This is a genomic window from Haladaptatus marinus, assembly GCF_051194195.1.
On the sequence record NZ_JBLZNK010000003.1, the window covers coordinates 923,546 to 977,973 of the forward strand.

At 59.3% G+C, this 54,428-nt stretch carries 63 protein-coding genes and 2 pseudogenes (2 of these 65 running past the window's edge); 34 read left to right on the plus strand and 31 right to left on the minus strand.

Features of this window, described 5'->3' with window-relative positions; translation table 11 throughout:
- A protein-coding gene (locus tag ACN2TU_RS10895; protein ID WP_435156169.1) for a class I SAM-dependent methyltransferase crosses the window boundary here: on the plus strand, positions 1 to 109 show its final stretch. It extends 125 nt beyond the left edge of the window; only the last 109 of its 234 coding nucleotides appear in the window; the start codon falls outside the window, past its left edge; the stop codon is at positions 107 to 109.
- Between the two features lie 39 nt (positions 110 to 148).
- Positions 149 to 397 carry a hypothetical protein gene (locus tag ACN2TU_RS10900; protein ID WP_435155294.1) on the plus strand — a complete coding sequence of 83 codons (249 nt, stop codon included), beginning with the start codon at positions 149 to 151 and terminating at the stop codon, positions 395 to 397.
- A 13-nt stretch (positions 398 to 410) separates the two neighbouring features.
- On the opposite strand, the gene ACN2TU_RS10905 is transcribed toward ACN2TU_RS10900, so the two are convergent.
- Positions 411 to 1,379, minus strand: a complete 969-nt coding sequence (locus ACN2TU_RS10905) for a formyltetrahydrofolate deformylase (protein ID WP_435155296.1) — start codon at positions 1,377 to 1,379, stop codon at positions 411 to 413.
- Between the two features lie 271 nt (positions 1,380 to 1,650).
- Between ACN2TU_RS10905 and purS the strand changes: the two genes are divergently transcribed.
- Together purS and purQ are read left to right on the plus strand one after the other, a co-directional pair.
- The gene (purS, locus tag ACN2TU_RS10910) at positions 1,651 to 1,902 is read left to right on the plus strand and encodes a phosphoribosylformylglycinamidine synthase subunit PurS (RefSeq protein ID WP_435156171.1); all 252 of its coding nucleotides are present in this window, start codon (positions 1,651 to 1,653) and stop codon (positions 1,900 to 1,902) included.
- On the plus strand, positions 1,899 to 2,573 hold the full coding sequence (purQ, locus tag ACN2TU_RS10915) for a phosphoribosylformylglycinamidine synthase I (protein WP_435155298.1): 675 nt from the start codon (positions 1,899 to 1,901) through the stop codon (positions 2,571 to 2,573). Before purS ends, purQ begins: the two co-directional genes overlap by 4 nt.
- Before the next feature lie 26 nt (positions 2,574 to 2,599).
- On the opposite strand, the gene ACN2TU_RS10920 is transcribed toward purQ, so the two are convergent.
- The 3 genes and pseudogenes from ACN2TU_RS10920 to ACN2TU_RS10930 form a co-directional block, all read right to left on the minus strand.
- A complete protein-coding gene (locus ACN2TU_RS10920; protein ID WP_435155300.1) occupies positions 2,600 to 3,529 on the minus strand; it encodes a DMT family transporter in 930 nt (309 codons plus the stop codon).
- 61 nt (positions 3,530 to 3,590) lie between these two features.
- Positions 3,591 to 3,935 (minus strand): annotated as a pseudogene (locus tag ACN2TU_RS10925) (M23 family metallopeptidase); the annotation flags it as partial.
- Positions 3,936 to 4,490: 555 nt separating this feature from the next.
- The gene (locus tag ACN2TU_RS10930; protein ID WP_435155302.1) at positions 4,491 to 4,991 is read right to left on the minus strand and encodes a CBS domain-containing protein; all 501 of its coding nucleotides are present in this window, start codon (positions 4,989 to 4,991) and stop codon (positions 4,491 to 4,493) included.
- Between the two features lie 261 nt (positions 4,992 to 5,252).
- Here ACN2TU_RS10930 and ACN2TU_RS10935 point away from each other — a divergent pair, with 261 nt between their 5' ends.
- Complete coding sequence (locus ACN2TU_RS10935) at positions 5,253 to 5,594, plus strand: DUF7991 family protein (RefSeq protein WP_435155304.1); 342 nt, start codon at positions 5,253 to 5,255, stop codon at positions 5,592 to 5,594.
- Positions 5,595 to 5,653: 59 nt separating this feature from the next.
- Here ACN2TU_RS10935 and tmk read toward each other — a convergent pair whose 3' ends face one another.
- Entirely contained in the window at positions 5,654 to 6,250 is a 597-nt protein-coding gene (gene tmk / locus ACN2TU_RS10940; RefSeq protein ID WP_435155306.1) for a dTMP kinase, read from the minus strand.
- Between the two features lie 83 nt (positions 6,251 to 6,333).
- On the opposite strand from tmk, the gene ACN2TU_RS10945 reads away from it, so the two are divergent.
- The 4 genes from ACN2TU_RS10945 to cofC all read left to right on the plus strand — a co-directional run bounded on the left by ACN2TU_RS10945 (position 6,334) and on the right by cofC (position 8,880).
- Positions 6,334 to 7,218 carry a complex I NDUFA9 subunit family protein gene (locus ACN2TU_RS10945; protein ID WP_435155308.1) on the plus strand — a complete coding sequence of 295 codons (885 nt, stop codon included), beginning with the start codon at positions 6,334 to 6,336 and terminating at the stop codon, positions 7,216 to 7,218.
- Positions 7,219 to 7,279: 61 nt separating this feature from the next.
- A complete protein-coding gene (locus tag ACN2TU_RS10950; RefSeq protein WP_435155309.1) occupies positions 7,280 to 7,744 on the plus strand; it encodes a hypothetical protein in 465 nt (154 codons plus the stop codon).
- 86 nt (positions 7,745 to 7,830) lie between these two features.
- Complete coding sequence (locus ACN2TU_RS10955; protein ID WP_435155310.1) at positions 7,831 to 8,205, plus strand: Ig-like domain-containing protein; 375 nt, start codon at positions 7,831 to 7,833, stop codon at positions 8,203 to 8,205.
- 42 nt (positions 8,206 to 8,247) lie between these two features.
- The gene (gene cofC, locus ACN2TU_RS10960) at positions 8,248 to 8,880 is read left to right on the plus strand and encodes a 2-phospho-L-lactate guanylyltransferase (protein WP_435155313.1); all 633 of its coding nucleotides are present in this window, start codon (positions 8,248 to 8,250) and stop codon (positions 8,878 to 8,880) included.
- An 8-nt stretch (positions 8,881 to 8,888) separates the two neighbouring features.
- Here cofC and ACN2TU_RS10965 read toward each other — a convergent pair whose 3' ends face one another.
- The gene (locus ACN2TU_RS10965; RefSeq protein WP_435155315.1) at positions 8,889 to 9,611 is read right to left on the minus strand and encodes a S24/S26 family peptidase; all 723 of its coding nucleotides are present in this window, start codon (positions 9,609 to 9,611) and stop codon (positions 8,889 to 8,891) included.
- Between the two features lie 483 nt (positions 9,612 to 10,094).
- Between ACN2TU_RS10965 and cofG the strand changes: the two genes are divergently transcribed.
- From cofG to ACN2TU_RS10985, 4 genes and pseudogenes are all read left to right on the plus strand, one after another.
- Positions 10,095 to 11,195, plus strand: a complete 1,101-nt coding sequence (gene cofG / locus ACN2TU_RS10970) for a 7,8-didemethyl-8-hydroxy-5-deazariboflavin synthase subunit CofG (RefSeq protein ID WP_435155317.1) — start codon at positions 10,095 to 10,097, stop codon at positions 11,193 to 11,195.
- A gap of 253 nt (positions 11,196 to 11,448) precedes the next feature.
- Positions 11,449 to 12,519: a response regulator gene (locus ACN2TU_RS10975; protein WP_435155318.1), complete on the plus strand. Its 1,071-nt coding sequence runs from the start codon at positions 11,449 to 11,451 to the stop codon at positions 12,517 to 12,519.
- Positions 12,516 to 12,983, plus strand: a pseudogene (locus ACN2TU_RS10980) (GAF domain-containing protein); the annotation flags it as partial. The gene ACN2TU_RS10975 and the pseudogene ACN2TU_RS10980, both read left to right, overlap by 4 nt.
- Before the next feature lie 316 nt (positions 12,984 to 13,299).
- Positions 13,300 to 13,662 carry a sensor histidine kinase gene (locus ACN2TU_RS10985; RefSeq protein WP_435156172.1) on the plus strand — a complete coding sequence of 121 codons (363 nt, stop codon included), beginning with the start codon at positions 13,300 to 13,302 and terminating at the stop codon, positions 13,660 to 13,662.
- Here ACN2TU_RS10985 and cofH read toward each other — a convergent pair.
- A complete protein-coding gene (gene cofH / locus ACN2TU_RS10990; protein WP_435155320.1) occupies positions 13,655 to 15,004 on the minus strand; it encodes a 7,8-didemethyl-8-hydroxy-5-deazariboflavin synthase subunit CofH in 1,350 nt (449 codons plus the stop codon). The two genes, ACN2TU_RS10985 and cofH, sit on opposite strands and share 8 nt — an antisense overlap.
- A gap of 145 nt (positions 15,005 to 15,149) precedes the next feature.
- Here cofH and ACN2TU_RS10995 point away from each other — a divergent pair, with 145 nt between their 5' ends.
- Entirely contained in the window at positions 15,150 to 16,169 is a 1,020-nt protein-coding gene (locus ACN2TU_RS10995) for a phosphoribosylaminoimidazolesuccinocarboxamide synthase (protein ID WP_435155322.1), read from the plus strand.
- Between the two features lie 221 nt (positions 16,170 to 16,390).
- On the opposite strand, the gene lwrS is transcribed toward ACN2TU_RS10995, so the two are convergent.
- The 5 genes from lwrS to ACN2TU_RS11020 form a co-directional block, all read right to left on the minus strand.
- Positions 16,391 to 16,762, minus strand: a complete 372-nt coding sequence (gene lwrS / locus ACN2TU_RS11000) for an LWR-salt protein (protein ID WP_435155323.1) — start codon at positions 16,760 to 16,762, stop codon at positions 16,391 to 16,393.
- Positions 16,762 to 17,037: a 4a-hydroxytetrahydrobiopterin dehydratase gene (locus ACN2TU_RS11005; protein ID WP_435155325.1), complete on the minus strand. Its 276-nt coding sequence runs from the start codon at positions 17,035 to 17,037 to the stop codon at positions 16,762 to 16,764. Before ACN2TU_RS11005 ends, lwrS begins: the two co-directional genes overlap by 1 nt.
- 100 nt (positions 17,038 to 17,137) lie before the next feature.
- A complete protein-coding gene (gene hemA / locus ACN2TU_RS11010; protein WP_435155327.1) occupies positions 17,138 to 18,436 on the minus strand; it encodes a glutamyl-tRNA reductase in 1,299 nt (432 codons plus the stop codon).
- Positions 18,437 to 18,582: 146 nt separating this feature from the next.
- Complete coding sequence (locus ACN2TU_RS11015; protein WP_435155329.1) at positions 18,583 to 18,984, minus strand: DUF5778 family protein; 402 nt, start codon at positions 18,982 to 18,984, stop codon at positions 18,583 to 18,585.
- A gap of 135 nt (positions 18,985 to 19,119) precedes the next feature.
- Entirely contained in the window at positions 19,120 to 19,314 is a 195-nt protein-coding gene (locus ACN2TU_RS11020) for a cold-shock protein (protein WP_435155330.1), read from the minus strand.
- A 135-nt stretch (positions 19,315 to 19,449) separates the two neighbouring features.
- On the opposite strand from ACN2TU_RS11020, the gene uppS reads away from it, so the two are divergent.
- From uppS to ACN2TU_RS11035, 3 genes are all read left to right on the plus strand, one after another.
- Positions 19,450 to 20,370, plus strand: coding sequence for a polyprenyl diphosphate synthase (gene uppS / locus ACN2TU_RS11025; RefSeq protein WP_435155332.1), 921 nt, complete (start codon positions 19,450 to 19,452; stop codon positions 20,368 to 20,370).
- A gap of 325 nt (positions 20,371 to 20,695) precedes the next feature.
- A complete protein-coding gene (locus ACN2TU_RS11030) occupies positions 20,696 to 21,568 on the plus strand; it encodes an NAD+ synthase (RefSeq protein ID WP_435155334.1) in 873 nt (290 codons plus the stop codon).
- A gap of 66 nt (positions 21,569 to 21,634) precedes the next feature.
- Entirely contained in the window at positions 21,635 to 22,183 is a 549-nt protein-coding gene (locus ACN2TU_RS11035) for a GNAT family N-acetyltransferase (protein WP_435155336.1), read from the plus strand.
- 32 nt (positions 22,184 to 22,215) lie between these two features.
- Here ACN2TU_RS11035 and ACN2TU_RS11040 read toward each other — a convergent pair whose 3' ends face one another.
- Entirely contained in the window at positions 22,216 to 23,496 is a 1,281-nt protein-coding gene (locus ACN2TU_RS11040) for a right-handed parallel beta-helix repeat-containing protein (RefSeq protein WP_435155338.1), read from the minus strand.
- A 331-nt stretch (positions 23,497 to 23,827) separates the two neighbouring features.
- Complete coding sequence (locus ACN2TU_RS11045; RefSeq protein WP_435155340.1) at positions 23,828 to 24,436, minus strand: undecaprenyl diphosphate synthase family protein; 609 nt, start codon at positions 24,434 to 24,436, stop codon at positions 23,828 to 23,830.
- Between the two features lie 87 nt (positions 24,437 to 24,523).
- Here ACN2TU_RS11045 and ACN2TU_RS11050 point away from each other — a divergent pair, with 87 nt between their 5' ends.
- Together ACN2TU_RS11050 and ACN2TU_RS11055 are read left to right on the plus strand one after the other, a co-directional pair.
- Positions 24,524 to 25,840 (plus strand): DUF92 domain-containing protein, encoded by a 1,317-nt coding sequence (locus ACN2TU_RS11050; protein ID WP_435155341.1) that lies wholly within the window; start codon positions 24,524 to 24,526, stop codon positions 25,838 to 25,840.
- Positions 25,837 to 26,253, plus strand: coding sequence for a GNAT family N-acetyltransferase (locus ACN2TU_RS11055; RefSeq protein ID WP_435155342.1), 417 nt, complete (start codon positions 25,837 to 25,839; stop codon positions 26,251 to 26,253). Before ACN2TU_RS11050 ends, ACN2TU_RS11055 begins: the two co-directional genes overlap by 4 nt.
- Here ACN2TU_RS11055 and dnaG read toward each other — a convergent pair.
- Both dnaG and ACN2TU_RS11065 read right to left on the minus strand, forming a co-directional pair.
- Positions 26,250 to 27,653 carry a DNA primase DnaG gene (gene dnaG, locus ACN2TU_RS11060; protein WP_435155343.1) on the minus strand — a complete coding sequence of 468 codons (1,404 nt, stop codon included), beginning with the start codon at positions 27,651 to 27,653 and terminating at the stop codon, positions 26,250 to 26,252. The genes ACN2TU_RS11055 and dnaG overlap by 4 nt on opposite strands.
- 178 nt (positions 27,654 to 27,831) lie before the next feature.
- Entirely contained in the window at positions 27,832 to 28,563 is a 732-nt protein-coding gene (locus ACN2TU_RS11065) for a sugar phosphate isomerase/epimerase family protein (RefSeq protein ID WP_435155345.1), read from the minus strand.
- Between the two features lie 155 nt (positions 28,564 to 28,718).
- On the opposite strand from ACN2TU_RS11065, the gene ACN2TU_RS11070 reads away from it, so the two are divergent.
- The 3 genes from ACN2TU_RS11070 (at position 28,719) to ACN2TU_RS11080 (ending at position 31,556) form a co-directional block, all read left to right on the plus strand.
- Positions 28,719 to 28,931: a DUF3311 domain-containing protein gene (locus ACN2TU_RS11070; RefSeq protein ID WP_435155347.1), complete on the plus strand. Its 213-nt coding sequence runs from the start codon at positions 28,719 to 28,721 to the stop codon at positions 28,929 to 28,931.
- The gene (locus ACN2TU_RS11075) at positions 28,928 to 30,394 is read left to right on the plus strand and encodes a sodium:solute symporter family protein (protein ID WP_435155348.1); all 1,467 of its coding nucleotides are present in this window, start codon (positions 28,928 to 28,930) and stop codon (positions 30,392 to 30,394) included. The genes ACN2TU_RS11070 and ACN2TU_RS11075 overlap by 4 nt, the downstream gene beginning before the upstream one ends.
- A gap of 268 nt (positions 30,395 to 30,662) precedes the next feature.
- Entirely contained in the window at positions 30,663 to 31,556 is an 894-nt protein-coding gene (locus ACN2TU_RS11080) for an HFX_2341 family transcriptional regulator (RefSeq protein WP_435155350.1), read from the plus strand.
- A gap of 19 nt (positions 31,557 to 31,575) precedes the next feature.
- On the opposite strand, the gene ACN2TU_RS11085 is transcribed toward ACN2TU_RS11080, so the two are convergent.
- Positions 31,576 to 31,884, minus strand: coding sequence for a MarR family transcriptional regulator (locus tag ACN2TU_RS11085; protein WP_435155352.1), 309 nt, complete (start codon positions 31,882 to 31,884; stop codon positions 31,576 to 31,578).
- A gap of 108 nt (positions 31,885 to 31,992) precedes the next feature.
- Complete coding sequence (locus ACN2TU_RS11090; RefSeq protein ID WP_435155353.1) at positions 31,993 to 32,709, minus strand: DUF1405 domain-containing protein; 717 nt, start codon at positions 32,707 to 32,709, stop codon at positions 31,993 to 31,995.
- A gap of 571 nt (positions 32,710 to 33,280) precedes the next feature.
- On the opposite strand from ACN2TU_RS11090, the gene pdxS reads away from it, so the two are divergent.
- Positions 33,281 to 34,189, plus strand: a complete 909-nt coding sequence (gene pdxS, locus ACN2TU_RS11095; protein ID WP_435155354.1) for a pyridoxal 5'-phosphate synthase lyase subunit PdxS — start codon at positions 33,281 to 33,283, stop codon at positions 34,187 to 34,189.
- Between the two features lie 210 nt (positions 34,190 to 34,399).
- On the opposite strand, the gene ACN2TU_RS11100 is transcribed toward pdxS, so the two are convergent.
- On the minus strand, positions 34,400 to 34,768 hold the full coding sequence (locus ACN2TU_RS11100) for a DUF5802 family protein (protein WP_435156174.1): 369 nt from the start codon (positions 34,766 to 34,768) through the stop codon (positions 34,400 to 34,402).
- A 151-nt stretch (positions 34,769 to 34,919) separates the two neighbouring features.
- Here ACN2TU_RS11100 and ACN2TU_RS11105 point away from each other — a divergent pair, with 151 nt between their 5' ends.
- The 3 genes from ACN2TU_RS11105 (at position 34,920) to ACN2TU_RS11115 (ending at position 37,183) form a co-directional block, all read left to right on the plus strand.
- On the plus strand, positions 34,920 to 35,549 hold the full coding sequence (locus ACN2TU_RS11105) for a DUF1405 domain-containing protein (RefSeq protein WP_435155355.1): 630 nt from the start codon (positions 34,920 to 34,922) through the stop codon (positions 35,547 to 35,549).
- A 110-nt stretch (positions 35,550 to 35,659) separates the two neighbouring features.
- On the plus strand, positions 35,660 to 36,388 hold the full coding sequence (locus tag ACN2TU_RS11110; protein WP_435155356.1) for a DUF7096 domain-containing protein: 729 nt from the start codon (positions 35,660 to 35,662) through the stop codon (positions 36,386 to 36,388).
- Between the two features lie 102 nt (positions 36,389 to 36,490).
- Entirely contained in the window at positions 36,491 to 37,183 is a 693-nt protein-coding gene (locus ACN2TU_RS11115; protein ID WP_435155358.1) for an ArsR/SmtB family transcription factor, read from the plus strand.
- Between the two features lie 18 nt (positions 37,184 to 37,201).
- Here ACN2TU_RS11115 and ACN2TU_RS11120 read toward each other — a convergent pair whose 3' ends face one another.
- Entirely contained in the window at positions 37,202 to 37,666 is a 465-nt protein-coding gene (locus tag ACN2TU_RS11120) for a hypothetical protein (protein ID WP_435155360.1), read from the minus strand.
- 81 nt (positions 37,667 to 37,747) lie between these two features.
- Between ACN2TU_RS11120 and gatD the strand changes: the two genes are divergently transcribed.
- Entirely contained in the window at positions 37,748 to 38,989 is a 1,242-nt protein-coding gene (gatD, locus tag ACN2TU_RS11125) for a Glu-tRNA(Gln) amidotransferase subunit GatD (protein ID WP_435155361.1), read from the plus strand.
- Positions 38,980 to 39,891 carry a GNAT family N-acetyltransferase gene (locus ACN2TU_RS11130; protein ID WP_435155362.1) on the plus strand — a complete coding sequence of 304 codons (912 nt, stop codon included), beginning with the start codon at positions 38,980 to 38,982 and terminating at the stop codon, positions 39,889 to 39,891. The genes gatD and ACN2TU_RS11130 overlap by 10 nt, the downstream gene beginning before the upstream one ends.
- Before the next feature lie 26 nt (positions 39,892 to 39,917).
- Here the strand turns inward: ACN2TU_RS11130 and surE are convergent, their stop codons facing one another.
- The 4 genes from surE to ACN2TU_RS11150 form a co-directional block, all read right to left on the minus strand.
- Positions 39,918 to 40,682: a 5'/3'-nucleotidase SurE gene (gene surE / locus ACN2TU_RS11135; protein ID WP_435155363.1), complete on the minus strand. Its 765-nt coding sequence runs from the start codon at positions 40,680 to 40,682 to the stop codon at positions 39,918 to 39,920.
- A gap of 3 nt (positions 40,683 to 40,685) precedes the next feature.
- Positions 40,686 to 40,961 carry a ubiquitin-like small modifier protein 1 gene (locus tag ACN2TU_RS11140; RefSeq protein WP_435155364.1) on the minus strand — a complete coding sequence of 92 codons (276 nt, stop codon included), beginning with the start codon at positions 40,959 to 40,961 and terminating at the stop codon, positions 40,686 to 40,688.
- A 211-nt stretch (positions 40,962 to 41,172) separates the two neighbouring features.
- The gene (locus ACN2TU_RS11145) at positions 41,173 to 42,357 is read right to left on the minus strand and encodes a DUF8167 domain-containing protein (RefSeq protein WP_435155365.1); all 1,185 of its coding nucleotides are present in this window, start codon (positions 42,355 to 42,357) and stop codon (positions 41,173 to 41,175) included.
- Entirely contained in the window at positions 42,354 to 43,544 is a 1,191-nt protein-coding gene (locus ACN2TU_RS11150; protein ID WP_435155366.1) for a potassium channel family protein, read from the minus strand. Before ACN2TU_RS11150 ends, ACN2TU_RS11145 begins: the two co-directional genes overlap by 4 nt.
- 139 nt (positions 43,545 to 43,683) lie before the next feature.
- Between ACN2TU_RS11150 and ACN2TU_RS11155 the strand changes: the two genes are divergently transcribed.
- Positions 43,684 to 44,892 (plus strand): DUF7126 family protein, encoded by a 1,209-nt coding sequence (locus tag ACN2TU_RS11155; protein WP_435155367.1) that lies wholly within the window; start codon positions 43,684 to 43,686, stop codon positions 44,890 to 44,892.
- An 18-nt stretch (positions 44,893 to 44,910) separates the two neighbouring features.
- Here the strand turns inward: ACN2TU_RS11155 and ACN2TU_RS11160 are convergent, their stop codons facing one another.
- The 4 genes from ACN2TU_RS11160 to ACN2TU_RS11175 form a co-directional block, all read right to left on the minus strand.
- Positions 44,911 to 46,422 carry an HPP family protein gene (locus ACN2TU_RS11160; RefSeq protein ID WP_435155368.1) on the minus strand — a complete coding sequence of 504 codons (1,512 nt, stop codon included), beginning with the start codon at positions 46,420 to 46,422 and terminating at the stop codon, positions 44,911 to 44,913.
- 89 nt (positions 46,423 to 46,511) lie between these two features.
- On the minus strand, positions 46,512 to 47,246 hold the full coding sequence (locus tag ACN2TU_RS11165; protein ID WP_435155370.1) for a nucleoside phosphorylase: 735 nt from the start codon (positions 47,244 to 47,246) through the stop codon (positions 46,512 to 46,514).
- 594 nt (positions 47,247 to 47,840) lie between these two features.
- Positions 47,841 to 48,305 (minus strand): DUF5812 family protein, encoded by a 465-nt coding sequence (locus ACN2TU_RS11170; protein ID WP_435155371.1) that lies wholly within the window; start codon positions 48,303 to 48,305, stop codon positions 47,841 to 47,843.
- A gap of 54 nt (positions 48,306 to 48,359) precedes the next feature.
- A complete protein-coding gene (locus tag ACN2TU_RS11175; RefSeq protein WP_435155373.1) occupies positions 48,360 to 48,878 on the minus strand; it encodes a DUF8056 family protein in 519 nt (172 codons plus the stop codon).
- A gap of 115 nt (positions 48,879 to 48,993) precedes the next feature.
- Between ACN2TU_RS11175 and ACN2TU_RS11180 the strand changes: the two genes are divergently transcribed.
- The 3 genes from ACN2TU_RS11180 (at position 48,994) to ACN2TU_RS11190 (ending at position 50,890) form a co-directional block, all read left to right on the plus strand.
- On the plus strand, positions 48,994 to 49,599 hold the full coding sequence (locus ACN2TU_RS11180) for an NUDIX hydrolase (RefSeq protein WP_435155375.1): 606 nt from the start codon (positions 48,994 to 48,996) through the stop codon (positions 49,597 to 49,599).
- 367 nt (positions 49,600 to 49,966) lie between these two features.
- Positions 49,967 to 50,440 carry a pyruvoyl-dependent arginine decarboxylase gene (locus ACN2TU_RS11185; protein ID WP_435155376.1) on the plus strand — a complete coding sequence of 158 codons (474 nt, stop codon included), beginning with the start codon at positions 49,967 to 49,969 and terminating at the stop codon, positions 50,438 to 50,440.
- Between the two features lie 57 nt (positions 50,441 to 50,497).
- Positions 50,498 to 50,890 carry a DUF5811 family protein gene (locus tag ACN2TU_RS11190; RefSeq protein WP_435155378.1) on the plus strand — a complete coding sequence of 131 codons (393 nt, stop codon included), beginning with the start codon at positions 50,498 to 50,500 and terminating at the stop codon, positions 50,888 to 50,890.
- Here ACN2TU_RS11190 and ACN2TU_RS11195 read toward each other — a convergent pair.
- On the minus strand, positions 50,871 to 51,092 hold the full coding sequence (locus tag ACN2TU_RS11195) for a DUF8015 family protein (protein ID WP_435155379.1): 222 nt from the start codon (positions 51,090 to 51,092) through the stop codon (positions 50,871 to 50,873). The two genes, ACN2TU_RS11190 and ACN2TU_RS11195, sit on opposite strands and share 20 nt — an antisense overlap.
- Positions 51,093 to 51,144: 52 nt before the next feature.
- Positions 51,145 to 52,944, minus strand: coding sequence for a translation initiation factor IF-2 (infB, locus tag ACN2TU_RS11200; RefSeq protein ID WP_435155380.1), 1,800 nt, complete (start codon positions 52,942 to 52,944; stop codon positions 51,145 to 51,147).
- 165 nt (positions 52,945 to 53,109) lie between these two features.
- Here infB and ACN2TU_RS11205 point away from each other — a divergent pair, with 165 nt between their 5' ends.
- The gene (locus ACN2TU_RS11205; protein ID WP_435155381.1) at positions 53,110 to 53,355 is read left to right on the plus strand and encodes a PRC-barrel domain-containing protein; all 246 of its coding nucleotides are present in this window, start codon (positions 53,110 to 53,112) and stop codon (positions 53,353 to 53,355) included.
- Positions 53,355 to 53,813 (plus strand): NOB1 family endonuclease, encoded by a 459-nt coding sequence (locus ACN2TU_RS11210; protein WP_435155382.1) that lies wholly within the window; start codon positions 53,355 to 53,357, stop codon positions 53,811 to 53,813. Before ACN2TU_RS11205 ends, ACN2TU_RS11210 begins: the two co-directional genes overlap by 1 nt.
- Positions 53,814 to 53,818: 5 nt before the next feature.
- Here ACN2TU_RS11210 and ACN2TU_RS11215 read toward each other — a convergent pair whose 3' ends face one another.
- Positions 53,819 to 54,428, minus strand: partial view of a CPBP family intramembrane glutamic endopeptidase gene (locus ACN2TU_RS11215; RefSeq protein WP_435155384.1) — the 3' portion only. 158 nt of this gene lie beyond the right edge of the window; only the last 610 of its 768 coding nucleotides appear in the window; its start codon lies beyond the right edge, outside the window; its stop codon occupies positions 53,819 to 53,821.

A 54,428-nucleotide genomic window follows, 5' to 3' on the forward strand; every position in this document is an offset into this window, starting at 1 on the left:
CGAACAGGTGTCGCGTGCCCGTGAAAACGTTCCTGCCGGTCGATTTTATCAGGGAGATATGACTCAGCTGAGCCTCGCAAGCGACACTTTCGACGGAATCTGTGCCTAACACTCGGTTATCCACGTTCCGACCGATGACCATCCCGATGTGGCACGGGAGTTCAGTCGCGTCCTGCGTCCGGGAGGACATCTCCTCCTCACGGTCGGTTCCTCGGCGTGGGAGGGGTCGAACGACGACTGGCTCGGAACCGGCATCGAGATGCACTGGAGCATTCCCGCGCCAGAAGAGAGCGTCGCCACCCTCGAAGCGGCCGATTTCGAAGTTCACTGGCGGAAAGTCGTGGACGACTCGCTGGGCGATACGACCGGGTTCGTGCTCGCGCGAAAACCAAATTGACGATCGCCGCGCGTTAATCGTCCGATTCCCCGAGCGACTCGCCAGTCACCGAGTCCATCCGAACCCCATCGATGGGACCGTCGGGCGTCACCTCGTCGAGTTCCGACGGCATGCCGAGATTGTACTCCTCGTCGGAGTCCGAAAGTTCCGTTCGACCCCGCCGAATCGACACGTCGTCGTTCAGGTGCAAGCGCACCGCTTCGAGCAGGGCATCCGCTTCGAGGGGTTGACCCCGCTCGCACATCGCTTCCACGGTGGCGTCGTCGGGAACGTTGAACACGCGCTGGGTGACGATCGGACCTTGGTCCAAATCGGTCGTCACGTAGTGGGCGGTGACGCCTGCGACGCGGACGCCCGCCTCCTTTGCCTGTCGGTAGGCTTTCGCGCCGGGGAACGCCGGAAGCAGGCTTGGGTGGATGTTGATGATGCGACCCTCGTATCGGAAGACGATTTCCGGGCTGAGTATGCGCATGAATCGCGCGAGGACGAGCAAGTCGATGTCGTAGTCGTCCAGCAAGGAGAGAAGGCGTTCTTCGTCGTGGACGCCCTTCTCATCACCAACGTCGTGGAAGGGAATGCCGTGCTCTTCGGCGACCGGTTCGAGGTCGTCGTGATTGCCGATGACGACGCCGATTTCGGCATCGAGGTCGCTTCGCGCGTTGAGCAGTCGGCGCAGACAGTGTGTCTCTTTCGTGACGAGGACGGCGACCTGCCGGGTGTCGCGCTCCGCCGGGAACCGCACCCGCACGTCCACATCCAAGTCGTCGCCGAGTGCGGCGAGGTCACGCCGGAGTTGGTGTTCGTCCACCGTCATCTCGCTCGTCTCGACGTGCATCGTCATCCGAAAGATGCCGTCACGAACCGCTTGGTCGACGTCTTCGATGTTGATGCCGCGCTCGAAGAGGAGGGTCGTGACGCGGGCGACGAGTCCGGTGTCGTCGTTGCCGACGACGGTTATCTCGGTCAGTTCGCGGGAACTCATCGTCTCACCTGCTGAATACGGGGAACAGCCATGAGATGGGTGTAAGAACTGGGAGGGGCAAAAACGTTGCCGACCGTGCAACATTTTCACCCTGGCCTACACGGAGCACGGAGAGCCTGAGCTGGGACGTGTGCTGGAGTAGGCGGAGCCAACCGAGCAAAAAACCGATCGAGAGGCCGTGTTCGAAACGTTTCGCGGTTCGGAATACACGAACGTGTACAACAGAATCGTTCCAAAAGAGTTTTTGAACACAGACGCGCAGGGTCAGATGATGACTGCCTACACCGCGACGGTGACGGTTCGGCTGAAGCAGGGCGTCCTCGACCCCGAAGCGGAGACGACCCGGCAAGCGTTAGAACGACTCGGCTTCGAACTGGAGTCGCTTCGTTCGGCAGACCAGTTCGAAATCGACCTCGATGCGGCATCCACGTCCGATGCCGAAGAGCGCGCCGGAGAGATGGCCGAGCGCCTGCTCGCCAACCCGACGATTCACGACTACACGGTGGCAATCGAGGAACGATGACTGTCGCTATCGTCCAGTTCGGCGGGAGTAACTGCGACCGAGACGCGAAACGCGCCCTCTCTCACCTCGGCATCGACGCCGAACTCGTCTGGCACGAGGAAGGGCTGCCCAGGGACGTGAGCGGCGTGATGCTTCCCGGTGGCTTTTCCTACGGCGACTATCTCCGAGCGGGAGCGATCGCCGCAAACTCGCCAATCGTCGCCGAGGTGCGCGAGGCCGCCGAATCGGGAGTCCCAGTTCTCGGCGTCTGTAACGGCGCGCAAATCGGCTGTGAGTCGGGACTGACTCCCGGCGTGTTCACGACCAACCGAAGCGCACGCTTCCAGTGCGAACACGTCTATCTGCGGGTGGAGAACGACGACACGCCGTGGACCGCCGCGTACGACGAGGGCGAGGTTATCGAAGTCCCCATCGCACACGGCGAAGGCCGATTCGAAATCGCGGACGAGCAGTACGACGAACTTGATTCGGACGGGCGCGTTCTCTTTCGCTACTGCGACGAGGACGGTGTCGTGAGCGACGAGGCGAATCCGAACGGGTCGAAAGGAAACGTCGCCGGAATCGTCGGCGAGTCAGACACCATCGCGGTTATGATGCCGCACCCGGAACGAGCGACGCTCCCCGACATCGGGGGAACGGACGGCGAAGGCGTCCTGTACGGGTTCGCGTAATTCGGTGTTTGTTGCGGGCAGTGCTTCTATCGACCGGACGAGAGCACACCAGTAAGGCGCGGGAGTTCGCGCGAAATCGCCCGTCGTTTCAACAGACAGAATCCGATGAAGATGATAAGGAACCCGAGCGCGGTGAGCGGCGTGATGGTCTCATCGAGGAACAACAAGCCAGCGACCGCGGCGAAGACGGGCGCGACATAGGAGACGAGATTGATTTCGATAGGGCCGAGTCGCTCCAGGAGGTCGAAGTATATCAGAAACCCGATTGCGCTGGCGGCCAACGAGAGATAAGCGAGCGCAACGAGCGCCTTCGGCGTCCACTCGACCGCGGCGAACGATTCACTCGGACGAGCGATGCTGATGGCGTGCATCATGAGTGCGCCAAGGAGCATCGACCACGCTTCCATGGTCTCGATTGGCAGTTCGGCGTCGATTCGTCTGGAGAGCACGCTCCCGAAGGCGAACGAGAGCGCCGCCAGCAGGACGAGGATTTTCCCGACGAAATCGTCGGAAAGGAGGTTGTTCGGGTTCGGTTGGCTCAGCACGGCCACGCCAACGAGTCCGAGAAGGAGCCCAGCGATTCCGGACGGTTCGAGTCTTTCGCTGGGAAGGAGGACACGTGCGAATCCCGTGGTAAGGACGGGACTGGAACTAACGATAATCGCGGCGACGGCGCTCGTCGTCTCTTTCTCGCCGACGAAGAGGAAGGCGTGATAGCCCGCAATCATCAGCGCACCGCCGACGAGAACGAGATTCCATTCGCCGCGAGTGCGGGGGAGCCATCGGTCGGTGACGTAGATGGCGTAGGCGAGCATCAGCACGCCCGCCACGTCGTATCGGATAGCGGCGAACAGCACTGGCGGAAAATAGTCCAGCCCGACCTTGATGGCCATGAACGCGGAGCCCCAGACGGCGGCGAGGAAGACAAATAGCGCTGCATTTCTGTACCGGGTCACTGTTCGATATCATCCTCGGGGTGGGGAGTAGCTTTCGAAAACCCCCCGCCGAATGCCGGATTCAGTAGTAGATTTTTGGGACGCCGGAACGGGCGAAATAGTAGTTCCCTTCCGACCCTTCGCTCGGCGGAACGTACTGTCTGGTGCCGTTGTGGCGAATCTCGTAGTGGACGTGAGGTTCGGTCGAGTTGCCCGTACTACCCATCTCGCCGATATGTTGATCCCAGTAGACGCTTTCGCCCTCCGAGACGAGCACGTTCGAAAGGTGGGCGTACAGGGTTTGGAAGCCGCCGGAATGGTTGATGATGATGTAGTTTCCATAGCCATCGTAATCCCACCCGACGGTACCCACGGTACCGCCGCGGGTTGCGAGGGCGTTTGTACCGGTGTCGTTGGCGATATCGACCGCACCGTGGTTGCCGGAGCTTCGACTGTCGTAGAACGGCGCGGTGACGGTTCCGTTGGCTGGATACGAAAGGTCAGAGTGAACGAGCCAGTCGCCTGCGGATCAGCCGGTGACTGTCGAACTGGTGTCGTCACCGTTGTATCGTACCTTCCACCACGTGTAGCCGTTCGAGTTCTGTGGCCCGGCGAGAACGTAGCCGCCAGTATATTTGTCGGCGACCGCTTTCCGGGAGTAACCCGTTCCCGGGCCGGAACGAACGGAGAGGTTCTCGGTCGTATAGACGGAGCTATATTTGTTGAATCGGGGCGCACTCGCCGTTTCGGAGCTAGATATGAATACTATAGTCTAGAATATTATATTTATTATTATTATTATTATTATTATTATTGTGAATTTATTTCCTGCGTCGCGTCTCGGTGAGCTGAATCTCGTCTCGGAAGCACCAAAACATCAGTTAGACACACATATAATTGCAGTGAAGGGACGAACCGCGATAAAACGGTGGTTCATGGGTGAAATCGGGCTGGCATCCCGCAACCACTGCTTTCGAGTGTATTACGTCGAAGAGCGACGCTGGTTACGAACCGCTCGAATCACGTCCTGTCGCGCGATAATTCCGATCAGCGTATCGTTTTCGACCACTGGGAGGCGATTGATGTCATCATCCGCGTCCGCTAGCAGGTCAAGGATACGGTCTAACCCCTCGTCCGGCGACACCGTCATCACATCCTCAGTCATGATTTCGCTGATGGGTTTGCCTGCGTTCTTTGCGAGGTCGAGTCCCGTGTCGAGTTCGTTCCACGAGAGATCGAACCCGTATTTGATACTTTCGAGAAACGGTGGGAAGCCGATCGGAATCCACAGCGTCCGGTCGCTTGGCTGGAAGATGTGAACGAGGTCGTGTTGGGTGACGATACCGACGAGTCGCCCGTCCTCCGTGACGGGAAAGCCGTTGAACTCCGCGCGGGCGAGACGGGTCAACACTTCGCCGATTTCGTCGTCGGGAGCGACTGTTTCGACATCGGTCGTCATCAGATCGCGGGCGGTGATTGCCATACGAGATGGAAGGGCGTATTCCAGCGTAAGCCTTGTTACGAAAGTGAGGGATACGGTCGTGGTGGTCGTATTTTGATAATTGTTTGGAGAGTGAAATATTATGGGACAGCTTTGACTGCAATTGCTAGGCGCAAGCTACGCCCTCGCTCGGCCGCTCCCTCTTCCCAACGTTGCTCGAACACATCACAGGCCACGATATCCATCAAGCATCCGTCGGCGTCATCCGGTACGCAAAAGAGCACTGACACCCTACTACCGGGTATGGTCTCGGCCGCCACGGCGATCGGTTTCCTCGTCATCATCCTCATCAACACCGTCATTACGGCAGTCGTCATCCGCTTTTTCCGACTTCGTCTCTCGACGAAGTGGGGTGCCGTGGTGTACACCCTTCTCCTCATCCCCCTCGTTTACGTCGCTACAACCATTCTGTTGAGCGGCGCGATCGGATTCGGCGGAACCGGCGTGCGGGACAAAGGAACGGCCCTCATCCTCGTGTGGGTGCTTCCGTTCACGCTAGGTCTCTCCATCGACCTGTTCTGGATGCCCCCACCTGAGGAAATCGACTTCCCGGACAAACAGGGCAAGCAACAACGGAGTCGCTGAGAGCGACTGCCGACCAACCCGCCCGACACGACCATCCTCTTTTCACACCCCGTCCAGTTTCACTGCTCGTTCGTGTCACTCGTGATTCGCTCGATGGTCGAGACGACGCTATCGATGACCGCTTCAGGCGATTGGGTCGCATCGACGCGGACGAAACGACCCGGTTCGCTGTCCATCAGTCGCTCGTAGTTTGACTGCACTTGCGCGAGGAATCCAGCCTGTTCGAACTTGTTCGTCGCGCCGCTTCGCGCCGCCCCGGTTTCCGGGTCAACGTCGAGATAAATAGTGCAGTCCGGCGGACGGGTCCACGGCTTGTGGACGCCGACGATATACTCCATGGGCCGGGTGACGTGGCCGTCCAAGGCAACCGCTTGGTAGGCGTAGCGAGAGTCCGAGTATCGGTCGGAGATGACGAGTTTGTCGTCGTCAAGCGCGGGCCGAACGGTGTTTGCGAGGTGATCTGCGTGGTCTGCGGTGTACAGAAACAGTTCGGCGATGGAGTCGGCATCGTCATCGTTGATGGACCGATTGACAGCCTCGCCGTACCACGAATTCGTCGGTTCATGGGTGAACACCGAATCGGGAAATTCCTCGTGGAGAACCTCCCAGACGGTCGTTTTTCCGCTCCCGTCCAGTCCCTCCAGCGTTATCAGCATATCCGGACGTTCGGGTTGGGAGGTAAAACGTTCGGGGTTTCGTGGCAGATAGCTTTACCAACAATCGAGTACATATCTGTACTATGAAGGTTCTCGTAGCCGGCGGTACCGGCTTCATCGGACGAAACCTCGTCCGTGAACTCCACGACAACGGACACGAGGTGACGGTACTTGCTCGAAATCCAAACGAGACCGATTTCCCAGAAGGTGTCGAACGAGCGATGGGGGACGTAACAGCATTCGCGTCCATCGAGAGCGCGTTCGAAAACCAAGACGCAGTCGTGAATCTTGTCGCGCTCTCGCCACTGTTCAAACCACCGCGAGGGGTGACGCACATGAGCGTCCACCTCGGTGGAACTCAGAACATTGTCCAGGCGGCGGAAGAACACGGAATCGAGAAAATCGTTCAGATGAGTGCCCTCGGTGCAGACCCAACTGGCTCGACTGAGTACATCCGAGCGAAGGGACAGGCAGAGGAACTCGTGAAAAATTCCGAGCTTCGGTGGACGATTTTCCGCCCGTCGGTCGTCTTCGGCGACGGGAGCGAGTTCCTCTCGTTCACCAAGAAACTCACGCCGCCGTACCTTGCACCGCTTCCCGGTGGCGGAAAAACGAGATTTCAACCGATTTGGATCGGTGACCTCGGGCCGATGCTCGCCGATGGAGTGGACGACTCGCACGACGGCGAAATCTACGAAATCGGTGGCCCGGAAATACTGACGCTGGCAGACGTGGCGAAACTCGTTCGGCAGGCGGAGGGACAACCAGTCACAGTCATTTCGGTGCCGATGGCGCTTGCGGGTGCTGGGTTGAAAATCGGCGGAACGATACCCGGCGTTCCGATGGGTGGAGACCAGTATCGGTCGTTGAAGTTCGACAACACGGTCAGGAAGAACGACGCGGCAGCGTTCGGTGTCGAAACCGACTCGCTGACGACACTGGGGGAGTACCTCGGCGTCGAAAATTGACCACGCTGGAGTCGGCCGCGATTGAGCGCGCACGGCCCTGACAATAGCGAGCAAGGCAGTCGTGAAGGTGTCCGGCACGGTTCCGGAAATCGAGAACTTCACGTACGAACCCCAACAGGCGTTCACGTTCGCCACGCTGAGCCAGACCCGAGAGGGCGGCAACAGCGACGAGATCAAGTCGTGGTTCGCGAACTACCACACCGAAGAGAGCAAGGAAGCGCGGGACGCAATCGTCGGCGCACAGCAGGCGATTGACGAGGCACCGAGCGGTGCGAACACGGAAGATGCCGAGGGACGCATCGAGAATGCCATCTCCGCCTACGAGGCGGGTAACTTCGGCAACGCGGTCGACATCGCCGGAAAGGCCACAAACAGTGCCAATTCGGCGTCCGAAGAGGCAAACAAGTCGGCGCAGACGAACAAACTGCTGATGTACGGCGGTGTCGCAATCGTCGGCCTCGCAGTCGTCGGCGGTGCTGGGGTCTGGTACCGTTCCCAGCAGCAGAACACGAACCGACTGCGGTAACGCGACAATCGTTTTTTGACGGCGTTTTTCGCACAAAAGAATTAGTTCGTTGACAATCAGTTACCGCTATGAATCGGAGAACGGTCATGTCTCTAATCGGTAATGCAGTGACTGGAGGCTGTTTGGGAAGGCTTCGGTCGAGCGATGGAACTGATGAAAACGTCGTCGGAGTAAGAATCAACAATCTGTTCGACAAACCGAGAACTGTCGAAATAGAAATCAAGCCACTCGGAGAAACGACCGCCGGCGAGCGCAGTTACAGTGATTCATTCGACATCGGGGCAAGTTCGGATGTTCAAAAGAAAAACATCCTCCCTGCCGGGGATTACAGCGTCACTGTTCGAGTTCAGAACGGGGACACGAAAACCGAGAAATGGCATATGGGCGGCAGTGAAACCAACAAAATCATCATAGATATCGGCGAGGGTGGAATCGTGGTTCAGGCCGCACGCCACGAATAAGTTTTCGCAACCTCTTAACACGACAACCGACAACCTTTGGCCATGCAGGTGGTGGTACCGTTCTCCGTGACTGACCCGAAAACGCGACTGGCCGACACCCTCGGCCCCGACGAGCGCCGGAAATTCTCGATGGCGATGCTCGAAGACGTGCTTTCGTCGATTCGCGCGACGGGGTACGAACCGAAAGTGCTCACCACCAGTCGAATCGACGTTGATGCGCCCCTCATGGTCGATTCGCGACCGCTGACGCCCGCCGTGAACGACGTACTCGCCGCGGACGAAGCCACCGCAATCGTAATGGCCGACCTCGCGCTGGCGACGCCGGGAGTGCTGGAACGACTCTTTTCGACGGCCGGCGACGTGGTGCTCGCACCGGGTCGCGGCGGCGGGACGAACGCCCTCGTGTCCCGCCATTCCGAGTTCCGCGTGGATTACCACGGAACCTCCTATCTCGACCATCGTCGAAATGCGCAGGACGTGGGAGCCTCCACTGCGGAAATGGATTCTCACCGACTGGCGACCGACGTGGACGAATCGAGTGACCTCGCGGAAGTGCTGATACACTGCGACGGCTCGGCCAGCGACTGGCTTCGAGAGGCTGGCTTCTCACTCTCAGTGACGGACGGACGAGTCGAAGCGAATCGTGAACGGCGAATCGAAGGGCAAGAGCGGTAGGTCGAACACTACGCCGAACTGGCTAGCGGAGCGATGGTCGAATTCGCTTCCAGGCGTGGTTCGAGTTCCAGTAGTTCCGATGGGGTTGCCGCGGCGAACTGGAGTCGAACGTGTCCAAGCCACGGAGTTCGGAGTTTCGCCTTACCGACGACCCACGACGGTTTGACGGGGGTGCTGTTCGCACCGAACCCGACTTGGTCGTAGCCAGCGTTGTTGTCTCCCTTCGTGATGAATCCGGAATGCGGTGCCGGGCAGTTGGCTAACTGCTCGCAGTTTTCCGCTGTTCCCACGTAGTCGGAGTTTGCCTTACCGTACCAGTTCTCGCCCTCCTCCACCCAGAGCATCGCGCGGTGGATAATCGGCGTCTCTCGTCCGTTACCGGCCGGCTTGAAGATTATCACGTCACCGGGATTGTTGAACTCGAAGTAGCCGGACTGTTTTCCGGCGCGGTAGGTCACGACCCCCGTATTTGCGTGCGCACCATCGCCCGCGAATCGGTGTTCTTCCATCACGAAGATGAGGTCGCCGCGGTACATCTGCGGTTCCATACTGCCGCTTTCGACGGCGACCATCGGTGGCCAGACGCCGCTTATCGCGAAGAGAAGGAGTCCGATTCCGACCGCCCACATCGCCGTCGTGAGTAGGTCGCGAACGATGGCGACCGGTTCGTCCTCGGTCGTTCTGAACCAGTGAAATAGTTCGGCCGGGCTGGCGTCGTCTGGGGGAGACATTCGTTATTTTGTTTTGAAATTTAGATGGCTTGAAGATTTGGATTCGAGAGACGTGGGAGACTAGATTGGATGGAAGTAGCTCGTGAAAGAGCCATCCTCGAGAAGAATTTCCGAACAGCCGTACCTGGGCAGAATCTGTGATGAGCACTCCAGAATTGGTCTCGGGTTCTCGCTAGGTAGTCCCGACAACAAATGACCGCTACCGCCCTCGCAATGGGCCACATACCTCCCCAGCCGACTCCCTCGTTTCACTCAGTCGTCCCTCGCACGCTTCGCCCCGAGCCTCCGGGCGATGTGCCCTCCGACTCGGGCCAGCGCGCGCCACGTGGAAAACCGAGTATCGCGCGAATTTTCGCAAATCCTGTGGCGCGTGCGTCAGCTGGATTCAGGGGATGGAGAGCATGACAAATGGGCATCACGAACGTATCGCCCGAGATTCCGACTTCCAAACGAACTTTTACCCACCCATCCAACAACCAGCCAATGATTCCGGGGGCCGACGAGTACGACATCGACATCACGTTCGACGACGCCGAAATCGACCGACTGCTCGCAGTCACCCCGGAGGACGTAGCGCCCGTAGAATCCCTTACCTACGCGAAGAACGTCTTCATCCCGCTCACGACGGCCTGCCGGTACACCTGCACCTACTGCACCTACTTCGACCCGCCGGGAGAAGCGTCACTGCTCTCGGCCGAGGAAGTCCGCGACATCGTCAAGATGGGTGCGGACGCAGGCTGTACTGAAGCCCTGTTCACCTTCGGCGACGACCCCGACGACCGCTACACGAAGGTCAACGACCAACTCGCGGAGTGGGGCCACGACTCCATCCATTCGTATCTCCGCGAGATGTGCGAACTCGCGCTGGAAGAGGGGTTGCTCCCTCACTCGAATCCGGGCGACCAGACGCGAGAGCAGATGGAACTCGTCGCGGACGTGAACGCCAGTATGGGTGTGATGCTAGAGACGACGGCCGACGTGTCGGCCCACGCTGGCCCGCGCCGGAAGAGTCCGGGCCAACGACTCGCCACGATTCGAACGGCGGGCGAATTGGACGTTCCGTTCACGACTGGCCTGCTCGTCGGCATCGGCGAGGACTGGCGCGATAGAGCAAAAAGCCTACTTGCGATTCGAGAACTCCACGAGCGATACGGACACATCCAGGAGGTCATCATCCAGAACGTCGTGCCGAACGAGCGGTCGCGGTTCGAACAACCCGCCGTCGAAACGATGCGGCGGGTCGTGGCGATGGCTCGGGTGATCCTCCCCGACGAGATTTCCGTGCAAGTACCGCCGAACCTTTCACCGACACGCGAACTGCTCGACTGCGGTGTGGACGATTTGGGCGGCGTTTCGCCGGTGACGGACGACTACATCAATCCCGACTATGCGTGGCCCGCACTGCGGGAGTTAGAAGACATCGCGACGGAAGGCGGGGTACCGCTGCGCGAACGGCTCCCCGTCTACCAGCGGTTTTTCGACGAGGACGAGTGGACATCCGACCGAATTCGTCGAGCTATCGACGCCGACGACGAGGCGGGCGAGCGGTACCGAAGCGTACTCGCCAAAACGATTACACGCTAGTCAGCGCAGACGTGCGAATTCGATGGTGTAACTGCTGTCCAATTTTTAGCGAGTTGCGAAGCTTCGAACGGACACATCTCCGGCATCCGAGCGTCGAGGAGGAGAGTACGCAACGATCATCGAAAAACGAATCTGAGCGGTTGTACGACGGTTCTTTTCGTGTGTGAACATCGTTCACGTGGGTTGTAATCACAGTGATTTTATCCTCCGCTTTACACAGATGTAACCAGCTGAGTATGGACGACAGGATAGGGTGTTACTTGTCGATGACGACGCGGACGTTGCCGACTTGACGGCGACGTATCTGGAGCGGGTGAGTGATCGGATCACCGCCGTTCGAAAGGGGAGTCCCGCCGAGGGGTTGACGGCGATACGTGAAAAATCGATAGACTGTGTCGTCAGCGATTACGATATGCCGGGGACGAACGGGTTGGAGTTTCTCGAGTCGGTTCGTGTCGTCGAGTCGGATCTTCCGTTCATCCTCTTCACCGGGAAGGGAAGCGAGGAAATCGCCAGCGAGGCGATTTCGGCCGGGGTCACCGACTACCTTCAGAAAATCAGTGGCTCCGAACAGTACGAGATGTTGGCAAACCGAATCGAGAACGCCGTTGCACAACATCGGGCCGAGGCGGAAGCGAACGAGGCGAATCGCCGGATGCTCAGAATGTTTCAGCGCATTACGGACGTCTTTTTCGCCATCAACAACGATTGGGAGATAACCTACATCAACCAGCGCGCAGCGGAGTTTCTCGGCTATTCGCAGGCTGAACTCATCGACCGAGACCTGCGTGAACTCTTTCCCGAGAAGGGCGGCGAGCGACTGAACGACGCCTATCGACGGACGTTCGATGAACAGGAACCGGTGACGTTCGAATCCGATTCCGTGTTCCGTCCCGGACGGTGGGTCGAAGGGAGAATTTATCCGGCTGAAGACGGCCTCTCGGTGTACTTTCAGGACATTACCGAGCGCAAGGAGATGGAAGCCGAACTTCGAGAGACGAAAGGGAAAATCGAAGACCTTCACGACGTCGCAGTTCGGGTCGTTTCCTGCACGAGCGGCGACGAGATTTACGACCTCGCCATCGAGGCCGCCGAAGACATCCTCGAATTCGACATCTGTACCGCCGACGCCGTCGAGAATGGACTGTTCGTCCCCAAAGCTATGTCGACGAAATCGCCGACGAACGGCTACTACGAGGGAACACCGGTCGATGCGGAGCGAAATCTCGCGGCGGAAACCGCGCGAGACCGTACTTCTGGCTCATCGACGACCTCCACGAGACAGGCTATGCCCCCGCCGAGGCGACGTACCGATCATCGGTGAGTATCCCAATCGGCGACGTTGGGGTGTTTCAAGCCGTTTCGAAGGAAGACGGAGGATTCGACGAGGATGACCTCGAACTCGCCGAACTGCTCGTCACACACATCACACAGGCATTGAAGCGGGTTCAATCGGAAGCGGAACTCCGGGCGGAAACCGACCGTTTTGCCGCCCTCTTCGACAACATTCCGAACGCCACGGCGAGCTACGTTTTTGACGGCGACGAACCGGTCGTTCGTGACGTGAACCCCGGGTTCGAAGAGGTGTTCGGATGGGACGAAGACACCATCGTCGATCAGCCGCTGGACGATTTTCTCGTCCCGTCAGGCAACGAGATCGAGGCGCAGGAAATAAACGAGCGTGTCAGAGAAGGTATTCGAATCGAGGGCGAAGAAATCGGCAGACGAACCGAGGACGGCGTTCGGGATTTCCTGCTCCACACGGCCCCCGTGCAGGTCGATGAGAGCAACGAAGGATTCACCATTTACACCGATATCACGGTACAGAAACAGCGCGAGCAAAAACTCGAACGGCAGAACGAGCGACTGGACGAGTTCGCAAGCGTCATCTCACACGACCTGCGAAATCCCCCTCAACGTCGCCACCGGACGACTCGAACTCCTCGAAGAAGCGGTCGGCAGTCCTCACATCCTGCCGATTCGGCGAGCACTCGACCGGATGGAGTCGCTAATCGAAGACGTGCTCGCGCTGGCCCAACAAGGAAAGATAGTGAGCGAGACGGAACCGGTTTCGCTGACGAGGGTCGTCAGGAGCGCATGGGCGATGGTTTCGACGGAAACGGCCGAACTCCGTTTAGACGACTCGCTGGCCGTCGTAGATGCCGACGACGGACAACTGTGCGAACTGCTCGAAAACCTCTTCCGAAACGCAATCGAACACGCTGGTTCGGACGTGACGGTTACCGTCGGCCCGCTCGAAGACGAGGACGGCTTTTACATCGCCGACGACGGCCCGGGCATTTCGGCGGCCGAGCGCGAGTCGGTCTTCGAGCACGGCTATTCGACGACGGACGGGGGAACGGGATTCGGACTCGCAATCGTCCAAAGTGTCACGGAAGCACACGGATGGGGAATCCGTGCCATGGAGTCCGATACGACCGGAGTGCGGTTCGAAATCCTCACTTGAGAAGCGGCGTTCCGTCGGCACACGGCCCGAGCGTCGGGCCGAACGGAGCATCGTCGGGGTCGATAGCTCGAATCTGACGATAGTCGGTCGAACGCTCTGCGGGCGTTCGACCGATTGCGTGTATCATCTCGACGTACTCCTCGAACGAGCGGAATTCACCGAACTCGCCGCCCGCCCGTTTCGTGATTTCCTCGGAGAGGATAGTTCCCATGAAGTCGTTTGCGCCACAGGAGAGCATCTTTAACCCCTGTGCGTCGCCGTACTTCACCCACGACGATTGGATGTTCTCAACGTTGTCCAGAAAGAGCCGCGAGACTGCAATCATCAGTTCGTCCTCGTGCGTGGTCGCGCCGGCATCGACCATGCCGCGTTCGTAGAGCGGGGTGTTTCGGTGGACGAACGACAGCGGAACGAACTCCGTTATCGTGCCGGTTCGGTCTTGGAGGTCGCGAACACGCTCCAAATGCATCACACGGTGCATCTCGTTTTCGACGTGGCCGTACATGATGGTCGCCGTCATGTCGAGGCCGACGGACGCCGCAGCCTCCATCGACTCTATCCACTCGTTCGTGTCGATTTTTCCAGGGCAGATGACGCGCCGAACTTCGTCCACCAGAATCTCGGCGGCGGTGCCGGGAACGCTCGCCAGTCCGGCGGATTGCAGTTTCTTAAACACCGCTTCGTACCCCCACTCCGTCCCACGTCGGGCGTGATAGGCTTCCTCCGGCGTCATCGAGTGGACGTGGATTCCGGGAAGGTTCATCGCGCGGAGATGTTCGACGTAGGTTTTCGGGTCGATTTCGTACGCGTCGGGCGATTTGTAGTTCAGGTCACCGCGGTCACTGGCTTCGAGAATTTCACGGTGTTCGTCGTCCAGCGTGAGTCCGGGGTGGAGTCCGCTGACAGAAGTTACCTCGTAGATACCGCGTTCGCGGGCGTCCGCGACGAGCTCGCGGGATTCTTCCGGCATTTTCGTGAATCCACCGTGTTCGTCCGCACCGACTTCGAAGTTCTGTGCCGTATTCTTGAAATTGCAGAACAGACAGCCAGTGTTGCAAGCGGTCGTGACGTTGTTGTTCAGGTTGGCGACAAAGGTGACACGGTCACCGACGACCTCCGCTCTGCGCCGATCTGCGGCTTCAAGCACCTGTTCTTTTCTGCTGATGTCGATGCCAGGCGAATCGGTGCCGGTCGTCAGCAGTTCGACGCCGTCCGCAACCGTCAGGCGTTCGCCGTTTCGCGCCCGTTCGAGCGCGTTCTCGAACGACTGGTCAGTTTCGGGGACGTGTTCGAAACCGAACTGGTCTCGGGGAATGTTGCTTTCCGCGCGCACGTTGGCCATACCCACTTCATCTAGTTCGACCGTGAAAAAGCGGTGGGTCACGGCAGAGCTCATCGCACGAGTGTGTATATCTTTCGGCCACTCGTCGATACATTTCAGCACGAGGATGGAAACTTCTTAGTCGGGGGGCGGCAGACCACACACCATGACGAGTGTGAAGGAGTTCCGGGTCGAGCGCGAACCGACGCCGGACTCCCTCGGACGCGGCTCGTTCGTCTTTACTGACGACTACTCGGTGTTCGACTGGGGCAAGATGCCCGACGAAATCGCGGACAAAGGCGCGAGCCTCTGCACCATGGGGGCGTTCAACTTCGAACTGCTGGAAGATGCTGGGATTCCGACGCACTACCGGGGTGTCGTCTCGGATGGCGAGGTCGTTTCGCTGTCCGATGCGACTTCCCCGCCGACCGAGATGGCAATCGACCTTACGCAGGTTCCGAATCTGCCACGAGACGGTCGGAACTACGACTATGACCTGTTCCACAGCGGGGCAGACGACAACTACCTCATCCCGCTCGAAATCGTCTTTCGAAACAGCGTTCCGATCGGGTCGAGCCTCCGACGCCGCACCGAACCCGAAGACCACGGCCTCGACTTTCCGAAGTGGCCGGATGGCGCGGTGCAACTCGAAGAGCCAATCGTCGAGTTTTCCACCAAATACGAGGAGGAAGACCGTTACCTCTCACGAGGGGAAGCCGACGAAATCGCGGGAAAGGCGAGCGTCGATGAACTCGAAGACCTCGCCCACGAGGTGAACGAAATCATCACCCAACGGGCCGCCGAGGCCGACCTCGTTCACGAAGATGGGAAAATCGAGTGTCTCTACTACGACGGCGAGATTCGAGTCGGGGACGTGGTGGGAACCTTCGACGAAAACCGATTTACATTCTACGGGCAGCAGGTAAGCAAGGAGTTCATTCGCCAGTACCACAAGCGCGAGCAGGCAGAATGGGTCGATGCGGTCTACGCCGCCAAAGAAAGCGCGAAAGAGCAAGGTATCGCGGACTGGAAATCGCTCTGCGAAGTCGAACCGGAACCGCTCCCCGAAAACGTGCTGTCTGCGGCCCGCAACCTCTACACCGCTGGAGCGAACGCCTATGTCGGCCGCGAGTTCTTCGACGCTCCGGAAATCGAAGACGCCGTGATGGCTATCAAGGACTTGTAGAACGGTTCGCAAGCAGGTTTGGAGGAGACGGACGTAGGAGTTGTTTTTGCTGTTGTGAGGAGTGGGGATGTAAGCTGCGATTTCCGTAGAAGGATTTTCGAAGGAGCGACGAGTGAGTACGTGATTTGGAGTCGGGAATTGTAATCACGAAAATGAGACATCAACCGTCTGAGAACACGGCTTGACTACAATCCCCGAAAAACTCCAATCCTCAGCCCACGCTAGTACTCCACTTCAACCGAGCTTCCAAGATATTTCGAAATCACCTCGGAAACGGAGTCCGTCTTGAACTCGGTCAAGTTCGCGCCGATTTCGTCTTTCAGGGCGTCGTAGTACTCCTCGTCGGTCTCGAAGGCTCGGTAGTCCACGCTCGTCACCGGGACGCCGAGTGCGTCGCTCGTCAAGTCGCGGAAATACCCCTCGTCGCCGATGTCACCGCGCCAGAGGTTGTCGCGAAAGAAGAGCCAACCGTCTTCGCCCGGCAGGTCGGCACGCCGCGACAGTCGCGTTTCGAACTCCTGTGGTTCGAGCGAGAGACCCGAAACGGTCGGGTCGAGGCGGAACCGAACCGCGAAGACGTAGCGCGCGTCCATCAGCGCACGTCGTCGAACCGTTCCGCCATCTCCACATCCTTGTCCGTAATCCCACCTGCTTCGTGGCTGGTCAGGCGAACTTCTACCTCCTTGTAACCGATAATGATTTCGGGGTGGTGGAACTCCTCTTCCGATATCTCACCGATTTCGGAGGCGAACGCGACACCCTTGAGATAATCGTCGAACTCGTAGTTTCGGACGATTTCGTCATCCTCGCGTTCCCACCCGTTCGGCATTCGAGTCTGAATCTCGTCGTCGGAAAGCAGGTTTGCCATGCAAGGACGAACACGTGGAAATAAGATAAAAGCGTTTGCCGTCTCTGTGGTATGTTTTTCTCGTTACAGCCGAGATAAGACCGTGGCCGATTCGAGTCGCTCAGTCGTCCGCGGCCGATTCGAGTCGTTCAGCAACGAACTCGGGGGGTTCGTCGGCGGATTCGGGATTAAACAGTTGGAGTGCGGTGTTGATGGTCGTCCAATCGTCGTTCGCCGCCGCGTCGCGCAGACTCTTGGTCGGAGGCGCGAGCAGTTGTGAAACCAGCGCGTCCGCCATCGACTCCACGATTGCCTCCTGGTCGTCGTCCAATCCGTGCGCGTCGAGTCGGGCGAGCGCGGTTTGGAGCTCGCGTTCTTTCACCCGTTCCGCACCTTCGTACATCGCCGCGATTGCTTCGTCCGCGCGCTTTCGCTTGTACTGTTCGAGCAGGTTCTCGAACTCGCGATCGACCATCGTTTCTACCGATTCGGCGGCGGCCCGGCGTCTGCTTCGGGTCTCGTCCGTCACGGATTCAAGCGCGGCCATGTCGTGAACCCGTACGCCGTCAAGCGCGGCAGCCGCGGGCGAAACGTCTCGTGGTTGGGCGATATCCACGACCAACGTCTCGCCGCAGTCCGCGAGGAGGTCGGCGTCGAGGACGTGGCCATCGCTTCCAGTCGCCGTGACGATCACGTCCGAGCGCGGGAGACAGGCCGGAAGCGCCGTCAGCCCAACCGCTCTGACATCCGTGAGGCTGACCTCCTCTGCGACCGTTTCTGCGCGCTCGACCGAGCGGTTGGCGATGATGAGCGTCTCGATTTCGGCATCGGCCAGTGCGTGCGCAGCGATGGTTCCCATTTCACCTGCACCGACGACGAGCGCGGTTGCTCCGTCGAGGTCGCGCTGTTCGTCCGCGAGTGCCACCGCGGCACTGCCAACGGAAACGACGCCCTCGTTGATTGCCGTCTCCGTGCGAGCGCGCTCCCCGACGTGAATCGCTTTCATCAGTGCCTCTTCGAGCATCGGCCCGATAGCGCCGATAGCTCGCGCGGATTTGTACGATTCGCGCACCTGGCCGATTATCTGACCTTCTCCGAGGATGATGGATTCCAGCCCTGCCGTGACGCGGAGAAGGTGGCGAAGGCTTGCTTCGTGCCCCATCGTTACGACAGCGTGGTCATCCACGTCGGGTGCGAACTCCGTGAGGACGGCCCTTCCGGCCGAGGGTGTGTCGGTGACGATGTACGCCTCGAAGCGGTTGCATGTTTGAAGTGCGAACGCCTCCGCGACACAGGGTTCCTCGGCGAGTCGAGCGACGGTTTCCTGCTGGTCGGCATGACAAGCTGTCGCAACATCGTCAAGACTCGCTCGGTCGTGGGAGACCCGCACGCCCGAGATAACGCCGCCACTCCTTGTCACGGTGTTTGCCTCCGGGGAATAGAGAATATCCAGTTCATACGGAACGCTCCCAATGTTTGTATCAGTGGGTTAGAATGGGCCATATGTAAATGCTTCTGACTTGCGTCCGATTTGCCTCTACCGCATCGAACCGATTCGCGGTACATTCATCCTTCGACGCCGGTAACTTCGAATCCGAGGTCGCGGACGCAATCCAAAATTCCCTGCTGGTCGGCACTCGCTTCATAATAAAACACGACGTCGAACGTTCCATTACGAAGCAACTGCTGGCACTCCCAGACGAACTCCTCGCCGTCGAGCGTCAGCCCTTGATGCTGATTCGAGGCGAAATCCGTGTCGTCGGTACCGGAGTAGACGTAGGTGTCCTTCGGGTCGAGGCCCGCGTTTTTCGCGATAACGTCGCCGATATCCACACACGCTTGGTGCATCTCGATATCCTCGTCGCTTCCGAGGTCGGTGTGGACGATGGCTCCGTTGAGTTCTATCTCGCCCGGTTCGAGGAGTTGTTTCGTGCGTCGATAGAGGTCGTCGTCGATGACGCTGTCCATATCCGAGGATACGCGGCAGGCGTTATACGACCTACGGTTACGGTCGTCGCTCGGGAGTACAGACGACGCTCAAAAATCGTAGTTTTCGCGCGGCAGTGTGACCTCCCGCGAGAAGTAATCGCTACCGATTCGGTCTTACAGACGCGTGACGTTGGTCGCTCGTGGACCTTTGTCAGCCTGCTCGATGTCGAATTCGACTTCTTGGCCCTCTTCGAGGTCTGGGCCGCCGACGTCTTCCATGTGGAAGAACACGTCTTCGTCTTCGTCTTCTGTTTCAATAAATCCGTAACCACCGGTCTCGTTGAAGAAGTCAACCGTACCTTTCGCCATTGCATTCTACCAAAGTAAGCCCATAGTTAAAAAGGTATGCAACTGCTCTGCGTAAATGAAATATATCTAACAGAAATGTGGGAAAACCGTAGGACAAGGCTGATACCGGTCGGGCGAGTGAGAACGAGCAAGACGATGTTGACGCGGGTTCGGCGACAGTTGGAGACAGCCTACGAACGACACTTACGGCGGAGTATCTCGGGCGCGCCCACCCACGTCGCCGTCATTCAGGACGGAAACCGACGCTACGCTACGAAACAGGGCGCGGAGGCCTCCGACGGCCACCGCGAAGGCGCGAAAACGACTGAGCGCGTGCTCGATTGGTGTGAAGATATCGGCGTCGAGGAGCTGACGCTGTACACATTTTCGACCGAAAATTTCGATCGTCCGAAAGACCAACGCGAATCCCTGTTCGACCTGTTGGAGGACAAACTGTACGAGTTCGCCGACGCGGAGCGCGTCCATGACAGCGGCGTCTGCATTCGCGCAATCGGCGACGTATCGGAACTTCCCCCACGCGTTCGCGAAGCGATCGATTACGCCGAGGGGCAAACCCACGAGTACGACAACTTCGTCCTCAACATCGCGTTGGCCTACGGCGGCAGGAACGAACTCCTCGGCGCGGCCCGCGACGTGGCCCGCGAAGTCGAAACGGGCGACCTCGTTCCGGACAATATCAGCGTCGAAACCATCGAATCGCGGCTCTACGACCGCCCCCTTCGCGACGTAGACCTCATAATCCGAACCGGCGGCGACGAGCGAACCAGCAACTTCCTCCCGTGGCACGCCAACGGCAACGAGGCCGCCGTCTTCTTCTGTACACCCTACTGGCCCGAGTTCTCGAAAATCGACTTCCTCCGGGCAGTGCGAACGTACGAATCCCGCGAGCAATCCTTCCATCAGGCAAAAGTCCAACGCGCGCTGGCGCTCGTTCGGGCGGTGGGTGGTGTGGAACTTGACGAAGCGCGCACGATTATCCGGAAGTTCCGTGAGTACGTACCGGATGGGGTGTCGATGGAGGAGTTGGAAAGCGGGGACGAGCGGACGGTGGATTGAGTTTTTTGCTGCGGTTTTTGACGTTCCCTCGTCTGTGACCGGGAACCTAGTCAGGAGGACGGTGAACGGCTTGGGGAGTCCACCGTGGCCATCAACAGCGACCGTTTCGGCGACGTGTTTCAGTCCTTAAACACCTTAGTCCACCTATTTGAATGCGATTTGTTCAACGACTAGCGTTATATAGTTGGTTATCATCTCGTAATTCGTCGAAAATGAAGACAAACACAATTAAAATCTATAGAATAGTGCCCAATTGTGCAATAGATCGCGTGCAGAGTTCCTATCTCAGTACAACCACATTTCGTCATGGAATAGAGGCCCACGGATGACTGCTATCGCCATTCCTCCCGCGGAGATACGCACCGGTGACGACGACATCGAAATCGTCCACCAACAGGTCGTCCTCTTTATCGAGGAGTACGTGCGACAATCCGACGCGGAGGGTGTTATCGTTCCGATGAGTGGCGGAATCGATTCCACGCTAACGGCGTACCTTGCGGTCGAAGCACTTGGCCCCGACCGCGTTGCTGGCCTCCTGCTCCCAGGTAACCTCTGCGGTGAAGAGAGCAACAACGAAGCGCGGATACTCGCCGAAGCACTCGGTATCGAACGGTGTGAAATCGATCTCCAGCCATTGCTCCATTGCTTTACGGAAACCGTTGTCAGTCAGTTCGACGATGGTCGGTTCGACGACGGTACGTTTCGGGCGCTCGGAAACGCCCTCTCCCGTCTTCGTATGACTTGTGCGTACTACGAGGCGAACGTCACATCCCGACTCGTGGTCGGGACGAGCAACCGGTCGGAACTGCTCCTCGGCTATTTCACGAAGCACGGTGACGGCGGTGCCGATCTCTTACCGCTGGGTGACCTGTACAAAACGGAAGTCAGAGCGCTTGCTCGCCGCATTGGAATCCCCCGTCGAGTCGTCGAAAAACCAGCGACAGCTGAGTTGTGGGCCGGTCAAACCGACCGAGAAGAACTCGGTGCAGCCTATGAGTTCATCGATACGATCCTTCACTACTCGATAGATCGGAGTTATCGAGCGGAAACGATAGCAAGCGAACTCGACGTGACGATCGAAACCGTGTGGGACATCGTTCACTGGCATCTCGATACGCATCACAAGCGACGACTCCCCGCCGTGCCCGACGCTGGTTTTGCCCGCCATAGTCGATTCACATCGAACAGAGAGCGGTGAAATCGGCATGCACTGGATGCACAATCGATCCGAAACGGTTCCACCGGAAACGGAGCGGGTCATCGTATGAGTTCGCGTCATCTCGAAGCGGTTCGTAGCGTGGTTTCTCGCTTCAGCTCCAGCAACAGGGAGGAATCTTTGATTCCACCGTTCTCGTTCACGGATGCGGAAGACCGAGAGATTCAGCTGCTACCGTATACGGACGAGCTGTTCGAATCGTTGGTTACGTTGTACGCGACGTTCGACCCATCCGCCCGCGCACAGGGGACGCCACCGCTCGGCGAATCGGCGATTCGGAAGTGGTTGACGACCGTGCTCGATGGGGTTTCCGTCGTCGCGTTGCACGGCGACCGTCTCGTCGGGCACGTGATGTTCGTTCCGGATGGTATCGGTCGGCACGAACTGGCGATGTTCGTCCATCAGGAGTATCAACGAGGAGGAATCGGCTCGAAACTGCTCCGAACTGGCCTCAACCACGCGAAAGAACGGGGACTCTCGAAGGTCTGGCTAACCGTCGAATCGTGGAACGGTGGGGCACAGAGATTGTACACCAGCGTCGGCTTCGTCACCGACAATCCGCTCGGCACCACTTATCGGATGTCACAGTATCTGTGAGGAGGTGTCGTCCGTTACGAAAACGGGCGACTCTAATCAATATCGACGTTCCGCAGTATCGGCATCGGGCCGGACGCGACGATTGGGGTGCCACTCACCCGGAGACGAGCGTCACGGATTTCCGTTCGTTTCCCGCTTTTGATGGTGATTCCGTCCCGGGTTCCTATGTTGTGGGTGATGGAGAGGTTTTCAAATCTACAGCCATCCCGTCCGGCGAGCAGAACGGCAGTTCCATCCGGAGCCGTGCCGTAAATCGAAATATTGTCACAGATAACCTGATGGTTCGATGGAAGGCGTTGCATGCTTGGCATCGTTTCGGGGTCGTATTCGGTGGTCGGCACGCGAATGTTGATGGCCGGGACGCTGCGGTTCGTCTGAATCGTCGTGTTCGTGATTTTCGCAGTTCCGAACTGTGTTTCCACGACAATACCGCCCGAACTGTACGTTCCGGTCAAGTCCGTAATCTCGATGGTACAGTTATCGACGACCGCGTTCGTCCCTTCCTCCAACCAAATTCCACGCATGTTCGGTTTCGATTCCGGGCTCTGCGGATCATCCATTCGGACGGTCGCGTTTTCCACGCGTGCGCCGTTCGTTCCGCCGCCGATTCGTATCTGGTCGATACCGTTGTTCGCGTATGTCCCGCCGCTGATTAACAGTGGGCCGGAATGCGGGGACGCATAGAGTCCCTCGGCCCAGTGTTCGATATGACAATCGACGAATTGCAGCGACCCTTCGCCGGTGTGTGTGAAAATCGCGTTTCCGTTCAGCGACCCGCCCCGCATGTGAACTCGCTCGACGAGCAGTGACGCGGAGGGGTTTGGAACTTCGAGTTCGAGACCGCTGCGGGGGTAGGCGCCACGGCTTCCTTTGAACCTGAGGTTCCGGAGAACGTTGTTCCGCCCGGTAACCGAGAAGGCGACGACGGGAGCGGCAGTAGGCGTCGTGTAATCGAAGGTGAACCCATCGAACAGGAGATCGCGAACCGGTTCCCCGTAAATCCAGTTTCCCCGTTCCGACGGCGGCACGAGCAACGTGGCATCGTTTCCCACGAATCCGCAGTTCGACCGTCCGGAAACGTCGAGGGTCGAGAGTCGATAGGTTCCCGGCGGGAAGTAGAGCAGCGTCCCATCTCCCATCGTTTCGTTCACGACTGCGTCCGCTGCTTCGGCTCCCGTCCTATCCACGTCCGTTTGACCAAGGTCTACAACTCGTTCGAATCGGTTGCGATAGGGGGCGAGAACGGACTCCTTGCTCGGTTCGGACGTCTCGCCACAGCCCGCAACTGTCGTCGCGAGCGCAACACCGGCCACTCGGAGATACGTCCGTCTGGTAGTCCTGCCACTCGGTGCCCCCATCCCAGTCAGTATGACCGTCGTCTTCTATTTGAGAATGGGGGATATAACAGGTGCAACTGTAGTTGTCGAAACTATAAGCGAACCCTTCCATGTCGGAACCGAATGCCGTGCACTAGAAGTCCGATCCTACCGACCGAATCGTTAACAATGATTCTCGTGATGTAAACCGAACAAACGGTCGAAATGGCGGCTCATCCGAGTCTCCTACCACCCGTCTCAGTTCGTTACCGTAGCGATCGTTACGGGTCAAAAATCGGCAATTCGTGTTCTGGCGCACGTCATCCACTCATCGCCCGAATCGCCGCTGTCGATTCTTGAAATCCAAAATCGCTCGCAGATAGTCTCGCTGTCGGAAATCGCGCCAATTCACGTCGGTAAAGTACAGCTCCGAGTACACTGACTGCCAAATCATGAAATCCGACAGCCGTTCCGCGCCGGTTTTTATGACGAGGTCGGGGTCAGTCGGAAACACCAATCTCGATTCGATTGCCGACTCGTCGATGTCGTCCGCGGACACGTCACCCGATTCCACGTCCTCGGCGACCGCACGTACCGCCTCCGCGAATTCGCTCTTGCCACCGAGTCCGATGCTCACCTGAATCGGGGCGTCGGCGGGCGTGAGGTCGTCGGGACCACGCACCGCGATTTCTCGCGGTGCGCGGACGTTCTCCAGTTCGCGCTGGAGGGTCGGTACCGCGCCGGAGTCCAACACGCTCACGTACACGGTGACGCGTTCCGCGCCGTAGTCGAACGCCCAGTCGAAGAAAGATTCGAGCGTTTCGTATGCACCCTGTTCCAGCAGGTCGCGTTCGGTGATGACGACGGCGATGTGGCTCGGCGCGTCGGCCACGTGTCGTCGGACGCGTGTCGTGAGGTACCGGTCGTAAAGTCCCACTGGCGCGGAGTTACCGCTATCGAATCTTAAACGTCACGCCATGCGCCGTTCGGGAAGATTAAGTGTTCGTCCTCGAAAATTCACACCGTGACCACGAGCATACGACGGGCGGCGGCGTTCGCGGGTGTCGGGACGTTAGCCCTCGTTGGGTCGGTGCTGGTGGCGGGCGTGGCCGCACTGTTCGCCGCGATCGGTGCGCTTGCGCTCGTCGTCGATGAGGGGGTCGTGTTCGACCTGTTCGCACGCCCCAGCGACCGCAGTGAAGGGAGACTTCGGGGCCTCGCCGCATTCTCCTTTGCGACCGCAGGGCTCGCCATGCTCGTCATCGTCGTCGATCTTCCGACGCGCGTGTTCGCCGCCGCAGTCTGTCTGCTCGTCTATGGGAACCTCGTTGAGCAAGTCGCTCGGTCGTGGAACAACACCGCTATCACCGCGACAGCAGGCTTTACCGTCGGTGGGTTCGTGGCGGCATTTGCCGCGCAAATCGTCGTTCTGAGCGTCAACGATATGCCCATCGATTCGATGATTCCAATCCTCATCTTCCTCTCCGCCAGCGGCGCGCTGTTGGCGGGTTTACTTCGCTCCGTGTTGTTCGAACGCGACGATCCGCTGGTGATGTTCTCCGTGGCACTCCTCCTATGGCTGTTCGCCGACCTCACGGTAACGGTGACACCGACCGAAGTCGCGATAGCAATCGCCGTCACGGTCGGCTTCGGCTATCTTTCGTGGATGCTCGACGCCGCTTCGGTGACGGGCATGCTTACCGGCGTTCTGCTCGCACTCCTCACCATCGTGCTCGGCGGCTACCCGTGGTTCGCGGTCCTCATCTCCTTTTTTGCGCTGGGGGCGCTGTCCACGAAGTTCCGCTACGAACAGAAGCGGGAGAACGGCGTCGCGGAAGCCAACGAGGGTGCACGCGGGGGTGGGAACGTCCTCGGCAACGCCGCCGTCGCGCTGTTCGCGGTGCTGGCCTTTGCCGCAAGCGACCGCCTCCCGGTCGCCAGTACCGTCTTCCTCTTCGCGTTTGCGGGCAGTATCGCAACCGCGATGAGCGACACCCTCTCCAGCGAAATCGGCGGCGTATTCGACAAGCCGCGACTCATCACCACGCTCGAACGCGTCGAACCGGGCACCGATGGCGGCGTCACCTGGCAGGGCGAACTGGCCGGTGCCCTCGGTGCAATCGTCGTCGCAGTCATCGCCGTCGTGCTGTTCGGGTCGATTGGCACGCTTGGTGGTGTCGTCATCGCGCTGGCCGGTGTCGGCGGTATGACCGTCGATAGTCTGTTGGGTGCGACCATCGAAGGCGAGAAAATCGGTAATCAGAGCGTCAACTTCCTCGCGACACTCGCTGGAGCGCTCTTGGGTGCTGGACTCTCGCTCGTGGTGGGACTTCCAGCGTGATTCGATCGGCGACCGCCGACGAACTTGCTCGTCTCCAAACGCTTCGGACATGGCTTCCCGAACCAACGCCGGAACTATTGGAAACCGCCCTTTCAGGGGCAGGGGTGGTTTTTGTTTCCACCGCGAAAGGACGGCCGGTCGGCTACGTTCTCATACTCATCAGTGATGATGCCTACCTCGCGGAACTCGTCGTTGAGCCGATACATCGACGGGAGGGACGGGCGACGAGACTGGTGAAAACCGCGATTATGACGGCGCAAGAAAACGGCTGTGAAACCATCTCGCTCGCTGTTCACGAGGAAAACGAGTCGGCACAGACGCTGTACGAATCACAGGGGTTCGAGTTGTGGCGGGAGGAACCGGACTACTACGCCGATGGCAAACGCGCATTCGTGTTCGGGAAAAATATCTAAAGCCGGTTCGCCGTGAGGATACGAACCGTCGTCGGTTTCTTCACGAACTCGCCCTCGTCGCGGGCGACGATCTGTTCGACGCCGCGCTGGGCTGAAACGTCGAGGATTCGCTGGCTGAGCGTTCCATCGAACACGACGGCGTGCGGGACGGACTCAGCGTTCTCGATGGCGTCGAACGTCTCGTTGGCGGGCGCTTCCGCGAGGATCGAAAATTCGTCGTCCAACAGTCTCGCGGTCTCGGATTCGCCGTCGATGACCGCTTGAGCGTGGCTTCGAAGCGTCTGTGGTTCGCGTTCCGGTGTATCAGTTTCGTCATCGGACTGCTCCGATTCGTCCTCGACTGCGGCCGAGCAGTCTTCGCTCGCCGCCGATTCGATATTTTCGACGGGAGCATTCTCAACCTCGATCGTTCCGGCATCGACTTGCTCTTCGGCGACCCCATCGTCCGAGGAATCGATGGCGTCCGCGCCGGTTTCGACTTCAGCATCGGATGCGGTTCCGATTGAGGGCTCGATGGGACGGTCGGTGTCCGTGTCGCCGTTTTCCGGTGCAGGAAGCGTACTGCCGTCGGTTGCGGCGGCGAACTGTGTATCGTCGCGTTCGAATCGGTCGAGCGGGCGTTTCTTCCGGAGGGCGGACATCACCTCATCGCGGGACAGATCTTCGACCGACTTCCCGGACGGAGCGACAGCGACGTAGTCGATGTCACCGACCTGTTCGAGTTCCTTGAGGATGAGGTCGCCGCCGCGGTCGGCGTCGAGAAATGCGGTCGTCGTGCGCTCTTGTGTGAGGTTAGCGACGACATCGGGGACGTTCGTTCCCTCTACCGCGATGGCGTTTTTCACGCCGTATCGGAGAAGGGTCAGCACGTCCGCGCGACCTTCGACGACGATGATGGCGTCGGTGTTCGTGACGTTCGGCCCGGCTGGGAAGCCTTCGTACTCCGTGATATCCTCGACGCGGATGCTCTGGCGAACCTCCGCCAGAATCTCCTGACTGGTCATTACGTCGTCGTCGAACGACGACGACAGGAGTTCCTTTGCGCGGTCGACGACTTCTCTCCGTTTTGCGGTTCGAACGTCTTCGACGTTGGCGATGCTGACGCTCGCGCGACACGGGCCGACGCGCTCGATAGTTTCGAGCGATGCCGCGAGAATCGCCGTTTCGACTTTGTCGAGACTGCTGGCGATGGTGACGGTGCCGAACGATTGGCCGTGTTCGCTCTCGACGCGCACGTCGATACGGCCGACCTTCGAGGACTGCTGGAGGTCTCGTAAATCGAGGTCGTCGCCCAGCAGTCCCTCAGTTTGTCCGAAGATTGCGCCGACGACGTCACTCCGCTCTACCACCCCGTCGGCGGTAATATCTGCGTGAATGAGGTATTTCGCTGTGTCGTCCATGAGTGATGAACTGCCCCTGTGAAGGGCGTGATTGTGATGCGTCCATGAGCGGTGCCATGGATACGTCTCATTTTCGCGCTTGAACGCTGAAATAGCTGTCGTCACCAGCGCTCTCTCCCGCGATTTTGCGTCAATTTTTGCGTAAAATCAGAGTGAAATACAGACAGTTAAATGGAACTTATGAACGGTACTCCAGCTTCGCCATTCGTTTCGAACCATGAACAAGAGACGCTTCCGGGTCGTCCGGGTCGTCGTGTTCGTAGACTATCCAGTCGCTCCCGACTCGACGGGCGGCGTTCGCACAGGCCTCCAGATCCACATCACCGTCACCGAGTTCGACCGGTATACCAGCGGCGGTGTCTTTCAGATGAACCAGTGGGACGCGCCCGGCGAGGGTGTCGAGAAGTGAAATCGGGTCACGACCCGCCGCGACGACCCATCCAACGTCGAGTTCGATGTCCACGTCCGATTCCGCGATGAGGATGTCGAATCCCGTCCCGTCGCCGATATCGGTGAATTCGTGGTCGTGATTGTGATAACTGAGCGTCGCACCGTGTGCTTCGACGCGTTCCGCGAGGGCGTCCAGTCGGTGTGCAGTTTCGGTCGCCGCCGCCTCGCTGTCGAAGTTTGATTCGTCGAGATACGGGACGACGAGTCTGGTACAGCCCACTTCCTGGTACGCTTTCACCACGGCCTCCGTGTTCGCTTCGAGTTCCTCGATGGGGACGTGTGCCCCAGCAACGTCGAGTTCGGTTTCATCGAGCGCGTCTGCCACGTCCGCGGGGGTTGCATCGCCAAACCCCGCGAACTCTACGCCGTCGAACTCGGTTTCACCGACACGAGCGAGCAGGTCGGGAAGCGGCACGTCCAGATCGCGGAGCGTGTACAACTGAATCGCAGTGCGCATCATGGTGTTCGTGGAACTCCCACGGTTTTAGCCGTTGTTCCCGGTGAACGACATCGAGACCACGAACACGGCCCGTATTTGAAGACAAATTTTCTTCGAATAGGTGGTTCGAAAACGTTTGGCAAATCTTATCACCTCGTGGTCAAACATCTGGAACGATGAGTAACGACTCCACACGGCTTGGCTGGATGGCCGTTTTCGCGGTGCTTATCGCGTTGACGATACCGTGGTTCCTCTGGGGAGATGGACAAGTGGCGTACGGCCTGCCGGTGTGGCTCTGGTGGCACATCGGCTGGATGGTGGTCGTTGCGGTCGTGTTCAAACTGTTCGCAGACCGGGCATGGGGCCTGGGCATCGAGGAGGGAGCATGAGCGAGACGACGCTTCAGTTGGGTATCGTCGGGGGTTATCTCCTCCTCTCGCTGCTCGTCGGTCTGCTGGCGTATCGGCTGACCGACCGGAGCGCGGAAGATTACTACCTCGCCAGTCGAACCCTCGGTACCGTCGTCCTGCTGTTCACGACGTTCGCAACGCTGCTCTCGGCGTTCACGTTCTTTGGCGGGCCGAACATCGTCTACGGTTCCGGGCCGGAGTGGATTCTCGTGATGGGGCTGATGGACGGCGTACTGTTCGCCGTGCTGTGGTACATCGTCGGCTACAAACAGTGGCTCCTCGGGCGCGAACATGGGTACGTCACGCTTGGTGAGATGCTCGGCGACCGATTCGGGTCGCCCGCACTTCGCGGCCTCGTCGCCGGAATCAGCCTGTTCTGGCTGTTCCCCTACGTGATGCTTCAACAGGTCGGGGCCGGAACTGCGCTGGAAGCCCTGACCGGTGGTGAACTCTCCTATGCGATGGGCGCAGGACTGGTGACGGTATTCATGATAGCCTATGTCGTCCTCGCGGGAATGCGCGGCATCGCGTGGACGGACACCTTGCAGGGTGCGTTCATGCTCGTGATGGTCTGGGCCGCCGTGCTCTGGGTGCTCACCGAACTGGGTGGGATGAGTTCTGCGACTGCAACTCTCGCCGAATCGAATCCGGAGTTCCTCTCGCTCGGCGGGGGGGTCTACTCCCCACAGTGGATGCTCTCGCAGGCCATCGGCATCGCCTTCGGCGTGGCGATGTTCCCGCAGGTCAATCAGCGATTTTTCGTCGCCGGGTCGAAGAAGGTGCTGAAGCGAACGTTCTCGCTGTGGCCGATTATGGTCGTCCTGCTGTTCGTCCCGGCGTTCATGCTCGGTGCGTGGGCACGCGGCCTGCCCATCGACGCCGGAAGCGAAAACGTCCTCTCCGTCCTGCTCGCCGAGTACGCCCCGACGTGGTTCGCCGCGTTGGTCATCGCGGGCGCGATGGCCGCAATGATGTCTTCGTCCGACTCGATGCTCCTCTCGGGGTCGTCCTATTTCACCCGCGACCTCTATCGTCCATTCGTCAACCCGGACGCGAGCGACAGTTGGGAGGACACCCTCGGACGAATCGGCGTCGCCGTCTTCGCAATCGGCGCGTTCGTCGCTAGCCTCTACACGCCCAAGGCAATCGTCGAAATCGGTTCGACCGCCTTCGGTGGCTTCGCCCAACTCGCGCTCCCCGTCATCGTCGCACTCTACTGGTCGCGGGTGACGCGAGCAGGAATGTTCGCTGGAATCCTTGGCAGTCAAGCGTTCTACCTCCTGAGCGTCTTCGTGTCGTTTGTGCCGGGCACCTACGGCGGTTGGCTGGCCTCGGTCGTCGGGATGCTCATCGGACTGGTGTTGACGGTCTCGGTATCGGCCGTTACGTCACCGTCGGCCAGTGAGGAGACGAATCTCTACTTCGACCTGCAAGCTGACTAACTGGAAGTTGATTTTTTGGTTCTGGGTGTTTGATTCGTTTCTTCGTTGCTGAGTTTTCAGGGGTTATTTTTCAGAAATCGCCGTCATTCTCGATTGGAGCTTTGTTTTTCGGGCTAGCTGTTGTCGGCAGTAGCTAGCAACGTTCCAGATGACACTTCTTAGTCGCGTCCGCAACGAAGGCTAGCAACTCGAAACGACCAACCGAATTCACACACTGCCCGAGGGAGTTGACGACGAGTTTAAACCCACTTCACGAGAACCGACTCGTATGCAGACACACATCGTTCCGGTCGGATTCGACTACGACCGGGTCATCGCGCCGCTCGTGCGCGACCAACTCGACGTGGATCGTGTCATCCTCCTCGAAGGGGCGGTCGGAAGCGAGGCCAACGTCGAGTATTCCCGCAACCTCTCCCGAAAGCTCGGCAAGGATTTCGAGAACCTGCTCGGCGCGGAAACGGAGCGCGTCGTGCTGGAAGACGTGTACGACTACGACGCCGCGTTCGAGCAAGCATACGATAGAATCAACGCCGAACTCGATGCGGGCGGAGAGGTCTGGGTGAACGTCAGCGCGATGCCCCGAACGGTGAGTTTCGCGTTCGCGACTGCAGCCCACTCCATCATGGTCGAGCGACAGAGCGACCGCGAAAAGATACACACCTACTACACCGCTCCGGAGAAATATCTGGAGACCGAACTCGCCGAGGAACTGCGAGAGGAAATCGACTTGCTCGCGTCGGTGCGCGACGGCGACGTGGACGAGGCGCGCATCGAAACGCGACTCGAAAGCGCCCTCGACCTGCTTTCGGAGTTCGACGAGCGCGGGACGACCATCGGCGCGAAAGAAATCGATGGCAGACATATCGTGGAACTCCCGGTCGCCTCGTTTTCGAACGTCAAGCCCTTCGAGGAACTCATCCTGTTCACCCTCGGCGAGCACGGCGAGTTCGAAAGCGTGAGCGAACTCGCGCAAGCACTGTCCCGCGATTTGAACGAAGAATACACCGACAGCTTCCGATCGAAGGTCATCTACAACGTCGATAGATTAGGGCCGGGCGGAAAAGGCTACATCGAACAGGAAGAACACGGAAAGTCCTACCGGACGCGACTTTCCCGTATCGGCGAGTTGTGGGTTCGGTCGCACACGAACGGTGAGATGTGAACGTTCTGCCACAACGAGGTTACCATCCTTCGTCCCACTCCTCGCGGAGTTCGTCCAGGAGACCCTCGGACTTCATCGATTCCAGTCGGTCGGAGGCAAACGTCCAATACTGACCACGACGTTCGAGAAGTCCATCGTCGGCTAACCGAGTCAGTACCGGCCCGATACTTCCGTCTGAGATACCGGTTCCATCGCGTATCTCGCTCCGGGAGAATGCGTGACCGTCGTTGGCGGCCAGGAAAGCCATCGCGCGGCGGCCGTTGGTTCCTTCTTTGATATGTACGGCGGTTTCCGGAAGGTTCTCGAAATCATCTTGCTCGACAGTCATGGTACCTATTCGCACTGGAAACTACTAAAATGTACTCTCGGACACCGTAATGTACTAGAAACGCTAGTTGTACTGGAAGGATGAGTCAGAATCGCAACCAGCAGGCGGCTACTCGTTCATCGTTTCCAACTTCTTTACTCGCGTTGCAAGTGCAAGGAACGTAGCCAGTAGGGTCAATGTAACCGCACCCGCCGCCGCGATTTCGTGGGCCGGTGTCGGATGGCTGTAGCCCATGGCCAGTATTTCCTGAGCCGGAAGTGCGGTGTGGTGCGGTGTTCCGACGAGGGGAACGAAGTAATCCACGATGTCGTTTCCGCCGTACCAGAGAACGGCGACGAAGACGGCAGCGACCGGAAAATCGCTGTATCGGTGGATGAGAAACGCCTCCGCAACCATTCCGAGATGGCTGACGAACAGGAAGGAGTACATCGGCCAGCCGACATCGATGAAGCCGGAAAAGAACGCGGCCAGTACGAAGGGTGTCCACGCGCCGAGCTTGATGCAGCCGAAGAACGCGAGGGCGTTTACCCACTCCGTGTTTCGTCCGAGTTTCCAGAGGCCGAGCGAGAGCGCGATGAACAGCGTGGCGACCGGGCTGTCGGGCACGAACAGCCACATTTCGGGTGCTTCGACCGCAAACTGCCACGTTATTAGCGGGTCGGAGAGCGGAATCGGATGAAAGCCGTAGTACCAGAAGCCGAACGCGGTGCCGACGAGATTTATCCCGACGATGACCCACGCCATTCGCAGGCCGAAATCCTCCAGCCACTGCGGAAGCGGCGCGACGTACCACGGAAGGTTCTCTCGGGGCGGGAGGCCGGTCATACTCGCGGCCACGAATGGTCGGGGCAAAGAGGCTTCGATACGCGTCAACAGGCGTGGTTTTCGGGAACAGACTGCCCAGATACCGTTGGCGCGCGCTGGCACAGGCCCGAGGAGTTCGCCTCCGAGGGTCTGTTCTGAAGTCGCGCGAGGGATGAGTGAACGCGCAAGCGAGTGATGGAGTCGGTTGGGGAGGGTGTGGCCTGCGGTGCGGTGGCGGTTATGTTGTTGTCGTGATTTGCTACAACACAATATAACCAAACGAGCGTGAACAAATCACGACAACAAACGAAGCCCTCAGTCACCTTGGAAGACTCACTTCGTTCGTCTTCCGTCGGTTTCTTCGCCCTTCATCCACCAGGAACCGCCCCGCAACCGCCAGGCTTCCCCACCCCCCGCCAGCGCGGAACTGCACTCACGCCTCACTTCGTTCAGCGTTCCTGCGAGCGCGCTGGCGCATCCTTCTAGTAGAACAATCAAGCGACGTAGTGGGTGGGAGTGATCGTAAGAACACCGACAGGCTTCACGTTCCGCAATCGGTATGTCTTAAGCCCCGGGTTCGTTATGAACACCCATGGCAGAACCGACGGACATCGAGGAACTGAAGCGCGGAACCGAACTCGTCAAGCGTGGCTTCGCCCGCATGCAGAAAGGCGGCGTCATCATGGACGTTGTAAACCCAGAACAGGCCCGAATCGCCGAGGACGCGGGCGCGGTTGCGGTCATGTCGCTCGAAGCGGTTCCGGCGGACATCAGAAAGCGCGGCGGCGTGGCGCGGATGGCCGACCCCGCCGATGTCGAGGAAATTATCGACGAAGTGTCCATTCCGGTGATGGGCAAAGCGCGAATCGGCCACTCGGTCGAAGCCCAGATTCTCGAATCAATCGGCGTGGATATGATAGACGAGTCGGAAGTGCTCACCCCGGCGGACGACAAATACCACATCGACAAGCGCGAGTTCACCGCGCCGTTCGTCTGCGGCGCGCGCAACCTCGGCGAAGCCCTCAGGCGAATCAACGAAGGCGCGGCGATGATTCGAACCAAGGGTGAAGCGGGCACGGGCGACGTGAACCAAGCCGTTCACCACCAACGAACCATCAAAGGCGCAATTCGGGAACTCCAAGGGAAGACCCACGAGGAGCGCGAAATGCTCGCCCGCGAGCTCGAAGCGCCCGCCGAACTCGTCCACGAAGCCGCCGAAGCGGGTCGTTTGCCGGTCGTGAACTTCGCAGCAGGTGGCATCGCAACGCCCGCCGACGCCGCGCTGATGATGCACCACGGCTGTGACGGCATCTTCGTTGGCTCCGGCATCTTCGGTGCGGAGAATCCACGAGTGATGGCCAACGCCATCGTCGAGGCGACGAACAACTGGGACGACCCGGAGCGGCTCGCCGAAATCAGCAAGGACATCGGTGCAGGCATGAAGGGCGAAGCGAACGTGGATTTGCCCGACGAGGAAAAGCTTCAGGGCCGCGGGAACTAGAACGAAAAACCACGGTGTGGTTTTTTCATTGGTGTTAAGCGCATACTCTCAGCCGAAAACGGATGGTGGGGACGCGGGCGGGGTTGAGCAGTTTGAACGGAATGCGGTGTCTTGCTGATGGCAACTACTGGGCACACGCCGTCATGAGCAGTTCTATCGCGATAGGAACGACTTTCGTCGAACCCGAAGCCACTCCGTTATCTGAGCGCTCTAAACCGCTCCCCCACTCCCGAACTCCCGATTTCGCGAGTGAAACTGCATAAGTTGTGCGACCCGGTCAGCTTTCGCCAACAGCACCTCTTTCAACTCCGGTGGATTGCGAATCCGCGTATTTTCGAGGAGAGAATCCGGAACGACGAGCGTTCGGTCGGGCACACCATCTTTCGCGTGGACGGAGAAATGTTGCTGGTCGATCTTCATCACCAGCGGCCAGTCGAGTCGCTCGACACCGTCACCGCTGGCGTAGAGGGCTTGATTGACGCGCTCGTGGTCGTCCCGGGACATGACAGCGTGCTCTGCCTCGTGGGGTTCGACGTACAGGCGACCGAGGTAGTAGCCGCTGGAAAACGACTCGAACATGATAGACATTACCACTCAAGAGATAATAGTTATATATGAGTTATGCAAAGGAGTTATGTAGAAGGGCAAACTTAGTATATAAATGATTCTATTCGTTCCGGGCATGCAACGATGACAGAGTTCTTTTAGTTGCTCCCTGCGCGGGGAAGATATGGAAATACCCGAGCGGTACGCCCGCTACTATCTCGAAAACGCACCGAGTTTGGTGTGGTTGCTGGTCGTCAACTCGCTGGCAATTCTCGTCGGCATTCGGTTTTACGTCGAAACCATGCCGGAGGTGCCAACGTTTCTCTGGCCGCTATACGCCGACTCACCCATGGCACTTGCGCTCGTCACTGCCTCGTTCCTGACGCTGTTACCCAATCTGGGAAACCGTCTTTCCGACGCACCGCAGAACCTTCCGCTCGCCTACCTCCACACCTTCGCGTTCGTTTGGCTCGTCAAATTCGGCATCTGGACGTTCGTCGCGCTCAATCTCGGGTTTTCGGCATACTTCGGCCCGCCATGGGATCCGAACGCCCTCTGGGACTACTGGGGCATCATCATCACCCACCTCGCGTTCGTACTCGAAGCATTCCTCATTCCATACTACGGACGAACGACCCGCGGCGCTTTAGTTGCCGCACTCGGCGTCGCGTTGGCGAGCGACGTTCTCGATTACGGATTCGGGTATCATCCGCCACTTCGCTACGAACCCGGCCTTTTGCTCCCGCTTGTAAGTATCACTCTGTCGGTTATTTCCGTCTTTGCCGCAGAACGAACACTCAAGCGGTCAGAGTGAATTTAATGGGCTTTTAAACTCTCTTTCCACCTCTCGTGTCCTCATTCCGAGGTGTGAACAGAACGAACGAATTACCGTCTTTTTAAAGTGGGGGCGGTAATAAATAACCAATGAACTCCGTTCGCGCCCTCCTGTTGGCGACGCTCACAGTATGTGGGTTTGCCGTCGCATTGCCGACCGCGGCCGCACCATCGCCCGCAGAACCAGCAGATATCTCCCCGAACACACTCCAAACTGACGAAAATACGACGAGCTCCAACAGCACGCTTGGAGCCGAAATCTCCTCGTTCATGCAGGTCAGCACATCACAGGCGAAAGGAACGGTCGATACCGGACTGTGGGTTGCCCGATTCAACGAAACCAAAAACCGGTCGGCGCGAAAGTCCCTCGTCAGGCACCAAGTCTCCAACATGCAAACCGAACTCGAAAACGTCCGACAGCGCAAGCAAGCCCTCGTCGAAGCCCGTAACAACGGTCAGATCAGCACCCTCCAGTATCAGGCTAAGATGAGCGAAATCGTCGGCGAAATTCGCTCGCTCGAACACGCCATCAACCAGACGAAGTCACGGGCAGACAAGGTCGGAGTCCGGAACAACAAACTCCGACAACTCGACAAGGAAGCGAACACCGTCGGTGGCCCCGAAGTCGCCGAAGTCGCTCGGTCACTTCGAAGCGTGAAAGCACCGAATGAAACTACCAACAACTCGACGACGATGCCCGGTGTCGGCAACGGTTCCGGGGCAAACGCTGGCAACGGAACGACGCCCGGAACCGACACTGTCGGTACCGAAACCGTCGGTGTTGGTAATGGAAGCGTCGGCCTCGGAAACGGTGCGTAACCGTCCGTCAGCGGGTCGATCGCCCGGTGACGACGAATCGACAGCATCGCCTACCGGCGAGAGACACGCTTTTCCGTCCGCGTTACCAAGTCGTTGACGTGAATGGACTCCGCAGTGCTGCTCGACATCCTCGGCAATGAAAACCGCAGACGTATTCTGCGGCTTCTCTCGCACAAGCCCTGCTATGTCACCGAGATAAGCGAATATCTCGGTGTCAGCCCGAAGGCGGTCATCGACCACCTCCGAAAGCTCGAAGAAGCGGGATTGGTCGAAAGTCGAACCGACAGCCAGCGCCGCAAATATTTCAACATCTCGCGGAACCTCCGACTTGAAGTCGACGTTTCTCCCTACGAGTTCGATATGAAAAGCGCCTATCCGGCGAGCCCGAATCTCGACGTGAGCACGTGTCAGTACCTCTCACTGAACGTGCAGTACGACAGTGCGCAAGCGGGTGACACCGAGGCCGTGAGCGACGTCGAGGCAGGCGAAATCGCCAGCCTCGCGGAAGAACTCAACTGTTTGGAGGGGTTAAAGAGCGAACTCTCGCTCGCACAGCGATGGGTTCATGGACGAATCACGGATGTTCTCGACCAACTGAGCGAGGAAGTGGACGAGAACGGACAAAACCCGATTCGTGCCGAAATCTTGGCCACGCTCGTGGCAGGAGCGGAGACGGTGCGAGAGGTCGGCCGGGAAATCGACGCTCCCGAACACGTCGTCGAAGGCCATCTCACGAGTATGGCAGAACGAGGAATCGTCGAGCAAAACGACGGCCATTGGACGCTGTCCGGATAAACGTCTTCTGAGCGGATTTTACAGGTCGCGAGTCAGACCATCTCGGAGGTCACCGCCAAAATATGCACCGAGACCGGCCACGAGGAACCCAGCACCGAGTCCAGCGACGGCGACGGTTCGTCCGCCCACCGCCAACAGCGTGAGGTTTCCGAGGAGGAGTGTGAGTCCCGCGGCGACCAGACCACCGGTCGCGGTTTCTAACGTTCGTGGTTTGCTCGTCAACCCCCCGAGAACGAACGCCGCCACGAACAAGCCGACGAGTCCGCCGAGCGTTCCTACGAGCGGAACGAATCCTCCGACGAACATCGAAATCGTCAGCACGACCGTGGCGAGGAGAAAATAGCGTGGCGAGAAGAAGTTCACCGCTCGCCGTTTCGTGCGACTTCGAAAGCCCTCGCTTTCTCCGGCCTGTTCCTCACTCTCGTCGCCGAGAATGTCGGACAGGTCGTCGCTCGTCTCGCGCGTCCGGGTGCGCTGGGTCATGTATCCGAGTTGACGCCCTGAGGTAATGTGCCTTTCCCCGAAACGAGTGGATTGAAGTCGAACGCCGCGTTACTCCGAGATATGAATCCAGGGGACCGCGTCCGCGTCGAACGGGCCGACCAGACGTTCGAGGGGGTACTTCTGCCATCCTCGACGGCGAGCAATCTCGTCGTCAAACTCGACGGCGGCTACAACGTCGGAATCGACCGCGACGACGCCGAGGTTGCTGTACTCGAATCTGACGTGTACGATATCGAAGACGGCGAGACGAGCGACTCGTCGGTCGTGGAGTTCGACCCCGAACTGCCGACGATTTCGCTCATCAGCACGGGCGGAACCATCGCATCTACCGTGGACTACCGAACCGGTGCCGTGACCGCGCGATTCGACGCGAAGGACGTGCTTCGTGCAGTGCCTGACCTCGCGGGACGTGCGAACTACCGCGGACGGGTCGTCGCCAACATCCTGTCCGAAAACATGACGACCGGCGTGTGGCAGGATTTGGCCCGAGCAGTGTACGACGAAATCGAGAACGGTGCCGACGGCGTCGTCGTCATGCACGGAACCGACACGATGCAGTTCACCGCCTCCGCGCTCTCGTTCATGCTCGACACGCCGGTTCCGATCGTCTTTACCGGAAGCCAGCGCTCCGCCGACCGCCCATCCTCGGACAACGTCATGAACGCGGTCTGTGCCGTCGAAGCCGCGAAAGCGGACTGCGCGGAAGTGCTCGTATGCATGCACGAGAACGAAAGCGACGACGACTGTGCGCTCCACCGCGGCACCCGAGTGCGCAAGAATCACACCTCGCGCCGGGATGCCTTCCAGACCATCGGCGCGAAACCGCTCGGTAAAGTCGATTACGATGCCGAGGAAGTCACCTTCCGGCGCGAGTACGACGAACGGGGTACGCAGGAACTCACACTTTCGGACGACGTCGAAAGCGAGGTCGAACTCCTCAAATTCACGCCCGGCATGGGCGTCGAATCCCTCGACTTCGCCGAAGGAAAGGCGGGTCTCGTCCTCGAAGGAACTGGGTTGGGCCACGTCCACTCCGACTGGGCGGACAGGATTTCGAAACTGGTAGATGACGGAACGACCGTGGTCATGACCAGCCAGTGCATCGAGGGACGGGTCTGTGACCGCGTGTACGATACCGGGCGCGACCTGCTCGACGCTGGGGTCGTAGAGGGTGAAGATATGCTCCCGGGCACGGCCAAGGTGAAACTGATGTGGGCGCTTGCGAACAGCGACGACCCGGTGAGGACGATGCGAGAACCCATCGCGGGCGAGATTTCCGAACGGTCGGTGCCATGGGAGTGACAATCGAACTCAGGGAAGCCACTCACGACGATTACGAGGCGGTCGTCGCGTTCACCGAAGGGACGTGGGCAGACCGCGAACAGCGAGATTACATCCCGCAGGTCTACCACGACTGGATAGACGGCGACGACCGGTACACTATCGTCGCGGACGCTGGTGACCAACTCGCGGGCATCGTGCAGTGTGTCATGCTCACGGACTGGGAAGCGTGGGGACAGGGAATCCGCGTCAACCCGGACTTCCGCGGCCAGGGCGTCGCCAGCCGGATGACCACCGAACTGTTTGACTGGGCACGCGACCACGGAGCGACGGTCTTCCGCAACATGGTGTTTTCGTGGAACGTCGCCGGACTCGGTTCGTCGCGCGCCGCGGGGTACGACCCCATCACCGAGTTCAGGTGGGCACATCCCGACCCCGACGCTGACGCCGAACCGCAAATGACGGTCACCGACGACGTAAACGCAGCGTGGAAGTTCTGGACCGGAAGCGATGCCCGGACGCATCTGCAAGGTCTCGCGCTCGATTTCGAGGAGTCGTGGGCGCTGTCCGAACTGACCCGTGATGACCTCCAGCGAAGCGCCGAGCACGGCGAACTCCTCGTCGTGCAGGACGACGGTGCGCATGGATTTGCAACTGTCTGCCGCGAATCGGAGTGGAAAAACGAAGCGGGTGAACCGGAACAGTGGGTCGAATACGCCGTCGGTGCGTGGGAAGACGTCGACGCCGGTCGAGCGCTGTTCACCGAAATAGCCCGCGATGCCGCGGAACGCGGCGCGGATCGGACGCGGGTGCTGATTCCCGAGACGGCACGGTTCGTCAGTGACACGGCGTACTGTCGGGTGGATATCTCGGACGAACCCGACTTCGTGATGGGAATGGATTTGACCAGAGAGTATCGCTGACGAAACGACGATTGCCGACGAATCGATTATCGAAACGCGGCCGCGATTTCCGACAGGCTGTCGCTCCGTTTCAGTTCGTGACCGATGCCGAGCGGCGAGATACTGATCTCTCCATCGGCGAGCGCCCGGCGGTCAGTTCCTTTGGGGTCGTCCAACTCCTCCGGTCTATCTCGTCGAAGCGGGTCGTAAAACTGGTCGACGACGGCGAAGCCATCGTCGTCCCGTTCCCGCTCGATTCGAACGCCGAAATCCCTGGTCGGACGAGTGATTCGAATCGGTGGTGTTTCCTCGGTAATCGGCGCGTTGACGTTCAGATACGTTCCCGAGCCGATAGAATCCGCGTGCTCGACGAGATGGCGAGCGACCCGCGCGCCCTGTGCGAAATCGTCGCGCTCGAACTCGTGTAAACCACCCGTCACGGGGTCGTAGGCCGACACTGCGATTCCCGGAACGCCGAGATAGACGGCCTCCTTCGCGGCCCCGACGGTTCCCGAACGGTCGAGTTTGTGCGCGCCGAAATTGGGCCCCGCATTGCAGCCCGAAACCACGAGTTCAGGCGTCGGGTCGAGTGCTTGTACGCCAACCGCGACACAGTCACAAGGGGTTCCGTGGACGACGAGTCCGCGGTCGTGGTCGTCCACCGCGACCCTGTGAGAGTTCGTGCGCCCGGCACCGCTCTGGTTATCGGCGGGTGCCACAACTGTCACGTCGGCGACCGCCGAAAGTTCGTCGTAGAGCGCGTCGATACCGGGTGCATCGACGCCGTCGTCGTTCGTCAGCAGAACGTACATGTTTTATCCACCACTCACCGGCGGGAAGAGCGCGAGCTCGTCGCCCGATTCGAGTTCCGTGTCCAGTCCCTCCTCGGTAAACACGTTCGTCCCGTTTCGGAGCACGTTGATGTGGTCGCGGAGGTGGCCATCGTCGTCCAATACGCGGTCTTCGAGTTCCGGACGTGGTTCAAGCAGGGCGGACAGCGCATCACGCACGGTGTCGCCCGATTCGGCGTCGACGGATACGTCCTTGTCTCCCGCGATTTCCGCGAGATCCGCGAAGAGTTTCCACTGCATATGCGACGAGACGGTCGGACGTGGGAAGTCGCTTTCTCTCTCGGTAGCAACGGGTCGTTGGTTCGGTCGCCCGCGGACGACCGAACCAACACAGCTGAAACAATGGGATGAAAATCCCCGAAGCCGCCAGCAGTAGACGAACGCGCATTAGCCCGTTTGGACTCGGGATGGTATTTGAATCTTCGCGTGGGTACTGGTTCTGAATACTGTGCTACTGCGCCGGGTTTCGGTTCCACGTCGTTTCCACGTCGATCGTTTCCACCACGGTTTCCGCTACTCGTTCGATTCGCCGCAGAACGGTCGGTTGGGCGACGACGTACACGTCGTCGCCCTCGGCCAACAAACGGCCACGAAGTGGAAGTGTCTCGACGGTACCGTCGGTCGGTCGAACTGCGACCACGGTTGCGTCGAGGCTTCCAACCGGAAGGCCGACGAGGTCGCTTTCTGGGTCAACGGTCAACACGCCCATCGTCTCCTCGGCGGAGCGCAATCGAGTGACGAACTCGCGTTCCGGTCGGGATTGGCGCGGAAGCGTTTCCAATCGGTACCGCTCCGCCGTGCCGAATTTCGTCGCCTCGCTCGCATCCACTGCGAGCGTCACTACGTCCTCCACAACACCTCTGATTTCGCCGGTCGTGACGCGCTCGGAGGTCGAACCGTCGTGTCGCCAGACCGTGACGAAATCACCGGCACCCGCACTAAACGCCGGGTCTGCACGAATGGCGACGGCGACGGTTCCCGGGACGAGCAGCGGGCCGAGTCCGGCAACTCGACTGCCGAGGGCGAGATATTCGACGGTTCCGTCCGAAGCGAGGTCGATATCCACGTGGCCGATACCGTGGTCGTCTTCGAGTCGGGCGACGACGCGTTCCCGAAGTTCGGAGACGGTTATGCCGCGTGGGAAGACGAACGACGACCCGGCGAGTGTCGCTTTCGTCTCGTCGGAAACCGCGTCGTAGCCGTCGATATCGTCGATATTTTCGGGCAGCGTGACCGTCACCATTCGACCCACCGCACCGACGATTCGGCTCACGTCGTCGTCGAGTTTCGTCGCGCCCGAGAGGGCGGCCATGTTGGTCGTCAATCGGTCGCCGATTCGCGCACCGACGGTGGCGGTGACGCCCGCAACGACGAACGAAGTGACGTTCTTCGTTGCCTCGGGGAGTATCAGTACGTCCGAGTTCCCGCCGATGAACGGTTGGAGTGCCTTCCAAGTGCCCAAAGAGATGCCGACCGCGCCGACTCCGGCGAGGATTGCAAGACCGGCGGGTACCCGCTGCCGGGCGTACCATCGATGGACGAAGGCGACTGCACCGGCGACGGTTCCGGACAGGATGGCGAGTCCGACGATTTGGACGAGCGCACCCTCCGGATTCTGTGGGAAAGACTGCATCATTCGACCACCTCCGCGAACCGACGCATCGAGTCGCTCGTTCCGACAACGTACAGTTCGTCCCCGGCAGTGAGGACGGTGGTTCCGGACGGGGCGACCGACCACCCGTTCGCCTGTTCGATACCCAACACCGCCACGTCGTACGTGTCGCGGGCGGCAAGATTCCCCAACGTCATCCCGTCCAACCCGCTTCCGGCACGAACCTGAAGTTTCCGCCACTGTTTGCCAGCCTGCCGGAATAGGTGGACGAGTTCGAACTCGGAACGGGTTTCGCGCGACCGAACCCGAAGGTTCGTCGGATTGCCGTCAATGAAGTCGGCCGCCTCGGCTTGCGGAATCGCGACCGTCACCCGACCGTCGCCACCGGTCGTCGTCGGTGCACGGGGAACGACACCACCGTCTTCGGCGGTGTCGTCGTCCGCTTCGCCGTCCTCCGTGTTCGCACTGCAAACCGTGCCGACCACGTCCTCATCGCCGAGTTCGAACGCGACTTCATCGCCGCGCGCGATTCCCGTCGGCACGAGCGTATCGACCGATACTGCGCGGCGATTTGCGGGGAGACGACGCGAAAGTGCACCCTCCGGAGGTGCGGCGCGCACCGTCGCTTTTCCACCCATGTCGATTTCGACGGAAACGTCCGCGAGGTCGTATTCGGTTCGAAGCCGATCCGCCAAGCGGGATTCCAGTTCACCGATAGGTAGATCCGCGGGGAACGTCCATTCACCGTCACGGATCGCCGACCGGAGGTCATCGGGAAGTGGTGGATAGCCGTCGATGTCGCCGACATCGCCCGCCGTCCGGACGCGGACGCGACCGAACCGTCCAACTCGTTCTATCACATCGCTGGAAAGGCGATGCTCTCGGAGGTTTCGAAGGCCGATACGGCGGGGAAACGACGCGCCCATCGAATCGCCCTTGGCGTGGGCGTACTGGGTCACCAGCATCACGACGATGACCGCGACGACGACCACGGGTGATTCGAGAACGGTCGGGTCGAGGAGGCCCAACAAACCACCCTGTACGCCCGCGATGGCGACGCCGAGTACGACGACACCGAACCCGGGGAGCGAAACGCTCGTCACGTACCGAAACACGAAGCCGAGACACCACGCGACGAGTGCCGGAACGACCCCAGTGAGTGCTCCGAGATACACCCCGAGGAGCACCGCGACTGGAAACGAGTAGTCCATACGCCGGACTGTGGTGGCAGTTACAAAGACGTACCGACAAATCACAAGAGAACAGATATGACAGAGTCGATAAATAGGCGGCGTCGGTGGTCGTCCCCGCGTAACGTTCGGCCACCTGATTTATCGCACGGGAGGTAGCATGGAGATTCATATGGTGCGAGTGGCACGGGGGAGATTCGTCTCCGCTCGTATCGTCGTTTGGTTGATCATCGGCGTCGCGTTGCTTTCGATAGCGACCGGTCTCGTCTCGACCAGTCTCAGCGGCACCGGAGGGAACGGCGGATTGTTCGGCGGTATCATCCCCGAAGTCGTTCGAACGACAACAGCGTACACTAGCACCATCGTCGGCTTTCTCCTCCTCGTCGCAGCCATCGGTCTCCGCCGTGGTTTTCGTGCGGCCTGGTACGCGAGCACGATTTTGGTTCTCGTCGCCGCGATACACGGAATACTTCAATCGACGCCGTACTCGCTCTTTCTCGTCGCCGGGTCGCTCGTCACCCTCCCAATGTTGATTCGGACTCGTCACCGGTTCGAACATCCCATCGAACCGACGACGACGCAGATCGCCGCCGCATCCGCCGTCGTCGGAGCACAACTGTACGGAACTGTCGGTGCATATACACTTCGGCAGTATTTCGACGGCATTGGCGGCGACAACGCCATCTTCGAGGCGTTCTACTTCACGGTCGTGACCGCGAGTACCGTCGGATACGGCGATATTCAACCGACGGCGCCATTCGCACAGGTGTTCGGAATGACCGTTATCGTCCTCGGAACCGGTAGTTTCGCGGCTGCACTGGGTGTTCTGTTTGTGCCGATGGTTGAGAACAGTTTCGCAAGCGCCCTCGGTCGAACGACCGATACCAACATCGAACTCATGGAAAATCACCTACTCGTACTCGGATACGGCCACCTGCTTACGGAATGGATAGTCGACGAACTCGCCAGCGGAACCGAATACGTGCTCGTCATCGACGACGAAGCGCTCGTCAACGAACTTCGCTCGAAAAACCGAACCGTCATTCACGGCGACCCCACCGACGAGGAGTTACTCGAACGGGTCGGCATCGGACGAGCACAGTCGGTGCTCGTCGCGACCGATGACGACGCCGATGATGCACTCACGGTGTTGACCGCTCGGCAGTTGAACCCCGACGTTCGAATCGTCGCCGGTGCGACCGACCACGACAACGTGAAGAAATTTCGCCGAGCGGGAGCAGATATCGTGGTCAGCCCCGCCTTCGTCGGACGGATGCTGGTGAAGGCGGCACTCGGCGGGGAACACGTCGAGGAACTGGCCGACCAGTTGGCAGGAGACCCCCTGAACCAAACGTTGGACGACTTTTGATTCGCTCGAAAACGTGAGTTATCCGTGATGCACGACCGCCACGTCGCAGTCGATTTCGTGCAGTCGCTCGAACGTCGGTGGAGAGATGAATCGTGATGCGGCACTTCGGTCGGTGCTCGCGCCGATTATCATGAGGTCGTAGTGGTCATCGTTGGCGGCGAGGAAGTCCTCGATACTGCTCCGCGAGACGCGCGTTTCGAACGAGCCGGAAAACGCTTCCACGAGATCCGCAAGGGTCGATTCTGCGGTTCGTCGTTCGGCTTCACGATCGATACACGTGCAGACGCTAACCGACCCCGAACGCCCGACCAGTCGCCGTGCGAAATCGATCATTGTGTGGGCTGTGTTGCCCGCTCGCCTGACGGGAACGAGGACGCGTTTCCAGCGCCGGCGTGGTTCGCTTTCGAGGCCGGGACGGTACGCGATGGCATCCACGTTGCCGCGGAACAGTCCCCTGACGAACGGCGAGAGTGCACCGTGTTTCTCCTCGTAGGGTGTGACGATGAGGTCGCAGTTCACCTCTCGAGCAGTGTTCAGCACCGTTTTCGCGGACGTTTTTCCGTCGCCCGCGACGACAACTTCGCAGGGAACACCCATCCGTGTCCGGATTCGATGTGCCTGGGCTTCGAGTCGGTCTGCTGCGACATCCGCGGCCTGTGCCTCGGCGGTTTCGTCCTGAGATGTGAGTTCCGCCGACTCCGGATTCACGAGTTGGGGGTCTGAACCACCGTCCGACGCCTCGATATCCTTTTCAGCCTCCTCGATGGCCATTTCGTCCACGACATCGATGAGTACGACTTTGCCCGCGTCGTGTGCCGAAGCGAGCTTTGCACCGAACATGGCCGCTTCTTCGGCGTACTCCCCGCGCATCGGGACGAGAACGTGGTCGTCACCTTTCGTCGAGCGATAAAGATATCGCGCGCGGCGTTCGTAGAATTCCCGCCGCCAGATGACGAAGACGCCAGCGACGATACTGCTCGAAATGGCGATACCGATGACGTACAGGAAGCCCGAGAAGAAATTCCCGAAACTCCCCACCTCGTCGAACGGAAACATGAGGACAAGGAGCGCGGACGAAAACGCGGTCGGCTGTTCCACGTCGAGCGACCACGTCACGAGCACGGTGAGAAGGATACCCAGTGCCGCCCCACCGGCGTGAATCGTCATCGAGTCCGGTGAGCTGTGATAGAGATATTTGGCAGAGAAGGTCAATGCGACCCAGCCACAGAGCGCTCCGGTGGTCATCCCACCGACGAACCGGGTGGGTGAGGCGTACTTGCCCTCCGGATCAGTAAAGAGGGTGTACGTCCCCGACGCGAGCGGCGGGAAAAGCAGGAACGTCACGACGTTCACCGTGTTCGAAAGCCACGTGATACCGGCGATGAGGAGTGGCGCAAGCACCAGTACCGTGATCCGAGTCAGGTTCTGTGTGTGTTCGACCCATCGGGTGAAATGCTGGATTTCCCGGCGTTCGAACCGGCGAATGCGTCGGAGGACGGCGTGATACCGCATTCGCAGGTCATCAAACATACGAAAAACTGCGCCATTCGAGAATAAATGCGTTCTGTTACTGAGAGAGGGTGACACTCAAAGGGAATGTAGTCACCCAATGCGAGCAGTTATTCCGAGAGCGAGACGACTGCGTCCAGCGAGATACGAATCGCCCGCTCGACGTTGTTCTTCGCTTTCTCAGGGAGTTCGTCGTCCTCGGTGTCCGTACCCTTCTGGGTTCCCTTCACGAGATTGCCGTCAACCGTACAGATGGCTCCCGAGCGCATCCCCTTCCGGCGGGCGACGGAGAAAACGGCCGCGGCTTCCATCTCCACCGAGAGGATGTTCGCCGTCTCCCAATCTTCGACGTACTCGTCGGTTTCGGCGTAGAACGCGTCGTCGCTCGCTATCGGGCCGACGTGAACGTCCTCGTCGTTCGCCTCCGAGGAATCAACCAGCGCCGAAAGCACGTCGTAGTCCGGCACCGCCGGGTAGGTGTCTTTCTCGTAGCGCCGGGTCGTCCCCTCGTCTTTCGCCGCACCCGTGGCGACGACCATGTCTCCGATTTCGATGTCCTGCTGGAGTGCGCCGGTCGTCCCGACGCGAATCACGGTTTCGACTCCGACGGCTTCCATCTCCTCGATGGCGATGGTCGCGGACGGACAGCCGATACCGGTCGAACAAATCGTGAGGGGGACGCCCTCGTACTCGGCGTTGACGACTTTGTACTCTCGGTTCTCGGAGACGACTTCCGAAGAATCACACTGTTTCGCGATTCGGTCGACGCGGCCCGGGTCGCCCGGAATCAGCGCGATATCGTTCAGGTCGCCCTCGTCAACGAGCAGGTGCGGTTGCATTGCCATACGCGAAGGGTTTCTGAGTCAGGTAGAAAAGATTAGCTGTAGCGAGTGCGGATGCCGTGTTCCTCGCGAATGAGTTCGCCGATTCCGTGTTGCATGGCCGCACTGCCCAGCGAGGTTGCGACATCATAGGAGTACAAACCGTCAACGCCACGTTCTTTCCGTTTTCTGTTTGCGACCAATCCAACATTAACAAGTTGGTCCAGATGATAGGGGAGCTTGTTCGATTTATTTCGAGTACGTCCACGAGTTCGGTCGCACTCATCCCGACCTCACGGAGGAGTTCGGCGAGGATTCTGTAACGTGATTTTTCGCCGATTGCGCGTTGCATGGCGAGATAGTCCTCCAAGTCGAGGACGCTGTTTTCCGGCAGTTTGGGGACGTCGCAGCGTTCCGGTGAAGACACGGTTAAGATGCAATTTATAGTGTCAGAAGAAAAACTACGCCACATGTCCCACTGCCCTGACTGTGGCCAAGAAGTCGAAAAGCTGGTAAAAAGCGATGCGTCCGCTGGCGGATTTCTGAGTTCGAGAAACGTTTGGGACTGCCCTCACTGTGGCGCGATTCTCGGGGTTAGCCGGAATATCTGATTCGCTTTTACGGCAGATATCGAACGCTCACCACACCTTCCTCCGACCGAATCTCCACGCGATTCATGCCAAGTCGGGCGGCACGGGCGAGCGTTCCTTCGTCGTCCAGCACGTCGTCCACTGCGTCTTCGGTTTCCTCCGGTGGTACCGAGAGGACGTGAATTTCACCGATTCCGGCGCGTTCGGTTCGTTCGAGGTCACCGACGTCCTGTCCCTCTGCGATGTCGCGTTCCTGCACCGTGGGTGGTTCCTCGCTCTTGTGAACCGTGAGCGGACGCTTGTCGTCGATTTCCACGACGTCCCACGTCATCTCCATCGGTGGTTCAGGGGCGACAGTGGCGTCGATGGCGTCGTTGGATTCGACACCGGGATTGGCCGAGAGGGTGTGTACCTGTCCGTCGTGAACGTCTTTCAGCACTGCCGACTCTTCCTCGGCGTGCGTGACGAGGAACGTGCTGGTCTTTTCGGGCATGCGAAGGGATAGGTCGGCGGGGTTTTTCCGAATTGCGCTCCGGGGAGCGGTTCGTTACCGGGCAAATCGATGGATGGCGAAAATCACGAGCGCGGCGGCCAACGGTGGCACGAGGCCGAACAACTGGGGGAGCGAGTACAGAAATTCGCCGATTACACCGGCATTGGCGGTCTGATACTCCGGCGGGACGGTGATGATGAGTCCGGCGTACAGCGAGACGACGAAGAGGAACCCGCCGAGTGCGAGCAGGGTATCGTAGGTTGAGACGGTCGCTTCACCGCGCCGATGGCGTCGTGCGACGAACAGCACCGGCGCGAAAAGCGGACCGAGGACGAACATCGCCACAACGCCGAGAAAGGCGTTCGACGTGGTATCCAGCGCGGAGTGACCGAGCGTTTCTACGAACCAGAAGATGAGTGCCAGTACGAAAGTGAGGCCGAGAATAAATCCGAGAACGAAGCTGACGAGGACGTAGAGGCGGAAAACGTTCGAATCCGTCGCGCGGAAACTGTAGCGAAACGCGCCGAACAGTCCGGAGTACTCGTCCTCTCCGGTGGTCGCGGCCTCGGTCATCACCGAACAATCGGAGTCGCGCGAAGGTAAATGACGCGACTCGCGGCGACGGCGGTTCAATCTCCCTCGGACGTGTTCCGAAGAACGTTTGAAACGGATAGTTCTCTATACCAGTATGAGCGCTGACAACGCCACTGACTCGTCCGCTGATTCCATCTCGGACGGTACCGACGAAGTCCACAAAAACGCCCGCAAATCCGTCGTCGCCGTTGATGCCGACGACAACGATTTGGAAGTCGTCAACCGACTCGAAGCACACATGGGAGACGGCATCCGCCATCGCGCGTTCACCACTCTCATCTTCGACGAGGACGACAACATCCTGCTCGCCCAGCGCTCGCCGACCAAGCGACTCTGGGACACATACTGGGACGGCACCGTCGCCTCCCACCCCAATCCGGGCCAGTCCCAAGAGGAGGCCACCCGCCAGCGTCTCGAAGACGAACTCGGCATCACGCCCGACCAGTACGACGACCTGCGCCAGACGGACAAGTTCGAATACAAGCGCTACTACCCACGCGAGGGCGTCGAACACGAGGTCTGTGCCGTGTTGAAACTCACGCTTCAGGACAAGAGCCTCGACCCCGTTAAGGAGGAGGTCGGCGGCCTAATGTGGGTACCGTACCAGCGTCTGTACGAGAACCCACGCTGGTACCGCCAACTGCGTCTCTGCCCGTGGTTCGAAATCGCCATGCGACGGGATTTCGAGCTGGAAGAGTAGTAGAAACGGTATTTTCGAGCGTTTCTGAACGCTACTGTTCGTTTTGCTATTCGGGGTGTGGTCGGTGAAGGGGTGTTGACTGCAATTGCCAGGCGCAAGCCACGCCCTCGCTCAGTCAGTCACTCGTGGCAGAGCCACTCGTTCGAGTGAGCGACTGAAAGTAGCGAGCAACGAGTGAGGGCGTGGCTTGCGCCTAGAAGTAGCTAGCGTCACAGTCTCGCTTTCGTTGCTGGAACCTCATCAGAATCCAATCTCCCCTTTGGCAAGCCACACATAAAACCGACGCACGTCAACACCAAACACGCTATCCTCCCACTCGCTTTGCTAGAATCGACAGACCCTTTCCCGCGAACACCAGACCCCCTGCATGAGCATGATTCGGGTCGTTTGGGGTACCGCAAGTGGACCGACGAAGATGTCGTCGTACGACGCGGCACTCGCGGACGCGAACGTTCACAACTACAACCTCGTCTCCGTCTCATCGGTCATTCCCGCCGACACGCCGGTCGAAGCGATGGGCACCGCGCCAGACCTCGGCCCAGCAGGAAACCGTCTGACCGTGGTCGAAGCACGGGCAACGCGGCCCGGGCCGGGGCACGTTTCGGCGGGACTAGGCTGGACCGAAAGCGATGGTGCAGGACTGTTTTACGAAGCGGCCGGCGAAACTGACGCCGAAGAAATCGAAAGCAGGGTTCGGGCCGGACTGGAAGCGGGGCGACAACTCCGCGATTGGGAGTTCGTCGACGAGGCAGTGAAAACGGTAACCGAGGATGCGGAACCCGGCACCTACGTCACGGCCGTCGTCCTCGCGGTGTACGGCGAGAGCGAGCCGATTTGTTAACTTCCGAGGGCGACGGGTTTATACGGCGGACAGCCTTATCGAAGGGTAGCAGACCGCATGAATGGAAATACTCCGTACGCTGGTACACCCGACGTGACGCAGGCCGGACAGCGGGCGTCTGCCGATGTTGTCGAACTTTCTCCAGAGCAGACGCGCGCGCTTCGGAACAGTGTCGCCGACATAGCCACGCTGACCCGCAAGTTCCTCCCCGACGAATACGTCATCGGGTCACATGTCACGAACGGTGCTACTGGGCCACAAGCGACAGTGTCGGTTCAGCCACCGGTCGGTCACATCGTCAGTGCCGGGTTCGAACCCGAAAACGACGAACTTGAAGACGAACTCATCGATGAAGAGGAGCGCGACGAAGTCGCCCGTGGACTGGCCGCCAGTGCTGTACTCCAAGTGAAACAGGCAGTCGAGGATCAGATCACTCCGACTGCCCGCTAGGCGGTCGCTTGAAGACTGCATCGCCGACAACCAGCGACGATACAAATCCCGTCAGCAGGGTTCCAACGTTTATCGGAACTGAACTCAGCGTACTGACGGTGAAACCGCCGACAATTATCATCGGAAGGAGAAGTAACACGAGGTCGTAGTACGAAACCGACCATCGAGCAATGCGACTCTGACATCGGCTACGTACGCTCATCTTCATCCTTCAGTCCCGTATTTTTTCGGCCAGTAACGAAAGCGTATTTGCCCTACTTCCCCCAGAATGGGTCGCGCTTTCTCTGCTTGTCGAGATACATTCGAAGTGCTTCGAGTTCGTCACCCGGAATGTCGTCGGACAGTTCCTGCTCCAAAATCTTGGCGTGCTTTTCGGGGAGTTCGATCCAGAGTTCATCACCCTCGTCGATCTGTCTGCCAACGGTCGGCCCGTCGATGGCGACGCTGACCCGACTTCCGGCACGGGCCTCGTCTACGTCTTCACCCTGTTCCTGAATCCCTTTGATGGTGCCGACGCGCTTCGATTCGTTGCCCTCGAACTTCGCGACGAACGAGTTGTTTTTCACGGTACCGGACATGACTTCGACACCGACCACTGCTGGGTTGTTCTGCCGGAACACGTGGTCTTCCAAGATTCGGAACCGGGATGGGCGGGTGATGTTGTCGAGGACGGTCTGTTGCTGGGCGCGCTCCATCTCGTCGACGTACTCCTCGTACTCCTCGATGAGTTGGTAGATAACGTCGCTGTCGAAAAGACGGATATCCCGTTGTTCAGCTTCGTCCGCGGCGTCAGCGAGTGTGTCGACGTTGAACGCCAGAATCGTCCGGTGTTTTGGCTCGTCCGCAGTCGTCGCGAACCGGATGTCGCGCGGTGCAACGTCGCCGACTTCGGCACGCATGACCGGAATCTCTTCCTCTTCGAGCGTGCTCACCATCGCTTCAAGGCTGCCGAGCGTGTCGGCTTTGACGACGATTCCCTCTTCCGCCGTACTCACTTCGACTTCCGCGAGCTCCGCCTCGACTTCCGAGATAACGTCGTCTATTTCCCGGTCACGAACGACGCGAACGGGAGCGCCAGCCATCGCATCATCGAAATCCGGCGCGGCGATCTTCACACCTGCGGCGGCACCGATGGAATCGACCTTCTCGAACCGGTCTTCGGTTCGAATCTCGGCGAGCGGTCGCGGTTTCAGTAGGGCGCGAACGTCGGTGACGATGGGCTTGTTTTTCCCACCGACGACGATGGTTTCGTCCGCACCGACCGTGCCGTCGTACAGCACCACGTCGAGCGTCGTCCCGAAGCCTTTCTCTTCCTTGACTTCGAGGACGGTTCCCGCACCGGGGCCGGCGACGTCGATTTCCATGTCGTCGCGCATGTAGCGCTGGGCCAGTCCCATCAGCACCGTGAGCAAGTCGGGGACACCCTCGCCCGTTTCCGCACTGACCGGAACCACGCCGACGTTGTTCTGGAAGTTCTGCACCCGCCAGTACAGGTCGGCCGAAAAGCCCGCGTCACTGAGCTCGCCGATGAGTTCGTACAGATTCTGGTCGAGCGTCGAGCGCGCCCGGTCGCTCTGTGCATCGTACGTTCCTTGAATCGGCGAGTCGGGCTGTGGATTCCAACCCGGTGTCGTGTCGATTTTGTTCGCCGCGACGACGAACGGAGTTTGGGACTGTGAAAGAATGTGTATCGCTTCTTCGGTCTGTGGCTGGAATCCGTCGTTTACGTCGACGACGAGGATCGCGATGTCCGCGAGTGCGCCGCCACGCGACCGAAGGGTCGTAAACGAATGATGTCCCGGCGTGTCGATGAACAGGAGTCCCGGAAGGTCGAAGTCGTCCGGGTTGACCAGTTTTCCGGCGACCTTCGACACCACATCGAGTGGCACTGCTGTCGCACCGATGTGCTGTGTGATTGCGCCCGCTTCGCCTTCGATCACCGTCGAACCGCGGATTTTGTCGAGGAGGCTGGTTTTGCCGTGGTCGACGTGTCCGAGGACTGCGACGATGGGTGTTCTGAGAGTTTCCGTCTCGTGTGAATCTGTGTCCGACATACCTACCACCCGGGAGAAGTTCTTATCACAGAACAACCCGGCACGGCATTTAACTCCATCGCCACGCAGATCGGAGATGGGACTCATTTTCGCAGATGATAGACGACGAGCCTCGTCCATAGTACCCCGTTGAGTTTATGTAGTAGCGGTCGGTAACCCCCAACAATGTCCGACATACTCGCGGAGAATCTCTCGGGGAAGGCCGTCATGGGTTCAGACGGCACCGAACTGGGGATGCTCTACAACATCACGATGAACTTGAAGACGGGGGGACTATCGAGCCTCGTCGTCGAACCGGATGAACAGATCGACCCGAAAACCGTCGACCTCGAACTCGACGAGGATGGGCATTTCGAACTTCCCGTCACCCGGGTACAAGCAGTCAAAGATTACATCGTAGTTCAGCGGTAATGTACGTTTTAGACGCCTCAGCTTTTATCAACGAGTACCACACGACCGAACAGACAGCGTCAATTCCAATGGTACAACAGGAGTTGGAGGGTGAACACGCCTTCCGATTCGATGCCATGGAAGGGTCGGGAATGCATATTCACCTCCCGCGCGACGACGCAGTGGAGAAAGTCCGCCGTGCTGCGGGCGAGACTGGTGATTTGGACGTGCTCTCGATGACCGACATTCGGCTCATCGCCGCCACCTTCGAACTCGACGGCACCCTCGTCACGGACGATTACGCGATGCAGAACGTCGCCGAACGGATGGACGTGGCCGTTGATGTCATCGCCCAAGACGGTATCGAGGAACAACGAAACTGGTCGTTCCAGTGTTCCGGCTGTGGTCGGGAGTTCGACGAGGACAAAGAACGCTGTCCCATCTGTGGCAGTCCGCTCTCGCGGAAAAATCCCTCGTAAGCGATTCATGCGGCGTACTGAACGTACATCAGTCCGAACAAGACCGCGTCGAACGAGCCGTGAATCAGTGCTGAGACGGTAACGTTGCCCGTTTTGAGGTACGTGGCACCGAGGAGGAGCGAGAGCAGGAAAATGACGACGAGCGTTCCTGCGGTCGCCACGAGCGTCGACCCTGCCGCGTAGGCGGGAATGTGTGCCAATGCGAAAATCGCGCTGGCCACGACGACGGCACCATATTCGGAGAACGTATCGTACAGCGATTTTTGAATGATGTTTCGGTAGAGCAGTTCCTCACCGGGGCCGATAATGAGCCACGCTGCGGGGATGAGGATGAGGAGGATTTGGGGATTACCCTGACTTGCCTGTTGTTCGATACTGTGGTCTGCGGTGCCGACACCGAGTTGCGTGAGGACGACGCCGATGATGATTTGCAGAACCAAGAGGCCGAGCGTGCCGACGACGACGTAGCCCAAATCGCGCGCATCGGGGAGGTTGAAATCGAGATACGAAAAACCGTATCCGCGACCGATCATGAACAAGGCGGCAACCGTTCCGGTTCCGAGACCGAGCGCGAGTGCGGAGAGGGCGAGTTCCTCCATCGGCCCGAGCGTTTCG

Coding starts and splice junctions, on each gene's coding strand:
- ACN2TU_RS11170 (WP_435155371.1), bottom strand. CDS start 48,305: ATGCCCGAAAAGACCAGCACGTTCCTCGTCACGCACGCCGAGGAAGAG.
- ACN2TU_RS11065 (WP_435155345.1), bottom strand. CDS start 28,563: ATGATGCGCACTGCGATTCAGTTGTACACGCTCCGCGATCTGGACGTG.
- tmk (WP_435155306.1), bottom strand. CDS start 6,250: ATGCTGATAACGCTGGAGGGACTGGACGGGAGCGGAAAAACGACCGTC.
- ACN2TU_RS11015 (WP_435155329.1), bottom strand. CDS start 18,984: ATGGACAGCGTCATCGACGACGACCTCTATCGACGCACGAAACAACTC.
- ACN2TU_RS11085 (WP_435155352.1), bottom strand. CDS start 31,884: ATGACTGTCGAGCAAGATGATTTCGAGAACCTTCCGGAAACCGCCGTA.
- purQ (WP_435155298.1), top strand. CDS start 1,899: ATGACTGTCGCTATCGTCCAGTTCGGCGGGAGTAACTGCGACCGAGAC.
- ACN2TU_RS11190 (WP_435155378.1), top strand. CDS start 50,498: ATGAATGGAAATACTCCGTACGCTGGTACACCCGACGTGACGCAGGCC.
- ACN2TU_RS11090 (WP_435155353.1), bottom strand. CDS start 32,709: ATGACCGGCCTCCCGCCCCGAGAGAACCTTCCGTGGTACGTCGCGCCG.
- ACN2TU_RS11080 (WP_435155350.1), top strand. CDS start 30,663: ATGCAGACACACATCGTTCCGGTCGGATTCGACTACGACCGGGTCATC.
- ACN2TU_RS11145 (WP_435155365.1), bottom strand. CDS start 42,357: ATGATGCAGTCTTTCCCACAGAATCCGGAGGGTGCGCTCGTCCAAATC.
- ACN2TU_RS10930 (WP_435155302.1), bottom strand. CDS start 4,991: ATGGCAATCACCGCCCGCGATCTGATGACGACCGATGTCGAAACAGTC.
- ACN2TU_RS11120 (WP_435155360.1), bottom strand. CDS start 37,666: ATGACCCAGCGCACCCGGACGCGCGAGACGAGCGACGACCTGTCCGAC.
- ACN2TU_RS11115 (WP_435155358.1), top strand. CDS start 36,491: ATGGACTCCGCAGTGCTGCTCGACATCCTCGGCAATGAAAACCGCAGA.
- lwrS (WP_435155323.1), bottom strand. CDS start 16,762: ATGGACGCGCGCTACGTCTTCGCGGTTCGGTTCCGCCTCGACCCGACC.
- cofC (WP_435155313.1), top strand. CDS start 8,248: ATGCAGGTGGTGGTACCGTTCTCCGTGACTGACCCGAAAACGCGACTG.
- ACN2TU_RS10965 (WP_435155315.1), bottom strand. CDS start 9,611: ATGTCTCCCCCAGACGACGCCAGCCCGGCCGAACTATTTCACTGGTTC.
- ACN2TU_RS11020 (WP_435155330.1), bottom strand. CDS start 19,314: ATGGCGAAAGGTACGGTTGACTTCTTCAACGAGACCGGTGGTTACGGA.
- ACN2TU_RS10945 (WP_435155308.1), top strand. CDS start 6,334: ATGAAGGTTCTCGTAGCCGGCGGTACCGGCTTCATCGGACGAAACCTC.
- cofH (WP_435155320.1), bottom strand. CDS start 15,004: ATGGCCAACGTGCGCGCGGAAAGCAACATTCCCCGAGACCAGTTCGGT.
- ACN2TU_RS11205 (WP_435155381.1), top strand. CDS start 53,110: ATGTCCGACATACTCGCGGAGAATCTCTCGGGGAAGGCCGTCATGGGT.
- ACN2TU_RS10935 (WP_435155304.1), top strand. CDS start 5,253: ATGGTCTCGGCCGCCACGGCGATCGGTTTCCTCGTCATCATCCTCATC.
- ACN2TU_RS11155 (WP_435155367.1), top strand. CDS start 43,684: ATGGAGATTCATATGGTGCGAGTGGCACGGGGGAGATTCGTCTCCGCT.
- ACN2TU_RS11160 (WP_435155368.1), bottom strand. CDS start 46,422: ATGTTTGATGACCTGCGAATGCGGTATCACGCCGTCCTCCGACGCATT.
- cofG (WP_435155317.1), top strand. CDS start 10,095: ATGATTCCGGGGGCCGACGAGTACGACATCGACATCACGTTCGACGAC.
- ACN2TU_RS11175 (WP_435155373.1), bottom strand. CDS start 48,878: ATGACCGAGGCCGCGACCACCGGAGAGGACGAGTACTCCGGACTGTTC.
- ACN2TU_RS11110 (WP_435155356.1), top strand. CDS start 35,660: ATGAACTCCGTTCGCGCCCTCCTGTTGGCGACGCTCACAGTATGTGGG.
- ACN2TU_RS11130 (WP_435155362.1), top strand. CDS start 38,980: ATGGGAGTGACAATCGAACTCAGGGAAGCCACTCACGACGATTACGAG.
- ACN2TU_RS10985 (WP_435156172.1), top strand. CDS start 13,300: ATGGTTTCGACGGAAACGGCCGAACTCCGTTTAGACGACTCGCTGGCC.
- ACN2TU_RS11100 (WP_435156174.1), bottom strand. CDS start 34,768: ATGTTCGAGTCGTTTTCCAGCGGCTACTACCTCGGTCGCCTGTACGTC.
- ACN2TU_RS11140 (WP_435155364.1), bottom strand. CDS start 40,961: ATGCAGTGGAAACTCTTCGCGGATCTCGCGGAAATCGCGGGAGACAAG.
- ACN2TU_RS11185 (WP_435155376.1), top strand. CDS start 49,967: ATGAGCATGATTCGGGTCGTTTGGGGTACCGCAAGTGGACCGACGAAG.
- ACN2TU_RS11180 (WP_435155375.1), top strand. CDS start 48,994: ATGAGCGCTGACAACGCCACTGACTCGTCCGCTGATTCCATCTCGGAC.
- gatD (WP_435155361.1), top strand. CDS start 37,748: ATGAATCCAGGGGACCGCGTCCGCGTCGAACGGGCCGACCAGACGTTC.
- dnaG (WP_435155343.1), bottom strand. CDS start 27,653: ATGGACGACACAGCGAAATACCTCATTCACGCAGATATTACCGCCGAC.
- purS (WP_435156171.1), top strand. CDS start 1,651: ATGACTGCCTACACCGCGACGGTGACGGTTCGGCTGAAGCAGGGCGTC.
- ACN2TU_RS11035 (WP_435155336.1), top strand. CDS start 21,635: ATGAGTTCGCGTCATCTCGAAGCGGTTCGTAGCGTGGTTTCTCGCTTC.
- ACN2TU_RS11005 (WP_435155325.1), bottom strand. CDS start 17,037: ATGGCAAACCTGCTTTCCGACGACGAGATTCAGACTCGAATGCCGAAC.
- ACN2TU_RS11070 (WP_435155347.1), top strand. CDS start 28,719: ATGAGTAACGACTCCACACGGCTTGGCTGGATGGCCGTTTTCGCGGTG.
- ACN2TU_RS11030 (WP_435155334.1), top strand. CDS start 20,696: ATGACTGCTATCGCCATTCCTCCCGCGGAGATACGCACCGGTGACGAC.
- ACN2TU_RS11165 (WP_435155370.1), bottom strand. CDS start 47,246: ATGGCAATGCAACCGCACCTGCTCGTTGACGAGGGCGACCTGAACGAT.
- surE (WP_435155363.1), bottom strand. CDS start 40,682: ATGTACGTTCTGCTGACGAACGACGACGGCGTCGATGCACCCGGTATC.
- ACN2TU_RS10955 (WP_435155310.1), top strand. CDS start 7,831: ATGTCTCTAATCGGTAATGCAGTGACTGGAGGCTGTTTGGGAAGGCTT.
- ACN2TU_RS11150 (WP_435155366.1), bottom strand. CDS start 43,544: ATGGACTACTCGTTTCCAGTCGCGGTGCTCCTCGGGGTGTATCTCGGA.
- ACN2TU_RS10995 (WP_435155322.1), top strand. CDS start 15,150: ATGACGAGTGTGAAGGAGTTCCGGGTCGAGCGCGAACCGACGCCGGAC.
- ACN2TU_RS11105 (WP_435155355.1), top strand. CDS start 34,920: ATGGAAATACCCGAGCGGTACGCCCGCTACTATCTCGAAAACGCACCG.
- ACN2TU_RS11210 (WP_435155382.1), top strand. CDS start 53,355: ATGTACGTTTTAGACGCCTCAGCTTTTATCAACGAGTACCACACGACC.
- ACN2TU_RS11195 (WP_435155379.1), bottom strand. CDS start 51,092: ATGAGCGTACGTAGCCGATGTCAGAGTCGCATTGCTCGATGGTCGGTT.
- infB (WP_435155380.1), bottom strand. CDS start 52,944: ATGTCGGACACAGATTCACACGAGACGGAAACTCTCAGAACACCCATC.
- pdxS (WP_435155354.1), top strand. CDS start 33,281: ATGGCAGAACCGACGGACATCGAGGAACTGAAGCGCGGAACCGAACTC.
- ACN2TU_RS10905 (WP_435155296.1), bottom strand. CDS start 1,379: ATGAGTTCCCGCGAACTGACCGAGATAACCGTCGTCGGCAACGACGAC.
- ACN2TU_RS11075 (WP_435155348.1), top strand. CDS start 28,928: ATGAGCGAGACGACGCTTCAGTTGGGTATCGTCGGGGGTTATCTCCTC.
- uppS (WP_435155332.1), top strand. CDS start 19,450: ATGTTGACGCGGGTTCGGCGACAGTTGGAGACAGCCTACGAACGACAC.